Origin of the sequence: Neisseria subflava (assembly GCF_024205705.1) — a bacterium.
In the GTDB taxonomy this organism is placed as follows: Bacteria; Pseudomonadota; Gammaproteobacteria; order Burkholderiales; family Neisseriaceae; genus Neisseria; species Neisseria subflava_D.
Genome location: NZ_CP073115.1, coordinates 1,094,443 through 1,152,113, shown reverse-complemented (window position 1 = coordinate 1,152,113; position 57,671 = coordinate 1,094,443). Strand labels below are relative to the sequence as shown.

General features: G+C 45.0%; 48 protein-coding genes and 7 pseudogenes (2 of these 55 only partly in view). 40 read left to right on the top strand and 15 right to left on the bottom strand.

The features are described 5' to 3' along the window. The 5 genes and pseudogenes from KCG54_RS05500 to KCG54_RS05480 all read left to right on the top strand — a co-directional run. On the top strand, positions 1-297 hold the 3' portion of the coding sequence (locus KCG54_RS05500; protein ID WP_254324903.1) for a DUF935 domain-containing protein. It extends 1,176 nt beyond the left edge of the window; only the last 297 of its 1,473 coding nucleotides appear in the window; its start codon lies beyond the left edge, outside the window; its stop codon occupies positions 295-297. Then, a complete protein-coding gene (locus KCG54_RS05495; protein ID WP_254324902.1) occupies positions 297-1,202 on the top strand; it encodes a phage head morphogenesis protein in 906 nt (301 codons plus the stop codon). Before KCG54_RS05500 ends, KCG54_RS05495 begins: the two co-directional genes overlap by 1 nt. A gap of 2 nt (positions 1,203-1,204) precedes the next feature. Then, on the top strand, positions 1,205-1,645 hold the full coding sequence (locus KCG54_RS05490) for a phage virion morphogenesis protein (RefSeq protein ID WP_254324901.1): 441 nt from the start codon (positions 1,205-1,207) through the stop codon (positions 1,643-1,645). 148 nt (positions 1,646-1,793) lie between these two features. Then, positions 1,794-2,669: pseudogene (locus KCG54_RS05485) on the top strand (IS5 family transposase); the annotation flags it as partial. A gap of 495 nt (positions 2,670-3,164) precedes the next feature. Then, positions 3,165-3,590: a hypothetical protein gene (locus KCG54_RS05480; protein WP_254324900.1), complete on the top strand. Its 426-nt coding sequence runs from the start codon at positions 3,165-3,167 to the stop codon at positions 3,588-3,590. Here KCG54_RS05480 and KCG54_RS05475 read toward each other — a convergent pair. Both KCG54_RS05475 and KCG54_RS05470 read right to left on the bottom strand, forming a co-directional pair. Beyond that, complete coding sequence (locus KCG54_RS05475; protein WP_254324899.1) at positions 3,477-4,460, bottom strand: type VI immunity family protein; 984 nt, start codon at positions 4,458-4,460, stop codon at positions 3,477-3,479. The two genes, KCG54_RS05480 and KCG54_RS05475, sit on opposite strands and share 114 nt — an antisense overlap. An 84-nt stretch (positions 4,461-4,544) precedes the next feature. Further along, positions 4,545-5,054, bottom strand: a complete 510-nt coding sequence (locus KCG54_RS05470; protein WP_254324898.1) for an Imm52 family immunity protein — start codon at positions 5,052-5,054, stop codon at positions 4,545-4,547. A 68-nt stretch (positions 5,055-5,122) separates the two neighbouring features. Here KCG54_RS05470 and KCG54_RS05465 point away from each other — a divergent pair, with 68 nt between their 5' ends. From KCG54_RS05465 to KCG54_RS05450, 4 genes are all read left to right on the top strand, one after another. Continuing rightward, a complete protein-coding gene (locus tag KCG54_RS05465) occupies positions 5,123-5,623 on the top strand; it encodes an RHS repeat protein (RefSeq protein WP_254324897.1) in 501 nt (166 codons plus the stop codon). Continuing rightward, entirely contained in the window at positions 5,562-6,272 is a 711-nt protein-coding gene (locus KCG54_RS05460; RefSeq protein WP_254324896.1) for an RHS repeat-associated core domain-containing protein, read from the top strand. Before KCG54_RS05465 ends, KCG54_RS05460 begins: the two co-directional genes overlap by 62 nt. Position 6,273: 1 nt before the next feature. After that, positions 6,274-6,792: a hypothetical protein gene (locus KCG54_RS05455; RefSeq protein WP_254324895.1), complete on the top strand. Its 519-nt coding sequence runs from the start codon at positions 6,274-6,276 to the stop codon at positions 6,790-6,792. A 127-nt stretch (positions 6,793-6,919) separates the two neighbouring features. Beyond that, the gene (locus KCG54_RS05450) at positions 6,920-7,156 is read left to right on the top strand and encodes an RHS domain-containing protein (RefSeq protein ID WP_254324894.1); all 237 of its coding nucleotides are present in this window, start codon (positions 6,920-6,922) and stop codon (positions 7,154-7,156) included. A 370-nt stretch (positions 7,157-7,526) separates the two neighbouring features. Here the strand turns inward: KCG54_RS05450 and KCG54_RS05445 are convergent. Together KCG54_RS05445 and KCG54_RS05440 are read right to left on the bottom strand one after the other, a co-directional pair. After that, positions 7,527-8,374 (bottom strand): IS630 family transposase gene (locus tag KCG54_RS05445; RefSeq protein ID WP_254324893.1). Its coding sequence is split into 2 segments (ribosomal slippage): positions 7,527-8,059 and positions 8,059-8,374, totalling 849 coding nucleotides; the frame shifts between segments, so codons are not numbered across the junction. A gap of 344 nt (positions 8,375-8,718) precedes the next feature. Further along, positions 8,719-9,113: pseudogene (locus KCG54_RS05440) on the bottom strand (L-aspartate oxidase); the annotation flags it as partial. A 197-nt stretch (positions 9,114-9,310) separates the two neighbouring features. Here KCG54_RS05440 and KCG54_RS05435 point away from each other — a divergent pair. The 6 genes from KCG54_RS05435 (at position 9,311) to KCG54_RS05410 (ending at position 14,893) form a co-directional block, all read left to right on the top strand. Continuing rightward, positions 9,311-9,757, top strand: coding sequence for a tetratricopeptide repeat protein (locus KCG54_RS05435; RefSeq protein ID WP_254324892.1), 447 nt, complete (start codon positions 9,311-9,313; stop codon positions 9,755-9,757). Between the two features lie 32 nt (positions 9,758-9,789). Continuing rightward, a complete protein-coding gene (locus KCG54_RS05430) occupies positions 9,790-10,770 on the top strand; it encodes an alpha/beta hydrolase-fold protein (RefSeq protein WP_254324891.1) in 981 nt (326 codons plus the stop codon). A 228-nt stretch (positions 10,771-10,998) separates the two neighbouring features. Continuing rightward, positions 10,999-12,288, top strand: a complete 1,290-nt coding sequence (locus tag KCG54_RS05425) for an ATP-binding protein (protein WP_254324890.1) — start codon at positions 10,999-11,001, stop codon at positions 12,286-12,288. Then, entirely contained in the window at positions 12,269-13,759 is a 1,491-nt protein-coding gene (locus KCG54_RS05420) for an SIR2 family protein (protein ID WP_254324889.1), read from the top strand. Before KCG54_RS05425 ends, KCG54_RS05420 begins: the two co-directional genes overlap by 20 nt. Positions 13,760-13,761: 2 nt before the next feature. Beyond that, the gene (locus KCG54_RS05415) at positions 13,762-14,250 is read left to right on the top strand and encodes a TIR domain-containing protein (protein WP_254324888.1); all 489 of its coding nucleotides are present in this window, start codon (positions 13,762-13,764) and stop codon (positions 14,248-14,250) included. 16 nt (positions 14,251-14,266) lie between these two features. Further along, a complete protein-coding gene (locus tag KCG54_RS05410) occupies positions 14,267-14,893 on the top strand; it encodes a TIR domain-containing protein (RefSeq protein ID WP_254324887.1) in 627 nt (208 codons plus the stop codon). 26 nt (positions 14,894-14,919) lie between these two features. Here KCG54_RS05410 and KCG54_RS05405 read toward each other — a convergent pair whose 3' ends face one another. After that, the gene (locus tag KCG54_RS05405) at positions 14,920-15,810 is read right to left on the bottom strand and encodes a LysR family transcriptional regulator (RefSeq protein ID WP_254324886.1); all 891 of its coding nucleotides are present in this window, start codon (positions 15,808-15,810) and stop codon (positions 14,920-14,922) included. A gap of 128 nt (positions 15,811-15,938) precedes the next feature. Between KCG54_RS05405 and KCG54_RS05400 the strand changes: the two genes are divergently transcribed. The 7 genes and pseudogenes from KCG54_RS05400 (at position 15,939) to KCG54_RS05370 (ending at position 20,559) form a co-directional block, all read left to right on the top strand. Continuing rightward, positions 15,939-16,787: an aldo/keto reductase gene (locus KCG54_RS05400; protein WP_254324885.1), complete on the top strand. Its 849-nt coding sequence runs from the start codon at positions 15,939-15,941 to the stop codon at positions 16,785-16,787. Positions 16,788-16,837: 50 nt separating this feature from the next. Beyond that, positions 16,838-17,415 (top strand): annotated as a pseudogene (locus tag KCG54_RS05395) (NAD(P)H-dependent oxidoreductase). After that, complete coding sequence (locus tag KCG54_RS05390; RefSeq protein WP_254324884.1) at positions 17,415-17,720, top strand: aldo/keto reductase; 306 nt, start codon at positions 17,415-17,417, stop codon at positions 17,718-17,720. The pseudogene KCG54_RS05395 and the gene KCG54_RS05390 overlap by 1 nt, the downstream one beginning before the upstream one ends. Before the next feature lie 46 nt (positions 17,721-17,766). Continuing rightward, complete coding sequence (locus KCG54_RS05385) at positions 17,767-18,267, top strand: OsmC family protein (protein WP_224783358.1); 501 nt, start codon at positions 17,767-17,769, stop codon at positions 18,265-18,267. Between the two features lie 92 nt (positions 18,268-18,359). Next, positions 18,360-18,695 (top strand): thioredoxin family protein, encoded by a 336-nt coding sequence (locus KCG54_RS05380; RefSeq protein WP_254324883.1) that lies wholly within the window; start codon positions 18,360-18,362, stop codon positions 18,693-18,695. A 267-nt stretch (positions 18,696-18,962) separates the two neighbouring features. After that, positions 18,963-19,274, top strand: a complete 312-nt coding sequence (locus tag KCG54_RS05375; protein ID WP_070591088.1) for an ArsR/SmtB family transcription factor — start codon at positions 18,963-18,965, stop codon at positions 19,272-19,274. 73 nt (positions 19,275-19,347) lie between these two features. Beyond that, entirely contained in the window at positions 19,348-20,559 is a 1,212-nt protein-coding gene (locus KCG54_RS05370; RefSeq protein WP_254324882.1) for an NADH:flavin oxidoreductase/NADH oxidase family protein, read from the top strand. A 774-nt stretch (positions 20,560-21,333) separates the two neighbouring features. On the opposite strand, the gene KCG54_RS05365 is transcribed toward KCG54_RS05370, so the two are convergent. Next, the gene (locus tag KCG54_RS05365) at positions 21,334-21,831 is read right to left on the bottom strand and encodes a hypothetical protein (RefSeq protein WP_254324881.1); all 498 of its coding nucleotides are present in this window, start codon (positions 21,829-21,831) and stop codon (positions 21,334-21,336) included. 720 nt (positions 21,832-22,551) lie between these two features. Here KCG54_RS05365 and KCG54_RS05360 point away from each other — a divergent pair. After that, a pseudogene (locus tag KCG54_RS05360) lies at positions 22,552-22,779 on the top strand (transposase); the annotation flags it as partial. Positions 22,780-23,192: 413 nt separating this feature from the next. Here KCG54_RS05360 and KCG54_RS05355 read toward each other — a convergent pair. Continuing rightward, entirely contained in the window at positions 23,193-23,513 is a 321-nt protein-coding gene (locus KCG54_RS05355) for a hypothetical protein (RefSeq protein ID WP_254324880.1), read from the bottom strand. Further along, positions 23,480-26,118 (bottom strand): annotated as a pseudogene (locus KCG54_RS05350) (DUF6531 domain-containing protein). Before KCG54_RS05350 ends, KCG54_RS05355 begins: the two are co-directional and overlap by 34 nt. Before the next feature lie 579 nt (positions 26,119-26,697). Between KCG54_RS05350 and KCG54_RS05345 the strand changes: the two are divergent. The 5 genes from KCG54_RS05345 (at position 26,698) to KCG54_RS05325 (ending at position 33,267) form a co-directional block, all read left to right on the top strand. Next, positions 26,698-29,175: a type VI secretion system Vgr family protein gene (locus tag KCG54_RS05345; protein ID WP_254324879.1), complete on the top strand. Its 2,478-nt coding sequence runs from the start codon at positions 26,698-26,700 to the stop codon at positions 29,173-29,175. A 3-nt stretch (positions 29,176-29,178) separates the two neighbouring features. Further along, positions 29,179-29,931, top strand: a complete 753-nt coding sequence (locus tag KCG54_RS05340) for a zinc protease (protein ID WP_107697366.1) — start codon at positions 29,179-29,181, stop codon at positions 29,929-29,931. 24 nt (positions 29,932-29,955) lie between these two features. Then, the gene (locus KCG54_RS05335; protein ID WP_107697367.1) at positions 29,956-30,498 is read left to right on the top strand and encodes a hypothetical protein; all 543 of its coding nucleotides are present in this window, start codon (positions 29,956-29,958) and stop codon (positions 30,496-30,498) included. Between the two features lie 519 nt (positions 30,499-31,017). Further along, positions 31,018-31,590: a hypothetical protein gene (locus tag KCG54_RS05330; RefSeq protein ID WP_254324878.1), complete on the top strand. Its 573-nt coding sequence runs from the start codon at positions 31,018-31,020 to the stop codon at positions 31,588-31,590. Positions 31,591-32,298: 708 nt separating this feature from the next. Further along, the gene (locus tag KCG54_RS05325; RefSeq protein ID WP_254324877.1) at positions 32,299-33,267 is read left to right on the top strand and encodes an SEL1-like repeat protein; all 969 of its coding nucleotides are present in this window, start codon (positions 32,299-32,301) and stop codon (positions 33,265-33,267) included. A gap of 181 nt (positions 33,268-33,448) precedes the next feature. Here the strand turns inward: KCG54_RS05325 and KCG54_RS05320 are convergent. Beyond that, positions 33,449-33,825, bottom strand: a pseudogene (locus KCG54_RS05320) (IS5/IS1182 family transposase); the annotation flags it as partial. Between the two features lie 394 nt (positions 33,826-34,219). On the opposite strand from KCG54_RS05320, the pseudogene KCG54_RS05315 reads away from it, so the two are divergent. The 8 genes and pseudogenes from KCG54_RS05315 to KCG54_RS05280 form a co-directional block, all read left to right on the top strand. Continuing rightward, positions 34,220-36,033, top strand: a pseudogene (locus KCG54_RS05315) (type VI secretion system Vgr family protein); the annotation flags it as partial. Continuing rightward, positions 36,028-36,807 carry a DUF2345 domain-containing protein gene (locus KCG54_RS05310; protein WP_432761025.1) on the top strand — a complete coding sequence of 260 codons (780 nt, stop codon included), beginning with the start codon at positions 36,028-36,030 and terminating at the stop codon, positions 36,805-36,807. The pseudogene KCG54_RS05315 and the gene KCG54_RS05310, both read left to right, overlap by 6 nt. A 1-nt stretch (position 36,808) precedes the next feature. After that, entirely contained in the window at positions 36,809-38,233 is a 1,425-nt protein-coding gene (locus KCG54_RS05305) for a hypothetical protein (RefSeq protein WP_254324875.1), read from the top strand. Positions 38,234-38,237: 4 nt separating this feature from the next. Then, a complete protein-coding gene (locus KCG54_RS05300; protein WP_107145294.1) occupies positions 38,238-38,951 on the top strand; it encodes a hypothetical protein in 714 nt (237 codons plus the stop codon). Between the two features lies 1 nt (position 38,952). Further along, positions 38,953-40,098, top strand: a complete 1,146-nt coding sequence (locus KCG54_RS05295) for an RHS domain-containing protein (RefSeq protein WP_254324874.1) — start codon at positions 38,953-38,955, stop codon at positions 40,096-40,098. 390 nt (positions 40,099-40,488) lie between these two features. After that, the gene (locus KCG54_RS05290) at positions 40,489-43,161 is read left to right on the top strand and encodes a type VI secretion system Vgr family protein (protein ID WP_254324873.1); all 2,673 of its coding nucleotides are present in this window, start codon (positions 40,489-40,491) and stop codon (positions 43,159-43,161) included. After that, complete coding sequence (locus KCG54_RS05285) at positions 43,161-44,720, top strand: hypothetical protein (protein ID WP_254324872.1); 1,560 nt, start codon at positions 43,161-43,163, stop codon at positions 44,718-44,720. The genes KCG54_RS05290 and KCG54_RS05285 overlap by 1 nt, the downstream gene beginning before the upstream one ends. 17 nt (positions 44,721-44,737) lie before the next feature. Further along, positions 44,738-45,973, top strand: coding sequence for a type VI immunity family protein (locus tag KCG54_RS05280; RefSeq protein WP_254324871.1), 1,236 nt, complete (start codon positions 44,738-44,740; stop codon positions 45,971-45,973). Positions 45,974-46,298: 325 nt separating this feature from the next. Here KCG54_RS05280 and KCG54_RS05275 read toward each other — a convergent pair whose 3' ends face one another. Next, on the bottom strand, positions 46,299-46,673 hold the full coding sequence (locus KCG54_RS05275; protein ID WP_254324870.1) for an Mth938-like domain-containing protein: 375 nt from the start codon (positions 46,671-46,673) through the stop codon (positions 46,299-46,301). Between the two features lie 206 nt (positions 46,674-46,879). Between KCG54_RS05275 and KCG54_RS05270 the strand changes: the two genes are divergently transcribed. The 3 genes from KCG54_RS05270 (at position 46,880) to KCG54_RS05260 (ending at position 49,256) form a co-directional block, all read left to right on the top strand. Continuing rightward, positions 46,880-48,187: a homoserine dehydrogenase gene (locus KCG54_RS05270; protein WP_254324869.1), complete on the top strand. Its 1,308-nt coding sequence runs from the start codon at positions 46,880-46,882 to the stop codon at positions 48,185-48,187. Then, entirely contained in the window at positions 48,180-48,614 is a 435-nt protein-coding gene (locus tag KCG54_RS05265) for a hypothetical protein (RefSeq protein ID WP_049322347.1), read from the top strand. The genes KCG54_RS05270 and KCG54_RS05265 overlap by 8 nt, the downstream gene beginning before the upstream one ends. 147 nt (positions 48,615-48,761) lie before the next feature. Continuing rightward, positions 48,762-49,256: a hypothetical protein gene (locus KCG54_RS05260; RefSeq protein WP_039862344.1), complete on the top strand. Its 495-nt coding sequence runs from the start codon at positions 48,762-48,764 to the stop codon at positions 49,254-49,256. Between the two features lie 46 nt (positions 49,257-49,302). On the opposite strand, the gene KCG54_RS05255 is transcribed toward KCG54_RS05260, so the two are convergent. Both KCG54_RS05255 and KCG54_RS05250 read right to left on the bottom strand, forming a co-directional pair. Continuing rightward, positions 49,303-50,019 (bottom strand): S-methyl-5'-thioinosine phosphorylase, encoded by a 717-nt coding sequence (locus KCG54_RS05255; protein ID WP_254324868.1) that lies wholly within the window; start codon positions 50,017-50,019, stop codon positions 49,303-49,305. A 66-nt stretch (positions 50,020-50,085) separates the two neighbouring features. After that, entirely contained in the window at positions 50,086-51,156 is a 1,071-nt protein-coding gene (locus KCG54_RS05250) for an AI-2E family transporter (protein WP_254324867.1), read from the bottom strand. Positions 51,157-51,358: 202 nt separating this feature from the next. Between KCG54_RS05250 and purM the strand changes: the two genes are divergently transcribed. Next, the gene (gene purM / locus KCG54_RS05245; protein ID WP_070814155.1) at positions 51,359-52,393 is read left to right on the top strand and encodes a phosphoribosylformylglycinamidine cyclo-ligase; all 1,035 of its coding nucleotides are present in this window, start codon (positions 51,359-51,361) and stop codon (positions 52,391-52,393) included. A 58-nt stretch (positions 52,394-52,451) separates the two neighbouring features. Here the strand turns inward: purM and KCG54_RS05240 are convergent, their stop codons facing one another. From KCG54_RS05240 to acnD, 3 genes are all read right to left on the bottom strand, one after another. Further along, entirely contained in the window at positions 52,452-53,663 is a 1,212-nt protein-coding gene (locus KCG54_RS05240) for an acetate kinase (RefSeq protein ID WP_254324866.1), read from the bottom strand. 211 nt (positions 53,664-53,874) lie between these two features. Next, positions 53,875-55,044, bottom strand: a complete 1,170-nt coding sequence (gene prpF / locus KCG54_RS05235; protein WP_254324865.1) for a 2-methylaconitate cis-trans isomerase PrpF — start codon at positions 55,042-55,044, stop codon at positions 53,875-53,877. A 117-nt stretch (positions 55,045-55,161) separates the two neighbouring features. After that, a protein-coding gene (gene acnD, locus KCG54_RS05230) for a Fe/S-dependent 2-methylisocitrate dehydratase AcnD (protein WP_254324864.1) crosses the window boundary here: on the bottom strand, positions 55,162-57,671 show its 3' portion. Its footprint extends 97 nt past the window's final position; only the last 2,510 of its 2,607 coding nucleotides appear in the window; the start codon falls outside the window, past its right edge; it ends in the stop codon at positions 55,162-55,164.

The window sequence follows — 57,671 nt, the reverse complement described above, 5'->3', positions numbered from 1 at the left end:
ACCATTATCCCGACCGCTGCTGACTTTGCCGAAGGTTGGGATGGCACAGAAACCGATGCAGGATTGATTTTAGATACGCTTGCGCCCAATGCGGGCCGTCTGAACCAACAAGGCCACGACCTGACTGCCTTATTGGTGCAGGATTTGCAGCGCGGCGAAACCGAAGACAATATTCTCGACCGCTTGGCCGAGCAGTTCCCGAATATGGATGACACCGCCTTACAAAACGAGCTGGCACGAGTGATTTTCCTGTCAGGTTTGGTCGGCCGCATTGAAGCGGCACAGGAGATGAGCTGATGAATCCGGAAGACATCAAGGCTATTTTCGGCCTAGAGCCGGAAGCAGCGGTCGAATATTTGAAGCAGAAAGGTGTGGCCGTTTCGTGGGATTGGCAAGATATGCTCGACGACGCACACGCTACCGCGTTCACCGTGGCCAAAACCGCAAGCATGGACGTTGCCAATGATATTTATCGCGCCGTTGTCAACGCTGCCGAGACCGGCCAAACGCTGGAGCAGTTCCAGAAAACACTCACGCCGGTATTACAAAGCAAGGGCTGGTGGGGACGCACCCAAGCAACCAATCCGGACACCGGCGAAGCCCAAACTGTTCAGCTCGGTAGCCCGCACCGCCTGAAAACCATCTATCTGACCAATATGCAGTCAGCCTACATGGCCGGACGCTACGCTGAAATGATGGATTCTGTCGACACCCACCCGTATTGGCAATACGTCGCTATAAACGACAGCCGCACCCGTGACAGCCACCGTAGAATGCACGGCCGTGTCTATGCAGCAGCCGACCTGGTTTGGGACACCATGTATCCGCCGTTAGATTTCCGCTGCCGCTGCCGCGTGCGTCCATTATCACGCGCCGCAGGCGAAAGCCGTGCCTTACCCAGTCCGACACTTGAGACTCAAACCGTCGACATCGGTAGCAACGAATACACCGGAGAAGCCCGCTACGCCCAACGCACCGGCTTGCGGATTGACGGAAAGTTTGTCGCCCCTAGCGCAGGCTTCAATGCCAACCAAGGAAAAGCCATGCTCTCGCGAATGGCTTCCGTAGCCGTCCAGAAAGCACAATCCGTTCATCCCGATATTGCACGCGTAGCCTTAAAAACCATGATGACCAACAGCAAATTCAAATCCTCATTATCTGCTGTCGATTTGGCATGGGTACTAAAATTAATCAAAGGTTAGATATGCTCGAAATTAATCTTGATACTTCATCACTAGATCGCGGCTTGAGCCAGCTTCTACAAAACGTAAGCCATCCGCGCAAAATGATGAAAGCCATCGCGACCGAAATGACTTCATTAACTGAAGAAAACTTCGAAAGCGAAAGTTTCGGTGGCAACAGATGGAAACAAAGCCAACGCGCAGCTCAAGGCGGCCAGACTCTGCAACTGACCGGCCAACTTGCAGCCAGCATCTCCACACAAGTAGGCAACAACTTTGCACGTATCGGAAGCAACAAACCATACGCGGCAATCCACCACTTGGGTGGCTCCGCAGGCCGAAACCATAGCGTCCAACTTCCAGCCCGACCCTATCTACCAATCAACGGCAGTGGTCAACTTCAAAACGGAGCAGATAAACGCATCCTTGACATTGCAATCGAGTCACTCAGTTCAGGCCTGTAAACAAAAAAAGACGAGCAAATTATGCTCGTCTTTTTATTGCACTCTATGAAACTACTTTTCACAAAACCAACCCCACCAAATCCCGCTCCATCCAAAATAATCCCAATTATCTCAGAGACACTATATATTTATCTCATTGGGTTTCAGTTACCTTCGAGACCACCGCGGCCGTCCCGCCTATCCCCTGTTGTCCATGTTCAAAGCCGTCCTGCTCGGCCAATGGCACAGCCTTTCCGATCCCGAACTCGAACACAGCCTCATCACCCGCATCGATTTCAACCTGTTTTGCCGTTTTGACGAACTGAGCATCCCCGATTACAGCACCTTATGCCGCTACCGTAACTGGCTGGCGCAAGACGACACCCTGTCCGAATTGCTGGAACTAATTAACCGCCAACTGACCGAAAAAGGCTTAAAAGTAGAGAAAGCATCCGCCGCCGTCATTGACGCCACCATTATTCAGACCGTCGGCAGCAAACAGCGCCAGGCCATAGAAGTCGATGAAGAAGGGCAAGTCAGCGGCCAAACCACGCCGAGTAAGGACAAAGATGCCCATTGGACAAAGAAAAACGGTCTCTACAAACTCGGTTACAAACAACATACCCGTACCGATGAGGAAGGCTATATCGAGAAATTGCATATCACCCCCACCAACGCCCATGAGTGCAACCACCTGTCGCCTTTGCTGGAAGGTATAGCCAAAGATACGACCATCTATGCCGATAAAGGCTACGACAGTGCGGAAAACCGGCAACATCTGAAAGAACATCAGTTGTTGGACGGCATTATGCGCAAAGCCCACCGCAACCGTCCGCTGACGGAAGTGCAAACCAAACGCAACTGATATTTGTCGAAGACCCGTTATGTGGTCGAACAGAGCTTTGGTACGCTGCACTGTAAATTCCGCTATGCCCGGGCAGCCTATTTCGGGCTGATTAAAGTGAGTGCACAAAGCCATCTGAAGGCGATGTGTTTAAACCTTTTGAAAGCCGCCAGCAGGCTAAGTGCGCCTGTTGCTGCCTAAAAGGCGGCCGGATGCCTGATTAATCAGGTATCCAAGGGGGATTAAGAGGGTATTTGAGTAGAATCAGCGGATATTTGAAACAAAAACAGCCGAAAACCTGTGTTTGGGTTTCGGCTGTTGGGGAAAGGACTTTTTTGCAAAGGTCTCTAGTTGTCAGCAACCGAGACGAGTGGTTTACCTCTTTCAATGCCGAACATGTGCAGAAAGCCAATTTTTTGGAAATCGCATTATGGGAAAAAGGGCTATTACCTGTTTTTTGATCATGTTACGTTTCATTGATAGGAAGGCCGTCTGAAAACGGTTTTTCAGACGGCCTAAAATATTCGACCTCTACATAGGACAAAGCATGACCCTCAAGAACAAAAAAATCGTTTGAAGACAGCAAAGACCGTGAAGAACGGTTGAAGCAGGAGAAAAAACAGCAGAAAGAATTGAAGCAATGGTGCGATGACAATCCGAATATTTGTGCCTGAACCATTTAATTAAGGAGTTGTTATGTTGAAATTTGTTTCGTCGTTTGATGATTTAAAAGATTTTGAAGATCGCAACACCTATTATTTACGCATCCGCATCCATCCAAAATATACGGGAAACAAAACCCTCGCCCTGGATACCTATCTGCAAAAACTCAGGTTTTTTTTGCTAGATGTCAGTCGACATATTCAGCCATGTGTGGATGACGATTGGTCATGGGTGGATTATTTGAAGCGGGAGAAAAAAATCGTCCAATACAGTTTGATGCGTGAATTTGATTCAGTTCTGCACCAAATAGCGAAAGGTAATGAAAGCAACGATATACAGGTACTGTTAAATGCCATTATCCCAGCGGTGTGTCCAGTAATAGGTTTTGACAGCATCAAAATGGGGCGCGTCGTAAAGGTGGTGCAGGCGGTTGGGAACAGCTTTGATGACCGGCCTTAAGGCTTCGTTCAATGCCTGGTAATTCAAAGGCAGCGGTTCTCCGGCATCGCCGACGTCGGGCAGTTCGTCGATTTTGATGACGGAAACGCCGTTTGCCTGCGTTTTGACCGTGATTTCGGGGTACTGGGCCGCCAGCCGCGCCCATACCTGCGGTTCGATACGCATGGATAGGGATTTACCTAGAATAGTGTACCAAGCGATGCTTTTAGCTGCATCCTTATAATCCCTTAATCCTGCATAAGCATTACAGTTGGGCATCACATTATAGTAATGGGTGGCAACCTGGTATTCGTGCGGCTCCCATTCGTCGGGATCATAGGGCAAAATACATTCTAATCCCGCGTAGCCGTGCAGCACGTCGAATTGTGCGCACAGGTAATCCACCCACTCTTCAAATTCCGCCCGTTTGGTTTCATCCTTCAGCCAACCTATGGGAAAGGCCAAACTCAAATAGCTGAGGAGATTGTATTCGAGTTCTCCTGTCAGAGATGTGGTCAGAGTGGAGCAATGGTAGTCCGGGGCATAATCGCTTTTTCTTTCCGAACTAATATGGGCTTCTAATCTTTCATCCCATTGGGCTGTTTTTTGGCTTTTCTCCATACTTTTTTCAAATTTCGCAGCACTGAATTTGACAAATCTTTGATGTTCTTCAAAGAACAAACCGTTCAGATACTCGTCATATTGCGCTTGATATCTTTTGAACACATCCAATACCTTCCGCTGCCCACTTTCACTCCCGCCGCCGTAGAAATATATAGTAATGCCCAACCCCATCTTGGCATACAGCCTGTGTTCGTCGTCGTACAGTTCGCAACGCTGCGCATTAAACATAATGTTGTTCAAACGATTTTTTTGTTCTTGAGGGGGCATGTTTGATCCAATGTAGAGGTCGAATATTTTAGGCCGTCTGAAAACCGTTTTAGACGGCCTTCCTATCAATGAAACGGAACATGATCAAAAAACAGGTAATAGCCCTTTTTCCCATAATGCGATTTCCAAAAAATTGGCTTTCTGCACATGCTCGGCATTGAAAGAGGTAAACCACTCGTCTCGGTTGCTGACAACTAAGGTATTTTTGCCGTCTATGTCGATGGCCTCCGCCGTGTCGGGAATATCGCTTTGTCCGATTTTGTGCGGCAGTCCTATCATCCATGCACAAGTCCCGCGGTGAGGGAAGACAGCGTAGCTGCCTTCATAGTAGTCGGAGGAGGAGGGGGAGCGCATATCGAAATTGCCGTCCGCTAAAGTAATACTGTCCACGGGATAGTGCTTATAAGCCAGCCTGATCAGTTCGATTAAATCCTGTTTGCTGTAATACGGTTTTTTATCGGGTTCTTTGCGTAGGAGATCAAAATATATTTCCAATCTGTCAAATTTTTCGTCGGCATAATCGGTATCCAGTAGTCTGAGTTTGTGCGTATAGCTAAACTGAAATTTGCGGACATCTAAAGCTTTGCCATCCATAAACCCAAACCGATGCCGAAGGCAATAGCACACACTATAGCTACGACTCAAGGGGCAATCCCGAGGCTGTGATCCAAGCAGACGGCACGAGGGAATCCTACCTGCATGATGCGGAAGGCAGATTGCTTGAGCATACCGATCCGCTCAAGCAAAGCACCCGCTATACCTACGATAAAGGCGGCCGTCTCTTCATCCGTACCGATGCACTCGGACAACAAGTCCAATACCGATACGACCTTAACAGCCGTTTGGTCGGGCTGCTGAACCAAAACGGCGATCTTTACGGCTTCCGCTACAACAGCGTCGGCGCGCTGACCGAAGAAAAAGGCTTTGACGGTAAAATCACCCGCTACCATTACGCCCAAGGCGGCATGCTTGAACGCATAGACGAAGCCGGTACCGTCACCAAGCTGGATTACGACCCCGCCGGCCGTATCGAAAGCCGCAGCATCCTTGTGACCGATGAAAACGGCGAGATACACGAAGCCGACAAAGAAAACTACGCCTATGACCCAAGCGGCAGACTGGCAGGAAGCCGTATGGACGGCGGAATACGAAGCATGGGGTAGAATCCGTAACGAAACCGTTTCAGACAGCCTCGAAGTCAACGTCCCGTTCCGCTTCCAAGGACAGTATTACGACGAAGAAAGCGGGCTGCACTACAACCGTTTCCGGTATTACGATCCTGAAATCGGGCGGTTTGTGAGTCAGGATCCGATTGGGTTGCAGGGAGGGATGAATTTGTTTGAGTATGCACCGAATCCAATTATATGGGTCGATCCGTTGGGATTGAAGAACTATAGAGATAGATTTTGGGAGCGTGCTGGAGAACAAGACAAAGGAAAATATCAGGTTCATCACATTATTCCCCAAGATATTTTTAAGAAGGAGGATTCAGGCAATATTTTAAGGTGTCATGGTATGGATGTAGATAATTTAGGTAATTTGATAGGATTGCCAAGAAATATTAATGACCATCCAAGGCTGGGAAACCCTTGGTTTGGGGATGCTCAGCATAATTCTGATCATAAGGCATATTCAAACTCTGTGAGGAAAGCTATTGTTCGAATTGGCTCAAAAGGCTCATGCCTCCGACAAAAGAGCAAGTTGCTGGCTTTGCAGAAATCTTTGCGAAGAATGCTGCAAAAAGGAGAGCCTATTATAAGTAAATCTGGCGCTACTGAGCAACAATGGGATGGTGTTTTAAGAGGTTACTAATATGTTAGAAAAATTGAAAATTAGATTTAATGGCAAACAAAAAGAATTATTTGAGATTTTAAAAAGCCCATCATTTTTTCGTGGTAATTTTAATCTTCAAGAGTATTTTGTTATTTATGATAGATCAGAGGCTCAAGATTTATATGAAACACAAGATCCGGATTACACCATATATAGCAGCTATCCGGATTTGCTTGGTGAAAGAACTACCCTTACTTATCTTTTTGAGGGAATAAGTGCTACAGAAGAGCAACAATTCGCTCCTTTTTGGAATAATTATGAGAATAAATTATGGAATTTAATTTTACAGCTACAACAAGAAAATCAAGATTTTTTTCCTGAGCCGTTTATAGATTTTGTTTATAATGACTTCTTAACTTTTGCTGCATATGGGATCTTTTCTAAAATAAAAGATGATTTTATTGAAAAGCAAATTGAAGTCTATAAAAATGGTGGCTTTCCTTGTGGTTGGAAAGGGGAGTTTCCGGATGGTGTAATGGTTGTTTATTCGCCTGAATAACTGTTTGTCTTTCTATTTGTCAAAAGTAAAGTAAGGCCGTCTGAAAAGCTTGCCCTCTTTTCAGACGGCCTTTTCAGTTAAAAGTATTGGATCGCTATGAAGTAAAGACATTCGGGTACCCGCCGAATTGTACAGCTATGATCCCGAAACCGATCCGCTGCTGAAAATCCCGCCCGAACACCAAGAGCAGTCCGAAGCGCAACCCGAATTGGTTTATTACCAACTTGACCATCTCTGTACGCCGATTGCCGTACACAATGCAAAAGGCGAAGCCGTATGGACGGCCGAATACGAAGCATGGGGCAGAATCCGTGACGAAACCGTTTCAGACGGCCTCAAAGTCCATGTTCTGTCAGTATCATGATGAAAAGCACAGGCTGCAACCGTTTTTATTCTTACAACCAAAAGAACACTGGATGAAATTGAAAGAACCGGAGATATTTTAACAACAAGGGATTTGTTGAGAAAAGGCTGTCTGAAAAACCTTTCAGACGGCCTTTTTGTTTTTGAATTCTGTTGGCAGGCTAAAATACTAGCATTATGAATTTAACATAATATAAAATATCTGACCATTTCCTATTCCTTCATCAAATTCGCTTTTTGTTCCTGATTGTTAATTGAGAGTTAATGATACTCTAGAGGGTAGGTTAATAGTACTCCAATTTTTAGTATAAAATCAATAGGTTTTAATAGAAATTTGGCTGGTTAATTTTACTGTAACCTTATCATTATAGTTAATTAAAATCAAAATAGGATAATAGTGCATCGTCAAATCGAGCGTAATCAGACAAAACGGTTCTCAGGTACCGCTTAATATTCGCCCACACCTTCTCAATCGGGTTGAGCTCAGGTGAATAAGGTGCAAGAGGCAATACCTTATGTCCCCATTTTTCCGCCATTTCCCGTAAGACACCCATACGGTGAAATCGTGCATTATCTAAAATAATCACCGATTTTTGAGTCAATGTGGGCTGTAGGCATTGCTGAAACCACGCTTCAAAAAAGACTCCGGTCATCGTATTTTGATAAACCATCGGAGCAATCAGCCGGTTGCCGACTTGTGCGGACACCAGAGATAAGCGTCGGTATCTTTTTCCACTTATCTGCGCTTTCACTATTTGCCCTTTTAGGCTGCGGGCATAGGGACGGAACAGGTAGCGGTCAAATCCTGTTTCATCCAAATAAACACGTTGGTAGTCGGAAAATTCGGCCAGCTGTGTCAAATAATGCGTTACTTTGGCCGGGTCTTGTTCTTTATAAGTGGTGGTCTTTTTTTGCGCGTCATCCCCATCTGTTTGAGTGCATAGCAAACGGCGGCTGCCGTACAATCAAAATGTTTGGCGATTTCATGCAGATAGGCATCCGGGTGTTGCCCAACATATTGAGCCAGTTTTTGCCTATCCAATTTAACGGCATTTAGACTGGTAACTTGATGTTTTAGGCTGCCTGTTTGTTTTTTAAGGCGAATCCATAAGTAAAGCGTGTTTCTTGACAAGTTAAACGTTGCTGCGGTTTGGCTGATGTTTTTGCATTGTTCGTAATAGTTTAAAGCTTTGTTTCTTAAGTCCGTAGAATATGCCATGGTTAGACCTTCAAAGTTGAGTATTGTACTATTTTTTTTTTAATTGACTATAATTGTAGCCTGGCAAAATAGAGTAGGGTAAAGATAGTGAATTGTGCCAACTTTGTTTGAACTTATTCAAAACTGTTCAGATGGTCTTATTTCATTAATCCTAGCTTTTTTCTCTCTACAAAATGCAAAGACCATTGTTGATTAGTTATTATCACTTATAACTACTGTCAATCCCTGCATTTTAGTTTCCACTGTTTTTCCTACTTTCTTTCAATCTTTCCTTAATCATGTGTGAACCTTTGCTTTTTCAGTCAATGACTTTATTTATTGGAGAAATGTTTTCACTATCAGCCTTAACAATCACTATTAAAATATGCTCCGATGTTCTGTCTCCGCCTGTATGCGGCTTGGGCGACGGCGAGGCTGCATTCGAGTAGGTTGCGGTTGCGGTGTGCGGCTCGCTTTGGTTTTGCTTCCAAAACCGCAGTTGGGTGATGGCGCAGCATAGGCCGGTATCGTTGCGGAGAATGCCTAGATGGTGTTGGTTGAACGCTTGTAGGGCGGGGCGGCTGAATGTGTTTTGGAGGCCGTCTGAAAAGATGCCTGCTTCGGCGGATGGACGTTCAGGCGGCCTTTGGGACGATACGGCTTGGAATGCTTGTTCGTCTGCGATGGTTTGGGCGGCAAGTCTAGCGATAACGACGCATTCGAGCAGGGAGTTGCTGGCGAGGCGGTTGGCTCCGTGCAAGCAGTCGGCTACGAGTCCCCCAGCCAGTTCAGCCGTGAATACAAACGCTATTTCGGGCATGCGCCGAAGGGGGATATTAAATAGATGAGTTTTAAAGATAGGTGGCAAAAACGCCTGAAAATTTGACCGCACTTTGATGTCTAAAATGAAACTTTGTACTATTATTTCAACTTGCGATACATGTTAGGGAGTAATTTATGAAATCCAAACTATCCGCGCTCGTCGCTACAACCCTTCTCGCCGCCTGTTCTACCATTCCGCAACATAATGAGCAGGCGAAAGCCCTGTTGGACGAAGGCATTGCCCTGTATCAAAAACAGGATTACCAACATGCAATGTCCTACTTTGAGCAAGCTCAACAGGCTGGGCATATGAAAGCGCCGCGTTATCTGGGGCTGATGTATCTAAACGGCGAAGGTGTCGCCAAGAATGCGAAAACCGCTTTTGCCTACTTCATGCAAGCGGCCGAAGCGGGCGACATCACCGGGCAATACTGGCTCGGCCATTGCTACGAAAACGGCATCGGCACAACAAAAGACATGACCAAAGCTGTGCATTGGTATCAAGAGTCCGCTAAACGTGGTGATCATATTTCTCAACCTGCCATTGATGCTTTAAACCGTTTAGGCATCAAAATACATTGACGATTTCTTACAAAATTTAAGGAGTTTCCACGATGAAGAAAACCGTAACGATGATTGCCGCAAGCTTGTTGCTTGCCGCTTGCAACGCCACCTCAAATGCGACTGAAAAAGCAGTGACGACTCAAAACACGCAAAATTCCGCTTGGGACAAACAATACGGCGGCGCGGATAAATCCTACGATAGTCGCTTGCTTGCCTTGCGTGAACAAATTGCACCACGTTTTGAAGTGTTAACGTTTAGAGATCCCAAAACAGGCAAAGAAATGCAGTACAACCTGTACACCCCGAAAAATCTTGAGCCGGGTCACAAATATCCGTTAATCATGTTTATCGCAGATGCCAGTACAGCAGGAAAAGGCGTAAAAGCCCCACTAATGCAAGGCTACGGCGGCATTATCTGGGCAACCGATGAAGCGCAGGCGAAACATCCAGCCTTTGTCCTTGTACCGTCTTACACCGAAACGGCTGTCAACGATAAATGGGAAACAACAGAAGAAGTACCCATGACCTTACGCCTTGTCAAAAATCTGATCGCCGAAAAAGCGATTGATACTAATCGTGTTTACACCACTGGTCAATCCATGGGCGGTATGATTTCATTCTACCTAAATAGTATCGAGCCTAACTTCTTTGCGGCGTCTATGTTTGTCGGCAGTCAATGGGATATCAATGTTTTAAAACCATTGGAGAAAGCGAAGTTTATTTATACCGTTTCGGCTGCCGATCCAAAAGCCTCTGCAGGCATGGCTCAAGTTGGAAAAATGCTGAAACAAGATAAAGTCAGCTACGCCGAAACTGAGTTCTCTGCCAAATTACCGCAGACCGAACAAGACGCAAAAGTCCAACAAATGCTTGCCCAAGGCAAACGTATTAACTTCATCCGTTTCGCACCAAATACCGTAATTCCGGAAAACTCAACCCACAAAGGTGCAGAGCATATGTACTCATTTGATTACGCCTATTTACTCGAACCTGCCCGTGATTGGTTGATGAATCAGAAGAAAGGAAAATAATCTTAAAAATACAAGCGGTCAGATTTTGAAGGTGAGTTGCAAAAACATCTCAAAATTTGACCGCTCTTTTTTCTAAAAGACTGTCTGAAAAACTATCTTTTGCTTTAAAAAGTAAGCAAATTAACATTTTTTTCATTGAAAAAGCGTAAAAATACAAACTTATATCGTTAGAAAAAGTGTATGCGGTACTGTATAATTAGCCTACATCCCTTGTTTTAGAGAAATATTATGCAGCGTAAAATCATACAATCCTTAGAAAAGTGGAAGCACAAAACAAACAGAAAACCATTAATTATTCAAGGAGCAAGACAGGTAGGAAAAACCTGGGCGATGAAACACTTTGGCGAGCAATCCTTTGAAAAAGTGGCGTATATCAACTTTGATAATAACCCTCGCATGAAAACGCTATTTTCTGGCGACTATGATATTGATCGCTTAATGCTCGGTTTGAAAATTGAAAGCGGTGTCGATATTCAAGCAGAAAACACCCTGATTATTTTTGATGAAGTACAAGAAGTCTCGCAAGCATTATCTTCACTCAAATATTTTTACGAAAATGCACCTCAGTTTTATATCATCGCGGCAGGTTCATTGCTTGGGGTATCACTACATCATCAAGTCTCTTTTCCTGTCGGCAAAGTGGACTTTCTACCACTTTATCCCATGGATTTTCATGAATTTTTAACCGCACTTGGCAAACAAGATTTGGTGAAATTGCTTGAGCTGAAAGACTGGTCGCTAATTTCAGCCATGAAAACCACCTATATTGATTTACTCCGTCTATATTATTTTGTCGGCGGCATGCCTGAAGCGGTAAAAGTATTTATCGAAACACAAAATGTCGATGAAGTGCGTCAAATTCAACGTAATTTATTGATGGCGTATGAGCAAGATTTTTCCAAACATATTCACGATGGCCAAACTGTGCAAAAAGTGCGGTCAATTTGGGCCTCCATTCCTGAACAACTTGCCAAAGAAAATAAAAAATTTATCTATGCTCAGCTACAAAAAGGGGCGAGAAGCAAAGACTACGAAATTGCATTGCAATGGCTAAAAGACAGCGGCTTAGTGCATAGCGTGCCTCGAGTGAAGAAACCACATTTGCCGCTTTCCGCCTATCAAGATAATGCCTTTAAATTATACGGTTTAGATGTGGGGCTGCTTGCCGCGCAAAGCAATTTGGATGCCAGCGTACTGCTAGAAGGCAGCCGTATTTTTACCGAATTTAAAGGCGCTTTAACCGAACAATATGTCTTGCAACAACTAATTGCCACGCAAGAAAACCCTATTTTTTATTGGGCAACTGAAAAAGGCACTGCAGAGGTTGATTTTGTTGTACAACGTAAGCAAGCTGTAATTCCGATTGAAGTCAAAGCAGAAGAAAATTTAAAAGCGAAAAGTTTGAAAGTGTATGTAGAACAATTTCAGCCAGAACAAGCAATTCGCTTTTCCATGGCGGATTATAGGGAACAGGATTGGCTGGTGAATGTGCCGTTGTATGCTACATATTTTATTTAAAAAGCTTGAAAAAGTCCTATTTATCCATATTTCAAGAAAAGTTATCGAACAAAAGAATGAAGAGAAGATTATGAACAAAAAACAGTTTATACGAGAATTGGTTAATGAACTATCTGCAAATAATTTAGCAATTTTTGCTGGGGCTGGATTATCTGTTGCTGCTGGATTCGTGGATTGGAAAGGGTTGCTTAAAGATTTAGCTGAAGAATTAGAGTTGAATATTGACAAGGAAGAAAATGATCTAATTTCCTTAGCACAATACTACATCAATGAAAAACAGGGTAATCGTTCTAAAATAAATCAAATCATTTTAAATGAATTTTCTCACCAAGCAGTTCTAACGGAGAACCATAAAATTTTAGCTAGGTTACCTATAGATACTTTTTGGACAACCAATTATGATTCAATGATAGAGAATGCTTTAAGAGATGCGGGGAAAGTTGTAGATATCAAACATTGTATAGGCCAACTCCCTATCTCTATTCATAAAAGAGACGCCATAGTTTATAAAATGCATGGTGATGCTTCTCTTCCAGACCAAACGGTCTTAATTAAAGATGATTATGAAAAATTTCATTTAACAAGAAATGATTTCTTTACCGCACTGCGTGGAGATTTATTAACCAAACGTTTTCTTTTCTTAGGATTTAGTTTTTCCGATCCTAATATTGATTATATTTTAAGCAGAATTCGCTCGTCATATAATGAAAACCAGAAAGAACATTTTTGTATTCTTCGCAAGGTTCAGCAATTACCTGAAGAAAATCAAGCTGATTTTGAATATAGAAATCGTAAACAAGAGCTATTTATCAATGATTTAAAAAGAGTAGGGATTAGCGTTTTGTTGGTTAATCAATATGAGGAAATTACAGAGATTTTACGTGAGGTGGAACAAGCACAAAAACGTAAAACTGTCTTTATCTCAGGCGCTGCAGAAGATTATTCTCCTTATTCTCAGCAAGAGATTGAACAATTTGTTTCTTCTCTTTCTCAAGAGATTTTAAAACTAGGGTATCGTATTGTTACAGGTTTTGGATTGGGAATAGGCAGTTCAGTTATTTCAGGATCGATAAAATATCTTACGGAAAAAAATTTAAAAATAGATGAGGACTATTTGATACTTCGTCCATTTCCTCAAAATAAAGAAGGTGAAGAATTATGGTCTGCTTGGCGTGAAGATATGATTTCTTATGCTGGTATCTCTATATTTCTATTTGGAAATAAATCACAAAATGGAGAGATAATTCTATCAAATGGCATGCAAGAAGAGTTCGATATTTCCAAAAGAAATAACAATGTCTTAATTCCTGTTGCTAGTACAGGAAATATGGCAAAAAAACTTTGGGAAGAAGATATGGGTAAGGAGTGCTCTGAAAATATTGAAACTGAAATGCAGGCACTATCTAAAGAAAATATTCCGTTAGATGAATTAAAATCTAATATTTTGTCAATTTTAAAAAAGGTTAAATAATTATGATGAGAAAAGTATTTTATAGTTTTCATTATGAAAAAGATGTTTTCCGTGTTCAACAAGTAAGAAATATTGGAAAGCTAGAAGGCAATCTACCTGCGACACCTAATACTTGGGAAGAAATAAAAAGGAAGGGAGATAAAGAAATACAAAAATGGATTGATGAAAATTTAGCTGGTAAAAGCTGTTTGGTTGTTCTGATTGGAGAAGATACAGCTAAACGAAAATGGGTAAAATATGAAATTAAAAAGGCTTGGAATGAAGGGAAAGGTGTATTGGGTATCTATATTCATAACCTAAAAGATCCAAAAAGTGGTAAATGTGAAAAAGGAAGAAATCCATTTGAGCAATTTGAATTTGAAGATGGCTCTAAATTATCTAATATAGTCAATTGTTATGACCCTAAATCTTCAGATGCCTATAATGATATTGCAGACAATATAGAAGAATGGATTGAAAAAGCAATTTCTATCAGAGAAAAATATAAATAATTTAAGGGAATTTATCATGGGAAATAAAGTATTTATTTCATACAAGTATTCTGATGATTCAGTGAAACAATTAAGACCACATGACTTTTTTCATGTAACAACTGCCCGTGATTATGTGGATATTATTCAAAATAAATTTGATCGAGATGGAATTCATATTAATAAAGGTGAAAAGGATGACGAGAGCTTAGCGGACTTTAAAAGTGAAACTATCCGCTCAAAGCTGGCAGATAAAATCTTTGATAGTTCTGTTACCATTGTTCTTCTCTCTCCTAATATGAAAGATTTTTGGAAAGTAGAGAAAGATCAATGGATACCTTGGGAAATTGCTTATTCATTAAAAAGTAAACGACGTTTAGATAACAGGAGCAAGCGTAATGCAATTTTGTTAGTAGTTTTACCTGATAGATGTGGAAATTATGATTATGTAAATTCATATGGATTTTATTTTGATATTATTAAAAATAACTTAAATAACCTTCATACTCCATATATTGCAGATAAACTAATAAATGGTTGCTCTAATTCATATATGTTGAAGTGTAATTGGGCTCAGTTTATTTCTAATCCAAATGCTTGGATAGACGCTGCAATAGAAATTAGAGATAAAGGAGACAAATATAATATCGTAGTAAGACCTTAGTGTATATCCAAAGGCCGTCTGAAATTTCAAACGGCTTTTACTTTTAACGCATCCACAATCAGCTTAAACACATTGGAATGCCCGCGACGGCTGGGATAATAGAGGTAAAGCGGTTCGTAAGTCATAGCATACTCAGGCAACAGCTCAACCAGGTGCCCCGAATTGAGTGCATCCGCTACGCTCATATGTGCTATCCACGCAATGCCAAGGCCGTCTGAAACGGCTTGCAGACGCAGATGATTGTTGGTGGAAAACTGCGATTTGGGCGTGAACGTAATCAGCTCTTTTTTGTATTTGAATTCCCACTGTATCTCCGTGCCGTGTTCATCGGAGAGTTTTATGCCGATAAGGCGGTGCTGTTGCAGATCATCAATATTTTTCGGTGAACCGTGTTGTGCCAAATAATCGGGCGAGGCAACCAATACCATTTTGAGCGGTGCGGAAATTGGTACCGCAATCATCTCTTTCGCTACCTTGTTACCTAACCGAACGCCCATATCAAATCCTTCTTTCACAATATCTGCCCAACGATCGTCCACCACGATTTCCAAGCGGGTTTTCGGGTATTGGTTCAAAATCGGCTTTAATTTTGGATACAACACGGCTTCCGCTGCTATTACAGGGGCATTGATGCGAATCAATCCCGATGGCGTATTCAAAAAATCATTTAATGCATCGACTTCTTGGTTTATGGCTTGATAAAGTGGGAAAAGTTGGTTGAAAAGCTGTTGTCCGGCTTCGGTCAGCGACACATTGCGTGTAGTGCGGTTGAACAGGCGCAGGTTCAGCCGCGTTTCTAAATTTTTCATGCTATGGCTCAACGCCGAAGAAGAAATCCCCAAAAGCTGTCCCGCTTTTACAAAACTCTGCGTTTGCGCCAACGTCAAAAAATAATTCAGTTCGTTAAAATTCTGCATTTTCTCTTTAAACTCTCTTTTATTAGTGAATTTAATTCATTGCATCATAAACCCAAACCCAATTTATCTCAATAAAAACAAATCATAAAATGACTGCACTTTCATGAGAATAAACAGGAGATAATATCATGCAAAACATCACATTAAACAATGGAGTAAAAATTCCTGCTCTCGGTTTTGGCGTATTTCAAATTCAACCCGAAGAAACGGAACAAGCCGTGATTGCCGCCATCAAGGCTGGTTATCGTCACATCGATACTGCTCAGGCTTATATGAATGAGACGGAAGTCGGTTTGGGAATTAAAAATAGTGGCATGGCGCGCGAAGAATTATTCGTTACCACCAAAATTTGGGTGGAAAATTTCGGCTACGAAGCCGCTAAAGCCTCGCTGGAGCGTTCATTAGGTCGTCTGAATTTGGATTACATCGATATGGTGCTGATTCATCAACCTTACGGCGACAGCTACGGTACATGGCGCGCGCTGGAAGAATATCAGGCAGCCGGCAAAATCCGCGCCATCGGCGTGAGCAATTTTTCAGCCGTGCGCGCGGTGGATTTGGGGCTGTTTAATAAAGTGATGCCGCAAGCGAATCAGATTGAAATCAATCCGTTCCAACAAAAAAACGAAGCTGTTTCCGCTTTGCTGGCTGAAGGCATCGCCGTGGAAGCATGGGCGCCGTTTGCCGAAGGCAAAAATGATATTTTCCACAACCCCGTATTAAGCAAAATCGGCGCGAAATATGGCAAATCCGTGGCGCAGGTGATTACCCGATGGCTGGTGGAACGTGGCATAATTGTATTGGCAAAATCCACCAAACCCGAACGCATGGCGGAGAACTTGAACATCTTTGACTTTGCCCTCAGTGATGAAGACAAAGCAGAAATTGCCAAACTGGACGGCACGTTCGACGCCATCGTCAATCACGACACGGTGGATAATTTGAAACGTATCGCTTCATGGAAAATGGGACGATAACCGCAAACATCACATCCTTTTTTTATAAATTATTTATTCTAGGAGTAAAAATGAACATTTTATTATTAAACGGTGGTAAAGAATTCGGCCATTCGCATGGTGAGTTAAACAACACGCTTCACAAAAAGCAAAAGAAGTTTTGACCGCACTTGGACACAATGTAAAAGAAACTGTGATTGATGCTGGCTATGATGTTGAGGCAGAAATCGAAAAATTCTTGTGGATGGATGCCGTGATTTGGCAGATGCCTGTTTGGTGGATGCACGAGCCTTGGACAGTGAAGAAATACATAGACGAAGTATTTATCGCTGGACACGGCAAGCTTTACCACAGTGATGGCCGTCATCGTGTCAGCCCGACCGAAGGCTTCGGTACAGGTGGTTTATTGCAAGGCAAAAAACACATGCTTTCGCTTACTTGGAATGCGCCGATTGAAGCGTTCACCCGTGAAGGCGACTTCTTTGAAGGCAAAGATGTGGATGCTGTGTACATGCCTTTCCACAAACTCAACGAGTTCATCGGTTTGACCCGTCTACCGACATTTACATGTAACGATGTAGTTAAAAATCCACAAGTAGAACAATACTTCGCAGACTACCAAGCACATTTGAAAAAAGTGTTCGGTTAATGATAAAACATCAACTTGAAGCGGTGGGCTTTTGCCCACCATTTTGTCAGTCGCTAATTGGTACGAAATACGGCAAATCCATGGCGCAGGTGATTACCCGCTGGCTGGTGGAACGCGACATCATCGTGTTGGCAAAATCCACCAAACCCGAACGTATGGCGGAAAACTTGAACGTCTTTGACTTTGCCCTCAGCGATGAAGACAAAGCTGAAATTACCAAACTGGACGGCACGTTCGCCGCCATCGTCAATCACGACACGGTGGATAATTTGAAACGCATCTCCGCGTGGAAAATGGGCGTGTAAGTGTAGCGAAAAACCATCTGCAATTCATCATATGAAAGGACAAAACATGATTAACGGGTTAGATATCGAACGTTTCCGAACTACCATGGCAGCGGTTGAAAATGACCATGCAAAAGGCAAGGCAGTATTACGCGCCGATTCGCGCTGGGTATCCGGCACGAAGAATGAAATCTCCGTGCGCCGCTTCCCTGCCTTTACCACAGACGAACCGAAAAACATGGGCGGTGAAAACGCCGCCCCAAATCCGGTGGAATACCTGATCAGCGCTGCGGCAGGCTGCTGCTCCATAGGTTTCGAGTTGCAAGCAGCATTGGCAGGCGTGAAACTGGAACAGTTTGAAATATCCGCAAGCGGCGGTATCGACATGGCCAAACTGTTCGGCATGGAAGATGGCTACGGCGGACTGGATAATCTGGTGCTAACCATAAAAGTAAAAGCCGACGCCGACCTTCCTACCCTGCAAAATTTCGCCGACCGCTCCGCCGCCACCTCGCCAGTGTTGAACAGCCTGAAAGCGCGGGCAAAAGTGGTTGTGGAAAAAATCTAGACGACTCAAAACGTTTTCTTGTTTTTATTTCGTTAAAAGCCCCTTTTCTGGACAACTAGAAAAGGGCTTAATCGCTCAAAGGAGTACATGGCATGCAACAACTGCACACTTTGAAAGACATCGAACAGGCCATCGCCACACACCCTTTAGTATCACTGTACATCAAAGCCCCAATCTGCGGTGTTTGTACGGTCGTGGCCGTTCAGCTTGACTCAGCTTTGGCGGAGGAAGGAAATGTGTATGCCGTAAAAGCCGATATTGCTGAAATACCCGAAATGGCCGGACGTTTCCACGTGTTGACCGTACCTGCATGGCTGCTGTTTTATCAAGGCAAGGAAGTAGAACGGATGGCCCGCTTCATCCCTCAGGCACAAATGAAGCAGACATTGGCAAAATGGACAAAAGTAGCAGAAAGCGGGCATCAGTAACCGGTCTATCAATGTTTCAGACGGCTGCGGTCTTGATAATGATGCAAGTGGTCAAATTTTTAAGATGATTTGCAAAACACTTAAAAATTTGACCGCTCTTTATTACGAAAAAGGTCGTCTGAAACGGCTTGCAGACTGAGATAATGATTGATGAAACGCTGTGATTTGTACACTAAAACCATCTTCTGAAAATCCCCTTTGACATTCCCCATCTTTCCATCTAAAATAAGTTCAAATTTTTAAACATATAAACTTAAAAGGCCGAATATGCCGCAACAAACCATGAATTTAATGCGCGAGTGCATTCCCATTTTTACCGTGTTGAGTGATGAAAACCGCCATCAAATCCTGCGTGTGCTGTGGGAACACGGCAAGATGAATGTGAATGAGCTGACCGAGCATCTGCATCTGTCGCGCCCTGCGGTGTCGCATCATTTGAAAATCATGTTGCAAGCCGGTGCGGTGGCAGTGGAGCAGGTCGGCAAAGAGCGGTTTTACAGTATTGCCATGGCGGATGCGGTGGCGAGGTTGAAACAGCTTGCCGATTTGATGGCTCAAAATTGCCCACTTTCAAAATAGGGTTATTCATTAACCCTTTATTTTCACCCAAATACGTTTACATTTTTAAACTTATAAACTTAAAGGAAAGATTATGTTATTTACTCCATTTACTTTTCAAAACGGCAAAACCGTTAAAAACCGTATTTTCAAATCAGCCATGGAAGAGCAACTTGCCCAAAACGACCAGCCGTCTGAAAAACTTGTCCGCCTGTACGACACTTGGGCAAAAGGTGGTGCAGGTGTGTTGGTTACGGGCAATGTGATGGTCGCCGAAAGCGGCAAAGGTTCGATAAACGATGTGGTGATTTCAGACGGCCGCAGTCTTGAGATGCTGAAAAAATGGGCGAAAGCCGGCACACAAAACGACACGCTGCTCATCATGCAAATCAACCATGCGGGCAAACAGTCGCCTGCAGTGGTCAATAAAACACCACTTGCGCCGAGCTCTGTGCCATTGGTAGGCATGGACGGCTTTATCAATCCGCCTCGCGAATTAACCGCCGATGAAATCAACGGGCTGATTCAGCAATTCGTGCAAACCGCGAAAATTGCTGAACAGGCAGGCTTTTCAGGCGTACAAATTCACGCCGCGCACGGCTATCTCATCAGCCAATTTCTCTCGCCGCACCACAACCGCCGCCAAGACCAATGGGGAGGCAGTTTGGAAAACCGTATGCGCTTCCTTTTGGAAACCTACACCGCCATCCGCGCCGCTGTGGGTAAAGATTTCTTAGTGGGTGTAAAACTCAATTCGGCGGATTTACAAAAAGGCGGATTTGACGAAAGCGAATCGGTACAGGTGGTACAAAAACTGTCAGAAATGGGCATTAATTTTATTGAAGTTTCCGGTGGCAACTACGAAAGCCCGCAAATGCTCGCCGCCAAAGACAGCACCCGCAAACGCGAAGCCTTCTTCATCGATTACGCCGAAAAAGCCCGTGCAGTCAGCCAAGCTCCGCTGATTATCACCGGCGGCTTCCGTTCGCAAACTGCAATGGAAGATGCCTTATCTAGCGGCCATTTGGATTTGGTCGGCGTCGCCCGCCCGTTTGCCTTAGTGCCTGATTTAGTGAATAAAATTCAAAACGGCACCTACCAAACCGTGCAAACCGACCGCATCAAAACTGGCGTCGTATTTGTTGATAAAAAAGCGGGCGCGATGTTGGAAATGAACTGGTATATGATGCAAATGGACTTAATCGGACAAGGTAAACAGCCTGATCCTAAATTATCGGCGTGGAAAGTATTGCTGAAAACTTTGTGGGAAAACGGCAAAGCAGGTTTAAGTACTGGCAGATCTTGATGGGGTAAGCAGGGATTTGAAGGAGGATTAAATTTTAAAATTTAACCGTATGTAAAAGCATGGAATATAAATAAATTGATACTAAAAAACCGTTTGAATCTTTAAGTTCAAATAGTTTTTAGAATTTTAGATATCCACTGAGCGATACAAAAGATCCTGTTCTTTGAAAGTGGCTAGAATAAGAAATTTAAAAATATTAATTAAATTACTAAATTATGATTATAACTTATAATCATAATTTAACATAACATAAATTAATTTCCTTTTCCCTATTCTTCTACAAATTTTGCTTATTGTTCCTATATGTCAAATAAGAATTAATGATACTCTAGATAGTGTGCTCATAATACTCTAATTTTTAGCATCAAATCAATAGGTTTTAAGAGAAATTTGGCTGTAACTCTACCACTCAATTATTGAGTAATAGAGTAGGGTAGAGGGGAGGAAACTTATTACGATACTTAAGTACCTTCAACTCATAGCATATAGCTAATTTATAATGTAAAGGCCATCTGAATATCAGACGGCCTCCTGTCTATTAGAATTTAGACATTGTAAATTTCTTCGTTCTTAACATTTTCTTAAGGCTTCCGCTTCAGTCGTACCCGGAGGGTTTATACCAAAAAAAGCTGAACCATCCTTGTAACTTGAGTCAACTAATACGATCGATCTTAAAAAAACTTGCTCAAACTGAAATCAAAATAAAGCCATCGTTAACACCGAGATTTGGAAAGCTACGTAAAGGCTCTTCAAAGAGTACGAAGCATTTTACTTTCAGACAAGCTTTGAGTTGGAATAGATCATGATGAGATTTTCAGGTTTTTTGTCGGGAGAAATAAGAAGTTTATCAAGATATTCGGGGTCATGCCAGTCATCCCAAGGTGCTAGACTAAAATAAGCTTTAATAAAATCATCAATAATAGCTGAACCTTCGGTATTAATATCAATAATATTTCCTTGTTCAATTAAGTCAATATTAGAAAAATATTGTTTCAGTATATTTTTATTTACTATACCTTGTTGAATAATTGGCCAGAATCCTTTCTCTAACGATTCTTCAGTAATAAACATAGCAGCAATAATATCGTTTTTATCTATTTTTATATCTTCATATAAAGGAAGGTTTTTTGAGGAAATTTTCATTTTGGTAATTAAGCAGGCTACACCTATCCAATCATATTTTCCAAGAATCTGTCCAACAGCTAAAAAATCATCTTCTATGGGAATGCCAAAATAATCGCCTACCTGCCATTTCTGTTTTTTTCTTGCCATTTTTTAAAGTTCCTTTCTGTAATTCAATAAGGCATGGGATTTTTTCCACCTGCTGCACGGTAGTGAGGTTCAGACATCTGATGACGTTTATTGGCTAAAGGTCATCCTCGACTATTGATATCGCCTTGTAATCTAATGTGATCTTCTTCCAATCGGTCTAGACATTGACCAGATTTAGTTTGCCCAAGTAAGGTAAACCTGTGAGTTGCTCTGAATGCTCTATTATGTTCTCTTTGCCTGGCAAAATATCTTATTGAGGATTTGGCTTGGCCTACATATTTTTCGCCAGTTTTAGGATGTGTCCTCAGATAAACAATTCCACAAATACCTGGCGGGCAATAGCAGGGGTCAGTTTTCTCTGATTCTGGTTTGCTACACACTCCTTATGGCCTCTAGAGGCAATTACTGCTGTTGCCGCCTAAAAGGCGGCTCGGATGCCTTGTCAACATTGTAATAAATTATATTTCATTTGTAGAAAATATATTATCTTCTATATAGCAGATTTGAAAAGAGCAATTAGATATTAAATTATCTTGTATATGTATTGATCTGAATACACAATTAATAAATGTGCAATTAGTAAATTTTGTATTACAAACTATTGCCGTAATAAAAGAACAATTAATAAAATTACAATTAGTAAAGGAACTATAGCTTAAGACCTTTGCAAAATTCCCCAAAATCCCCTAAATTCCCATTAAGACATTTAGGGAATTTTCCATGAGTACCTTCTTCCAACAAACCGCACAAGCCATGATTGCCAAACACATTGACCGTTTCCCACTATTGAAGTTGGATCAGGTGATTGATTGGCAACCGATCGAACAATACCTGAATCGTCAAAAAACCCGTTACCTTCGAGACCACCGCGGCCGTCCCGCCTATCCCCTGTTGTCCATGTTCAAAGCCGTCCTGCTCGGCCAATGGCACAGCCTTTCCGATCCCGAAGGCGATGTGTTTAAACCTTTTGAAAGCCGCCAACAGGCTAAGTGCGCCTGTTGCTGCCTAAAAGGCGGCCGGATGCCTGATTATCAGGTATCCAAGAGGATTAAGAGGGTATTTGAGTAGAGTCAGCGGATATTTGAAACAAAAACAGCCGAAAACCTGTGTTTGGGTTTCGGCTGTTGGGGAAAGGACTTTTTTGCAAAGGTCTCAGCTTATGAAAGCACCACGAAATGAACAGAAAGAAAATTTGAGACTTCCAATTTCCCTATGGGATATTTCGTATCTGTGAAAATCAATATTATCTATATGGGTTAACTGTCTAGAAATTAAGACATCTAATTCTTTTGTTTCGATTTTAATTAGAAACTTTGTAATATTTTTAAGTAATTCTTGAATGTTATTTGATATCATTTTTATTACCACCAATCTATAGGGTCTGGTTGTATATCTCTCAAAGGTATTCTTGGTTTAGATAATGGAGCAGTTCCTGGGGTACTAGCAGGTATTTGATTACACAATAATCCAGCTACCATTCTATGGTTATCATCTACAATAGTATTTCCATCCATTTTAACTGGAGGGGCAATACTACCTCTTTCAATCAATGCTGTGTATCTCGCAACAGCAGGGATGGAAACACTTTTTTGTAATGTTAGATAAGATGTTTTTGCTGTAACCATTTTAATGTTGTCTACTGTAGTATCTAAACATTTCTTACGTTTTTTTCTTCCTGGCATTTTCCTGCACATGTATCGCTTTCCGATAATGCAACGACACCTGTTGCGGCAGCTCCAAGCACCCCATATGCAATCCATTTAGGCAATGCCGCATCAGTGGGATCTGGAGTCATTGTATCAATTGCAATCATAGACCATGCCCCTTTAACTATGTCAACAGCATTTAATCCCCAAGAGTCCATCATATTTTGTATATTTGTCGAAAATTGATAAAAGTTACCTCCACCTTCCAACCCAATCGGATCCTGATTCACAAACCGACCCGCATCAGGCTCGTAATACCTAAAGAAGTTGTAATGCAGCCCCGTCTCACTGTCAGCATACTGGTTTTGTAGGCGGAAGGGTTGGTGCGCCGTTACTGTTACGTTGGTTTCGCTCTTTAGTTTTCCCCAACCGTAATAGTCGCCGAACCAAACCAGGTTGCCTTTATCATCAGTCATTTCTCTCGGGATGCCGATTTGGTCGCAGTGGAAGTAGTGGGTTTGTTGTCGGTTTTCTCCGTCTTCGGTTGTCCAGTTTCGGACCTGTGCCAAAGGTTCGTAGCTGTTGGGATCGGTGTAGAGATAGGTATATCTTCCGTCTGGTTGGGCCTCCTGTAAGAGGTGGCTGCCGTCTCAAACGAATCCGGTTTCCTCTTCGAGGCCATCTGAAACTTCTTTGTTTTTCAGACGGCCTTTGCCTATCCTTCTGCCCAGGGCGTCGTAGGTGTAGGCCCAAGTCTCTTTCGTGCCGTCTTTTTTGAAGATTTCGGCTTTAACCAGTTGGTCGTGTAGATTGTAGAAGTAGTTCTGCACTTCGCCATCGGCCAGTTCGCGGTGGATCAGGTTGCCGAGCTCATCGTAGTAATAGGTCGTGCCGTTGTAGGTTTTCAGGCGGTTGTCGGGGACGGTAGGGCTGTTGTTGTCGGACAGGATATTGTGCGCGGGGTCGAAGGCGAACAGTTCGTTTCCGGCTTTGGTAATCCGGCCCAGTTTGTCGTACTTAAACCAGGTCGTGCCCGTCCGTTGGTCGGTGCTGTGGGTCAGGTTGCCGGTACGGTCGTAGCCGTAGCTGCGTTTGACGGCATAAGCCGATGTTACTGCATTTTTCGCTGTCTCGGTCTGCGTCAGCTCGTTGAGTGCGGCAATTTGCCTTTTCAGACGGCCTAAGGGATCGAGTTCGTAACGGCTGGCGAGTTTACCCTGTGTGCGGTAGATTTCGCGGTGCAGCTTATCGCGTTCGATGTCGGAAATGACTTCGTCATCGAGGCTGATTTGGTGTAGGTGGCCGCTGCCGTAATACAGATAGTTGATTTGTCTGCCGTCCGGCAGGACGGTGGCGGTACGGTTGCCGTTGAAGTTGTGGTGGTAGCGGATGCTTTCGGTAAAACGCCATTCCTCGCCCAAGGAAGTCCGGTTGCGGATGACTTTGCCGGTCGGGGTGTAATGGTCGTATTCCGATACCAATCCGGCTGCATCTGTATGCGACACCATTAGATTGTTTTTATAGCCGAAGCTGCGTTTGACGTTACCGTCGCGGCCGATGACGCGGATTAAGTCACCACTGCCGTTGTATTCATAGCGGACCAGCGGCGTACCGACCCGAATGGTTTCGCCAAAGGATGGTAAACCCTCCAACAGCGACACCGACAGCAGCCGCATTCTAGGCGACTGCTCATCGGCCACATTGCCGAAGTTCAGCGAGAATACCCGTCCGTTGCAGTCGATGACGTATTGCGGCAGACGGGTCAGCCGATGATAGACGAAACGCTGATGGTTGCCGTTGGCGTCTTCCACCGCGACCAGCGGGAAGAGGGTGGAATCTTCGTCCGAACCGTCTTCCGCCACCACCAAAGGTGTAAAACGCGGCGCTATCGAACCGTTCAGTGAAGCAATGACATAATGCCCGTCCGGATTTTTACTGAACCAAATCTGTTCGCTTTCGAACAATACCGGTTCTTCATCATCTTCATCGACTTCCGGCAAAGGGAATAAACGGCCCTGATCGTCGATATAGGCCAATCTGGCCGCATCGCGGATAATGCGCTGGCAGCCCGGTACGCTCCAACCCTCGCCGAGCCAGCCAGTACCGTCTTGGTCGGAATAATAGCTGCGGCTCCATACCAGCGGCAGAATACCTTCAAAGGCAAAGTCGGTTTCACCCTCCAAAAACTTCAAATCGTGTATCGGATTGACCGGACAGACGGCACCTACCACACCCTTACAGGACAAACAGGTTTTAGGGGGAGTTTTTTGCTGAACTTGCCGTTCATATGGAACATATCGCCGGTACGCACGATATAGCGTTTGCGGATTTTAACCGTGGAAGAATGACGCATCGGCCAGGCCGGTTTGGTGGCAGTACGGCTCTTTACCCCTTTACGGCCCGGAAGGGCGATTTCGTCGCCATAAGTTTTATCCGTCTTACTGGCATTAAAGACAAAAGCAGGCTTGTGGTTGAGGCGTACGTCTTTGGCGACGGTCTTGGCACCGCCGAGGTCGGCAAAGAGCGGGAAGGGAATCGGTGGAACGGAAGGCGGAGCGGGAGAAGGTGGCCAACAGAAATCGGGTACGGTAAAGACAACACGGAACTTGCTGCTTTTACGGGCGATTTTATTGACGGCTATGGGGTGCTTCACTCCAGAGATTGGATGGTAATATGAAGATTAATATCCGTTGACTGAATCTTACTTTATTTGGATATGAAAAGAAAAGCGTAGTGAGAAAAAAGAGGATAGCTGAGTTGAAACAATGTCAATTGCGCTTACTGTAATGTGAAACCCAAAAAGGTCATCTGAAAAATTTAAGATGGCCTTTTTGTGTAAGTAATTGTACTACTGAGCGAAACAGAAATTGATAGACTAAAATAGTAGAGTTATGAATTTAAACATAATATAAATTATGTAGTTTTTCTCTATACCTAACAATCGTCGTTGTTTGTTCCTGTTTGTTAACTATTAGTCAATCTTAAAAGATTCCGTATAGTACTCCAATTTTTAGTATAAAATCAATGGTTTTTAAGAGAAATGTGACTGCTTAATTTACCACTTTTTCCCTGAATGGTGGAATAGGGCAGGGATAAATGTCTCTTTATCCCTTATTTCAACCGTTCAGACGGCCTTTTTTCCATTTATCCCATTTGCTTTACCATCAGTATAATCCAAGTTAATATATCAAATTCAATGTCATTCTAAAATTGTCTCGTCATGACCGCCCGCCAATCCTACCACCTTACCTTCGCCCGTTTCTCTCCGTCACTTTCAGTCCGTTCCTTCAGCGCATCCGAAGCGGTCAATACCGCTTACCGTGTCGAAATCACCGCTACCTCGACCGATTCCTCACTGCCTCTCTCTTCCTACCTCAACCAGCGCGCAGCGTTTGAGATTCGTCCGCAAGAAGGTTTACTGTCGGAAGTGGCCGGGGCATTCGGGTCTGCTTTAGACGACTCCCCGGCAAAGCAATGGCAGGGCATTATCACCTCATGCGAGAAGTTGTCGGTATCCAAGGATGAAACCGTTTACCGCTTTGTTTTAGAGCCGCGTTTCGCGGCTTTAAAGCATTTCCAAACCTCCCGGTTGTTCCAACACCAAACCGTCCCCGACATCGTTGCCGCCGTCTTCAAACACCACGGTTTCTCCGGCGTCGACTACCGTTTTCAAAAGAGCCGCAACTACGCTGTACGCGAGTATGTCACCCAATATCTCGAAAGCGACTTCGACTTTATCAACCGTCTGTGTGAAGAAGAGGGTATCTGGTATGCCTTCGAACAGCATGAACAACATGGTGACGTAGTCGTCTTCGGCGACAGTCCCGAACACTATTTGCGCAGCCAAGGCCTACCCGTTTCCTACCGACCCCATGCCGGATTGGAGAGTGTCGGTACCGAAGCACTCTTTAACTTAAGCATCCGCCACAACCCCATTGTCGAAGGCATACGCACGGCCGACTACAACTACCGCAGTGCCGATACCGACCTATTTGCCGAAACCGACAACAAACAGTCGGAAGAATCAGCCGACAATACCGTTTTATTGGGCAAACAACAGCATTGGGGTCTTCATCCTAAAACAACCGACGAAGCCCAAGTTCAGACGACCCTGTTGAACGAAGCCAACCTCTGCCGCCAAACCGTCGCAGCCGGCGGCGGCAACGTCGTCTCCATGACACCGATGAAGGTGTTCCAAACCGATGTCTCCTTCCCCGAAGCCCCCGACGGCTGGCTGGTACTTTCCATGGAACACAGCGGCAGCCGCGATACCGCCTACAGCCACACCTTTACCGCCATCTCCGCCCAACTCGCCTACCGTCCCGAACGCATCACCCCGCGTCCGCATATCGACGGTACCTTACCGGCACGGGTCACTGCGGCAGAAAACTGCACCTATGCCTATATCGACGATATGGGCCGCTACCGCGTCAAACTCCCGTTTGACCTGGACGAATGGAGTCCCGGCGGGGAAAGCCGTCCCGTCCGATTGGCCAAACCCTATGCCGGTCCCGAATACGGTATCCACTTCCCCTTACACGAAGGCACCGAAGTGATGCTGTCCTTCGTACAGGGTAATCCCGACCGTCCGTATATCTCCGGCGTCATGCACGACAGCGCCCATACCGACCATATCCCTGCCGATTGGAACACAAGAAACGTCATCCGTACCTGGGCGAACAACAAACTGAGGATGGAAGACCTGCAGGGACAGGAACACATCAAACTTGCCACCGACTATCAGAAATCCCAACTCAACCTCGGCCATATCGTCGACTCAAACCGCAACAAACGCGGAGAGAACGGTGAGGGCTTCGAACTCAGAACCGACGGTTGGGGCGCGGTAAGGGCAGGCAAAGGCATACTCGTCAGTGCACAAAACCAGGACGCCAATGGCAAAGTACTGGATATGGACGATGCCATCTCCCAACTTGAACAGGCACTCTCCCTGGCTAAAAGCTTGAACAAAGCCGCCCAAACCGCCAACAACCACGACACCGATGAAGAAACCCAAAGGGGCCGTCTGAAAGACGCCCTCAAAGACCTGAAGGAAGCCGGTTTGATCCAAACCGCCCCGGCCGGTATTGCCAGCGCGACACAACAAAGCCAACTGCACACCGCCAATGAAAACATCCACCTGGTCAGTGGCAACCATACCGACATTACCGCCGGCCAAAGCCTGACCGCCCATGCGGCCGAGAGCCTCAACCTATTTGCACAAAGCGGCGGTATCAAGGTGCAGGCCAATCAGGGCAAAGTGGAAGTGCAGGCACAGAATGACGAATTGCAGCTGAATGCCTTAAAGGACGCAACGTTAACCAGCAGTGCAGGGAAGATCACCATTGCAGCGAAGGAAGAGATACTGATTACCTGCAAAGGGGCGTATATCAAGTTAAGTAATGGGGAAGTTGAGATCGGGAGTCCGAAGGTGGTGCGGGTGAGGGCGCCGATGGTGGTGAATGGGCCGAATAGCATATTAAATAAAGTGTTTCTTCCTGCTTCTCCTCTTCATAGATATGGTCGGCAATTTGTATTGCAAGATGAATTGACGGGAGAGGTTTTAACAAATGTATTATATAAAATTTATCAGGATGATAGACTTGTAATAAAAGGCAGGACAGACCAAAATGGGCTAACTCATTACGTAACCACAACAAATCCGGAAAATATCCGCATTGAAATTGATACAAAGGAGTAAATTATGGCTAACGTTAAACAGCAAAGTGCGACAACCGAGTTGTTAAACACCACCAATACAGGAAGCCCGATCATCGTTCCACTGCCTCCTGAATCCAGAGAGCTAACTGCAGGGGAAATTTCTTTGGCGAAATTGATGTTTAAGGACTCGATACCATATAAAAAAGTAAGGATAGTGAGAGGGGAGTTATTGGGAATGCCCGACCATTCTGAGAATGCAATGACACCGTTTGGAGAAATACACTTGCCAAGTAAGAAATATGATGAAATCAAAGATTTTTATAATGGTTCTATAGAACAAAAACGATGGTTCATTCACGAAATGGCCCATGTCTGGCAATATTTCGCAATGGATATTTGCGTTGCGTGCAGGGGAGTTGATATTGCAATGAAGGGCGGTTATTCACAAAAACATCCGTCTGGAAGATTAATGGCATATGCTTACGATTTGTTAGGAGTAGATGCAAGGAAAGAGTTCAAGGATTTTAATATAGAGCAGCAGGCTGATATTATCTGTCATTATTATTTGGCTGTATATCATAAAAATTACTCAGTAAACCAAACTCAATTTCCTACTTTGTTAGCTCAGCAAACAAGGAGGGAATATATTTTAAGGAGATTTTTAAAAAATCCAATGGATAAAAATTTAAAATCTATTGAGTGGAACTGGGGACGAAATGACCAAAACAAAAGTATTTTAGGAAGGGCAGTAAATCAAAAATTCTATCGAAGAGGGACAAAATTTTATTCATTTTAATCTTCTTTAAATAAGGATAAGGATATGAATAGGAGTATATTTTATTGTGCTATTCTACTATTAAGTCTTAAAGTATATGGGTTTTCATCATCACCATATCCTGATGGAAATGTGAATGTTATTATTAAGGATAATAAACCATGTATATATATAGATAAGTTAAATTTAACAGGAGGATATACTTTAATTGTTAGTTCTACAAAAAGTTTGACTGAAGATGAATTTTGGTTATATAAAAACTCATTTGAAAAAAATTATCCTAATAGAGATAATTGCATTATTGCTGATAACACCAATTTTAAAGGTCTGATTTTTAGAAATAATGCAATTTATAATTTTTCATTAGAACCAAGTGTAATGCCTGAATTTGCTGATTTCACTGGTATGGCAAGTAGTTATTGCCTGAAAGAGAAAAATGGAAAACTTGAATTATATCATTCAAACTTATCCATTGATGAATGTCGGGAACAAAAACAAAATATTTTTGTTGAACATACCGAAATTCCTAAAAAACAAGAAAATTGGTTTAATTTATTAATTAAATGGTTTAAGAGTTTATGGAAATGATAAAAAATAGACTGATTTCTACATGCTATTATGCTATGGAGAGATATTAGTTTTCCCAGTTCCTATTTCTCAAAATCGTATGCCAGATAGCCAATATCACCATTATTATATGGATGATTTTACTCTACGAAGTAAAGGTGGAAAAATTCCGGCTAATCCATCACTTTTAGTGCATGAGGTAACCCATGCGTGGCAATATCAGTATGCAGGAATAATCTTTAGTGTAATAGCATTAGAATGTCAAGCATTAAAATTTGCATATAATCCGTATAATTATTCATTATCTGAGAAGATGAAACCTAGACAACAAGTTTATGGATGTTACGCCATACAATCCAGAAGCGTTGGCTTCTATAGTGGAGGATTATTATTATCGATTTTTAAGACACGATCAGAATGGAAATAAGTTGCCAGATATGGGAACAAGGTTTACCCATAACAAACAGGGAAATGCAAATAAGAATATAAATGATTATATTATGGTATTGAGTAGGTATGTTATGACATAAGGATTTATGAATGAGAGACACTAAATTGGAGTTAGAAAAATTTATTTATATGCTAATCCCCAAAATTGTAATTGGTTTGATTGCTATTATCATTATATTTCCTTTTTATATTTATTTTTCAGCTCTTTATGAAAAACGAACAGTAAAGTTAGATGCTATTTTAGATTCACAAAAGAATGTAGTTGTTTTTTCACCTGAACTTGAGGAGGATGACTATATTTGGGAATTTATTCTGGGAGTTTTTAAAAATGGAGAATATCTTCATGAATATGATGTTAATATTTATTGCCAATATCAAGAATGGGATAAATTTAAAGAAGAGTGCATAAAGAAATCTATAGAACAGCAACCTAAAAGTAAAGAAAAGGTTATTCTTGCTGGACAAAATACAGTTATTATTCCTAGAGCACTATTAGATAAAGGAACATTTTCTGTAGCTGTTCGAACAGGAAAATATGAAAGAGAGTCTTCAGTATTATGGTTTTGCTTCGCGAATGGGGAGTTGGTTGTAAAAAATAGCCTTACTGAAACAAACTCAAGGTTTACAGAGCTTTGCAGCTCTAACTTCGATAAATCTGAGTGATATTAAAATATGAAATTTATATAAATTTGTTAAGCTAATAGTCACCTCGGCTCGCTATGTAATCTTTTATTAGAAAAGTTTACTAAATTGAGTTTTTAAATACACTGTCTATAAAGAAAAACTTTATCTCAATGGTATCTTGGTACTGAAAATAATTAAATAGGAATATAGTAAATACCTACCGGTAGTAGGAGTCCGCGCATCATGATGCAGTTTGGTACCGAGAAGAAAGATGGAACGAAGCGCAGCGAAGCCGAAATCCTCGCTATCTGGGACACCGTATTGCCAACTTTAAAACCAATTAAGTAAATTAAATTTGATAAAGAAGGCCGTCTGAAAAATACCATGTTTTTCAGACGGCCTTCTTCTCGTTTATCCCTTTCCCTTTGCCATCAGCACGATCATAGATACTATACCTTTATCATGATATTATGTTTTGCTGGAATAGCGAAGTTGCATACAAACACCGTAGCTGCAGGGTGAGTTTCTGCGCTTATATCACACCCTTTCTCGATTAAATTGACTATTATGCACAAATCCCTCAAATATACCCTAATAGTTTTAGGCTGTCTGGCAGCAATGTTTATTTGCTTTCTCCTTTGGTTGCAATGCAATCCCATCCATATAGGCGGTGCAAATGGTCAGGTTAAACCCGCGTATTGCAGCATAGGGGAAAAATGGCAAGAAAAGCAACGGAAGAAAGAAACCATGAAGACCATTGAAGAAATCAAAAAGAACCTAGAGTTTACCTGCGTGCATGAAAAACGCCCACCTCTGTCCGAGGAAACACAGCAACTCTACAACTACGCGCTGCACCGTGATTTGAACCATATGTGGCCTGGACAGAGGGGGGACGGTTTTTGGGATGAACTATTGCCGTATTACCGCATTGCCGCCGCTAATGGCGATTATAAGGCAAACGTACGACTGCAGTTCCTGCTCAGCGATGGCTGGACGAGGGTTCCCGATATTGAGGCTGAAACTGAAGTTCACAAGTTGTATAAAATGCTGCACAAACAACTTCCAGCTACCGCCTACTATCTGCTCAAAGGCTATATCGAAGACGGCTACGGTGTCAGCGCGCCCCCCGACAGTGAGCTGGCATTTTTGCGCAAGGCTGCGGATATGGGTAACAGGGAGGCGCAATATACGTTAGGTCAGATGATCAGTAGTTTAGATGATGAAGAAACACGTGAATTTCGATTAAAGCTAATGATGAAGTTATATCGGTGTGCTTCTGAACAAGGACAAGGTAATGCTTCTTATTGGTTGGGTATGTTTCTTCCTGACTATCATAAATATGATGAAGCCGTTAGAGCCTATCATCAGGGGGTAAAAAACGGTAATTATTTATCTGCTTTTATTCTTTCTAATGCGTTTAAGGTAGGAAAAGAAAAAGGAAATAACAACTTTCTAGATGTGGAGGCTGATAAAGAGCGTGCTCGCCGTTACAGTATTATTGATTCTTATCTGTCAACTTACGAATTCATGTCGCCGACCGTTCCTGATTTAGACGATATCGTTCCGCTACCGCCGGCACCTTTACCTGAATGGGACGGCAAAATCGCCTTTCAACGCTGGGTAGAGGGGAATGAACCACCAAAACCCTCTGATGAGTTGATAAAGAAGCTGGCGGATAAAGCAGGCTTGGATGTAAAAACCGGGCTACCATTGTAAGGACCATTCAAAGTTGGAGGAGTCACGGATTATCAAACCTATTTTTATCAATCTAAGCCACTTTACCAGAGAGAAAAGTTTGTAAGCTTATTTGAAGAATAGGCTAATGTCGTCTGAAATTTTTTCAGACGACATTTATTTATAAATATCGCTTGAAATTGTTCCAAGCAGATCTGCCTACATCGACGAAATGGGACGCTACCGTGTCAAATTGCTGTTTGATTTGGACGAGTGGCCGTCTCTTTATCCAAGGGACATCTTTATCTTTGCTCGGTGCGGTTTGGCCGCTGACTTGTCCTTCCTCATCGACTTCTATGTCCTGGCGCTGTTTGCTACCGGCGGTCTGAATAATTGTGGCGTCAATGACGGCGGCGGATGCTTTCTCTATTTTTAGGTTTTTTTCGGTCAGTTGGCGGTTAATCAGTTCCAGCAGTTCGGACAGGGTGTCGTCTTGCGCCAGCCAGTTGCGGTAGCGGCATAAGGTGCTGTAATCGGTTGCCAATCAATCACCTGATCCAACTTCAATAGTGGGAAGCGGTCGATGTGTTTGGCAATCATGGCTTGGGCGGTTTGCTGGAAGAAGGCCCCTAAATGTCTTGATGGGAATTTAGGGGATCTTGGGGAATTTTGCAAAGGTCTCAGGCCGTCTGAAAATTTCAGACAGCCTTTTACCTTTTGAATTCTGTAAGTAATTGTACTACTGAGGGAAACCGGAGTTAGCAGACTAAAATAGTAGAGTTATGAATTTAACATAATATAAATTATTTTCCTTTTCCCTATTCTTCTACAAATTCCGCTGTTTTGTTCCTATATGTCAAATGAGAATTAATGATACTCTAGAGGGTAAGTCAATAGTACTCCAATTTTTAGTATAAAATCAATGGTTTTTAAGAGAAATGTGACTGCTTAATTTACCATTTTTCCCCTGAATGGTGGAATAGGGCGGGGATAAATGTCTCTTTATCTCTTATTCAACCGTTCAGGCAGCCTTTTCCCCATTCATCCCATTCGCTTTACCATCGGCATTATCCCCGTTACCATACAGGGTTCATCGTCAGTCGGAATTACCCTTATGACCGCCCGCCAATCCTACCACCTTACCTTCGCCCGTTTCTCTCCTTCACTTTCAGTCCGCTCCTTCAGCGCATCCGAAGCGGTCAATACCGCCTACCGTGTCGAAATCACCGCTACCTCGACCGATTCCTCACTGCCTCTCTCTTCCTACCTCAACCAGCGCGCAGCATTTGAGATTCGTCCGCAAGAAGGTTTACTGTCGGAAGTGGCCGGGGTATTCGGGTCTGCTTCAGACGATCCCCCGGCGAAGCAATGGCAGGGCATTATCACCTCATGCGAGAAGTTGTCCGTATCTAAGGATGAAACCGTTTACCGCTTTGTTTTAGAGCCGCGCTTTGCGGCTTTAAAACATTTCCAAACTTCCCGGCTGTTCCAACACCAAACCGTCCCCGACATCGTTGCCGCCGTCTTCAAACACCACGGTTTCTCCGGTGTCGACTACCGTTTCCAAAAGAGCCGCAACTACGCCGTACGCGAGTATGTGACCCAGTATCTCGAAAGCGACTTCGACTTTATCAACCGTCTGTGTGAAGAAGAGGGTATTTGGTATGCCTTCGAACAGCATGAACAACATGGCGACGTAGTCGTCTTCGGCGACAGTCCCGAACATTACTTACGCAGCCAAGGCTTACCCGTATCCTACCGACCCCATGCCGGATTGGAGAGTGTCGGTACCGAAGCACTCTTTAACTTAAGCATCCGCCACAACCCCATCGTCGAAGGCATACGTACGGCCGACTACAACTATCGCAGTGCCGATACCAACCTCTTTGCCGAAACCGACAACAAACAGTCCGAAGAATCTGCCGACAATACCGTCTTATTGGGCAAACAGCAGCACTGGGGCCTTCATCCTAAAACAACCGACGAAGCCCAAGTTCAGACGACCCTGTTGAATGAAGCCAACCTCTGCCGCCAAACCGTTGCAGCCGGCAGCGGCAACGTCGTCTCCATGACGCCGATGAAGGTGTTCCAAACCGATGTCTCCTTCCCCGAAGCCCCCGACGGCTGGCTGGTACTTTCCATGGAGCACAGCGGCAGCCGCGATACCGCCTACAGCCATACCTTTACCGCCATCCCCGCCCAACTCGCCTACCGTCCTGAACGCATCACCCCGCGTCCGCATATCGACGGTACCTTACCGGCACGGGTAACTGCGGCAGAGAACTGCACCTACGCCTATATCGACGATATGGGCCGCTACCGCGTCAAACTCCCGTTTGACCTGGACGAATGGAGTCCCGGCGGGGAAAGCCGTCCCGTCCGATTGGCCAAACCCTATGCCGGTCCCGAATACGGTATCCACTTCCCCTTACACGAAGGCACCGAAGTGATGCTGTCCTTCGTACAGGGTAATCCCGACCGTCCGTATATCTCCGGCGTCATGCACGACAGCGCCCATACCGACCATATCCCTGCCGATTGGAACACAAGAAACGTCATCCGTACCTGGGCGAACAACAAACTGAGGATGGAAGACCTGCAGGGACAGGAACACATCAAACTTGCCACCGACTATCAGAAATCCCAACTCAACCTCGGCCATATCGTCGACTCAACCCGCAACAAACGCGGAGAGAACGGCGAAGGCTTCGAACTCAGAACCGACGGTTGGGGGCCGTACGGGCAGGTAAGGGCATACTCGTCAGTGCACAAAACCAGGATGCCAACGGCAAAGTGTTGGATATGGACGATGCCATCGCACAGATCGAACAGGCACTCTCCCTGGCCAAAAGCCTGAACAAAGCCGCCCAAACCGCCAACAACCACAACACCGATGAAGAAACCCAAAGGGGCCGTCTGAAAGACGCCCTTAAAGACCTGAAAGAGGCAGGTTTGATCCAAACCGCCCCGGCCGGCATCGCCACCGCGACAGAGCAAAGCCAACTGCACACCGCCAATGAAAACATCCACCTCGTCAGCGGCAGCCATACCGACATCAGCGCCGGACAAAGCCTGACCGCCCATGCGGCAGAGAGTCTGAACCTGTTTGCGCAAAGCAGCGGCATCAAGGTACAGGCCAATCAGGGTAAAGTGGAAGTACAGGCACAGAATGACGAATTGCAGCTGAATGCCTTAAAGGACGCAACGTTAACCAGCAGCGCAGGGAAAGTCACCATTGCGGCGAAGGAAGAGATTCTGATTACCTGCAAAGGGGCGTATATCAAGTTAAGTAATGGGGAAGTGGAGATCGGAAGTCCGAAGGTGGTGCGGGTGAGGGCGCCGTTGGTGGTGAATGGGCCCCAAGGAGTATATGAAATGTTTAATAATGAAAATATTAAAGGAGAACTCAATTTAGAATATATAGATGTATATGGAAATGTTCCTGATGGAGAGCCCATTTCACTTTTATCTAAACAAGGTGAAAAGCATACTATTAGTTTGGATCAATTAGGTAAAGGAAAATTAGAAAATCTCAATTTCAATCTATTAACATTAACTCAACCTAAAAGGGAGGATAAATAAAATGGCCGGTATGAGTAACACATCAGTAAAGAAAAATCCCCTTGAACAGATGAAGGAAACTCGTTGTATTTATATTCCAGGGCAACCTATAAAGAATGTCACACCAGGATGCGACTACAAGATAGTGTTGGGCTCTGTCAGGGAGGTTGTTTTTAATTTCAACCTTAAAAGTACTAAAGAAGTAGCGATAGAAATTGAAAAGTTACCCTTGTACTCAAAGGATGTTAGGTACTTTGGGGTATATGATCCTCAGACTAAAAAGCTAATTTCAGAAAAATTTACAGTTAAATCAGGAGTATCGTATCGAGTACAGGTCAGTAGATTTTTTGCGGCAACATTTATCGCAAAAGTTAACGGAAAAGTTGTCGGCAGATATACTCCAAAATTGTTAGATTCTAAAAATTATGGAAGAGAAGCTGCATTATGGATTGAACCTATCTATATCGGATTTAGTGAAGTTGGTAGCCAAACTCCACTAGCCCAAGTAGTTCAGCAACACAATGGAAATTCGCAACGATGGCTGAATAGTTTACCCCAATTTAATAATCAGAGCACGTTGACACCGCCTTACTCTACTCAAAGTGTCAGTAAACATTTTGCCGGTGTATGCACAGTACCTGCGAAAGAATACGCTGTAGTATTATTATATAAGCCAAATAAAACTGGAAGAGTATCTTGGAAAGATGTTTTTAATCAGCAAGAAATGACCGTAGCTCAAATGAAAGGCTGGCTTAATGAGGAGGATTTTGATGAATTGGTTAGAGTGGTTGCCTCCTATGGAACTCCTGAATATGCTTCTGTATTAAATGGGGCTGGCTTTGTCATAACTAATTTCCATTGGAAACAAGCATTAGCTCATAAGATACAGATAAAGTGGATACGTGGATTTGTAGGAATTTCATTTAAAGGGACCCCGCCCCCTGCTCCTTTTGATTTTTTCTACGCAGGTTTAGCGCATGAGAAAATGAAAGGTATGGCTGGTGGTATACATATACGCAAACCAGGATCTAAAAAAAGTAACCCTAAACCTAAACCTAAACCTAAACCTAAACGAGTTATGTTACAGGCAGGGGCTAAAAAAGCAGGGGAAGCAGTTGTTAATACAGCAAAGCAGATAAGAGGGCTAGCGGCAGTCGGTTTAGTCATTGATTTTTTTGGAGACTATAATGCAGTAATGGTTGATGAAAAAGGCAGTCGAGAAGTTGGAGAGTTGTTAGGCAGGGTTGGAATTAGTATTTTTGCCGCGGGTGTTGGCGTTGCTTTATCAAATATTGCATTGGCTGCGACAATGACATTTATGGCTATATTTGGGTTTACTCTTCCGGCTGCAGCAGTACTTCTTATCGGCCTTGCAGTAGTTATGGGAGTGGGCTATTTTGTAGCCGACCAGAGTAGCAAATTAAAAGATAAAATTTGGGGATCTTAAAAAAATGAAAGAACGACATGATTTTTCACTCCTAAAAGCAGATTACCGTCCTCTGAGGGACCTTGGACGGTTCTACTTGATTAAAATGGGTTTATTCGCATTTGTCCTGCAAGAACTTGGTGTGAGTGTTTTATCTCCGAGTGATTGGGGAGTAGGAAAACAAGCAATAGCTGGTTTGTTATTAACAATATTAATATTTGTTTATTTGTTAATATTCTATTATATTAGGAAACTATTATCTTCTAACCCACTTAGCCAAATGTTTTTTCAGTCTGTTTTTTTAAATATAGGTATATTCATACATTTTTTCTCTATTCCTTATATTATAAGTGCGTATCTTAAAGGGACAGAATTGTTTAACTATTATCTATATGGTTTAGCCATAATGTTTTTTCTGGCATTTTTATATGTTATTCAGTTAGATTGTAAACAGCTTATTGATAATAGTTTAAAATATAAAAAAAGTGGATCAACAATTTTTTTTGCCCCTGACTCGGTATTTTGGCCATTAAGTAAATTGCAATTATTCATATATACTCCATTTATTGTAGGCATAAGTTTTATGTTTTATGGATTTTCGTTGCGAAGTGGTGCTAAAGCAGAATATTTTATGACTTCAGGAATGATAATCTTTTCTGTTTTATTATTATATACTGAATTTTGTTATTTTTGGGTGTGGGTTAAATATAGATTAATTAAAATGTCTGATAAGAAATAGTTTGTTAAAAGACAGCCATTTAGAGGGCGGAGAAATCCTGAGCACCCACTACCGCTACGACAAACTTAACCGTCTGATCCAAACACATAATGCCCATAGTGAACTTCGTTTTAGTTATGAACACAACAGACTGGTTAAAGAACAGCTCATCCACTTGGACAGCCCCATTGCGTCCGGTACCAGCCGTTCACAATCCAAAGATGTCGCCGCACAGATTACCGAACACCGTTACGACGTATTGGGCAACCGCATCCAAACCATCCTGCCTACAGGTGAAATTTTAAACCGCCTGTATTACGGCAGCGGGCACTTACACCACGTCAACCTAGACGGCACCACCCTTACCGACATCGAGCGTGATGCTCTGCATCGCCCGGTCGAGCGGAGTATCGGCAAGCTGAATACCCAATTTCAACTTGACCCATTAGGCCGTCTTAAACAACAAATCGCCCAATCGAACGGTCACAACAAAGCAGACCCTGCCGTCCTTATCGGCCGCAGTTACCAATACGACACTATTGGCAACCTCATCCGTACCGATGACCAAACCAACGGTAACAGGGATTACACCTATGACGCACTGGGCAGAATTATCCAAAGCGCGGACGAGCACTACCGCTACGACCCTGCACATAACCTTACCGATGGAAGCAGAATCAGCGGCAACCGCCTTACCCAATACAAAGGCATCAATTACAGCTACGATCCGTTGGGCAACCTTATCGAGAAACAACACAATAACGGCGAAATCCAACATTACCGTTATAATGCCGATAACCAACTGACCGAAGCCGAAATCCATCGCCCCGGACAAAACGCTGTCTTATATCGCTACCGCTACGACCCAATGGGCCGCCGCATAGCCAAAGTCCATCCAGACGGCAGCGAAATCCAATACCTATGGGACGGCAGTCGCCTGTTACAGGAGTACCGCAAAGACCGAACCTACACCTACGTTTACACCGAAGACCGAAACTATGAACCCCTTGCCCAAATCATCACCTACAATGGCTCTGATAAGGCACGAGAGATCCTGTACTATCACAACGATCAAATCGGCATCCCACGCGAGATGACCGATGAGGAAGGCAAAATTGTTTGTCGGCAGGTGGGTCTAAAAAATAACACCGAAGCAATCCATGAATAAAGTCTTGGACAAATTACTTATTGAAATAATCGGAGACTTTAACAACAAGGGATTTATTGAGAAAAAGCTGGGGTAATTGATAAAAGGCCGTCTGAAAAATCTTTCAGACGGCCTTTTTGTTTTTGAATTATGTAAGTGATTGTATTACGTTATAAACAGAATTTAGCAGGCTAAAATACTAGCATTATAAATTTAACATAATATAAATTATGTAGTTTTTCCCTATACCTAACAATCGCCGTTGTTTATTCCTGTTTGTTAACTATTAGTCAATCTTAAAAGATTCCGTATAATACTCCAATTTTTAGTATAAAATCAATGGTTTTTAAGAGAAATGTGACTGCTTAATTTACCATTTTTCCCCTGAATGGTGGAATAGGGCGGGGATAAATGTCTCTTTATCTCTTATTCAACCGTTCAGGCAGCCTTTTCCCCATTCATCCCATTCGCTTTACCATCGGCATTATCCCCGTTACCATACAGGGTTCATCGTCAGTCGGAATTACCCTTATGACCGCCCGCCAATCCTACCACCTTACCTTCGCCCGTTTCTCTCCGTCACTTTCAGTCCGTTCCTTCAGCGCATCCGAAGCGGTCAATACCGCTTACCGTGTCGAAATCACCGCTACCTCGACCGATTCCTCACTGCCTCTCTCTTCCTACCTCAACCAGCGCGCAGCGTTTGAGATTCGTCCGCAAGAAGGTTTACTGTCGGAAGTGGCCGGGGCATTCGGGTCTGCTTTAGACGACTCCCCGGCAAAGCAATGGCAGGGCATTATCACCTCATGCGAGAAGTTGTCGGTATCCAAGGATGAAACCGTTTACCGCTTTGTTTTAGAGCCGCGTTTCGCGGCTTTAAAGCATTTCCAAACCTCCCGGTTGTTCCAACACCAAACCGTCCCCGACATCGTTGCCGCCGTCTTCAAACACCACGGTTTCTCCGGCGTCGACTACCGTTTCCAAAAGAGCCGCAACTACGCCGTACGCGAGTATGTGACCCAGTATCTCGAAAGCGACTTCGACTTTATCAACCGTCTGTGTGAAGAAGAGGGTATTTGGTATGCCTTCGAACAGCATGAACAACATGGCGACGTAGTCGTCTTCGGCGACAGTCCCGAACATTACTTACGCAGCCAAGGCTTACCCGTATCCTACCGACCCCATGCCGGATTGGAGAGTGTCGGTACCGAAGCACTCTTTAACTTAAGCATCCGCCACAACCCCATTGTCGAAGGCATACGCACGGCCGACTACAACTACCGCAGTGCCGATACCGACCTATTTGCCGAAACCGACAACAAACAGTCGGAAGAATCAGCCGACAATACCGTTTTATTGGGCAAACAACAGCATTGGGGTCTTCATCCTAAAACAACCGACGAAGCCCAAGTTCAGACGACCCTGTTGAACGAAGCCAACCTCTGCCGCCAAACCGTCGCAGCCGGCAGCGGCAACGTCGTCTCCATGACGCCGATGAAGGTGTTCCAAACCGATGTCTCCTTCCCCGAAGCCCCCGACGGCTGGCTGGTACTTTCCATGGAGCACAGCGGCAGCCGCGATACCGCCTACAGCCATACCTTTACCGCCATCCCCGCCCAACTCGCCTACCGTCCTGAACGCATCACCCCGCGTCCGCATATCGACGGTACCTTACCGGCACGGGTAACTGCGGCAGAAAACTGCACCTATGCCTATATCGACGATATGGGCCGCTACCGCGTCAAACTCCCGTTTGACCTGGACGAATGGAGTCCCGGCGGGGAAAGCCGTCCCGTCCGACTGGCTAAACCCTATGCCGGTCCCGAATACGGCATTCACTTCCCCTTACACGAAGGCACCGAAGTGATGCTGTCCTTCGTACAAGGTAATCCCGACCGTCCGTATATCTCCGGTGTCATGCACGACAGTGCCCATACCGACCATATCCCTGCCGATTGGAACACAAGAAACGTCATCCGTACCTGGGCGAACAACAAACTGAGGATGGAAGACCTGCAGGGACAGGAACACATCAAACTTGCCACCGACTATCAGAAATCCCAACTCAACCTCGGCCATATCGTCGACTCAACCCGCAACAAACGCGGAGAGAACGGCGAAGGCTTCGAACTCAGAACCGACGGTTGGGGGGCCGTACGGGCAGGTAAGGGCATACTCGTCAGCGCACAAAACCAGGATGCCAACGGCAAAGTGTTGGATATGGACGATGCCATCGCACAGATCGAACAGGCACTCTCCCTGGCCAAAAGCCTGAACAAAGCCGCCCAAACCGCCAACAACCACAACACCGATGAAGAAACCCAAAGGGGCCGTCTGAAAGACGCCCTTAAAGACCTGAAAGAGGCAGGTTTGATCCAAACCGCCCCGGCCGGCATCGCCACCGCGACAGAGCAAAGCCAACTGCACACCGCCAATGAAAACATCCACCTCGTCAGCGGCAGCCATACCGACATCAGCGCCGGACAAAGCCTGACCGCCCATGCGGCAGAGAGTCTGAACCTGTTTGCGCAAAGCAGCGGCATCAAGGTACAGGCCAATCAGGGTAAAGTGGAAGTACAGGCACAGAATGACGAATTGCAGCTGAATGCCTTAAAGGACGCAACGTTAACCAGCAGCGCAGGGAAAGTCACCATTGCGGCGAAGGAAGAGATTCTGATTACCTGCAAAGGGGCGTATATCAAGTTAAGTAATGGGGAAGTGGAGATCGGAAGTCCGAAGGTGGTGCGGGTGAGGGCGCCGATGGTGGTGAGTGGGGCCAACGGAATAAAACATAAGATATCTGATTTTAAACAAAATTATAGTGGCGGATACATTATCTATGATGAAAAAACAGGCCTTCCTATTACAAATTTGCCATATGAATTGACGACAGAAAATAACGAAAAACTTAAAGGTATAACCAATATGGAGGGGAAAACCATCATGGCGTTTACAGATAAACCTGAAAAAGTAAAAATCGACATACAGAAACACTCTTCCGAACGTAAGAGAACTCTATATTTCGCTGGAGTGGAGTCAATGGATTTATACCTTGAATGGACTGAAAATGAAGGGGCTCAATAATGACACTGATTACCACCGTTAACGAGAATGAAAAATACGCAAAACTACCAAGCCGCTTGAACTATGGGTATATTTATATCAAAGCGGACATAACCATGAAGACGGTTAAAACATCCCGAAGAGGCAAAGAATATCAAAGTCGCTTTTCTGCTTTGATTCGTGCGGATGAGTACCTTAATTCCCATAAATGGGAGTATAAGGCAGAATCTAAATGGGAAATTCCCAAAGATGATCTAGCAATGCCCATTCCCGTTCTATCTTCCAGTAAAACAGATGGACAGCATCGATCGGTTTATTATGGAATTAGATCGAAAGGTGTATTAAAAAACTCATCTTTTGTACGTACCGACCTTGTTATCCTGAAAGATAAAAATCTGATGTGGATAGGTAAAAAATGGGATGGCAGCAGTTTGACAGCCGACGATCCCATTTTTCGAACTCCGAATCATAAAAAAAACAAATGGTATCTACAAGATTTCCCCGATAATTTATTACGCATTGTCGAAATCAAATTCCAGTATGAAAATGGCAAAAGTGATGAATGGGGACCATCACAAGAAAGAAATTATTTGAGAATCTTGAGAGGTAAATCAAAAAATCTCATCCGTATGAATGCTAAGGATTTAGGCCTGACGTTGTTGCATATTAGTTCGTCTGAAGGGAGAAAGACTCATGAAACTGCAACCGAACTGGCTCCGGTATTTACTCAAGAACCAAATCGCAATGGAGCATTTAGATGGGAGAAATGGGCAAATGCTCCTGCAACTTCCAAAGCAGGAGATCAGAATTTGACTCCTCTTCTTTCTCCTCAAAAACAATCACAATTAGAGTATAGCCCTGAAACCTTAAAGCTATTCCAAGATATCCCTTGGCTAAATGGCAAAAAAGGTAGTTTCCACGCAACACAGGATATACTTTTCTGGCAAAATGAAGACAATGACACATCAAAGCCGTTAGCTGACAAGCAGAGCATGCTGAAGGCATTAAAATACCTTCAGCAAGAATCTGATCTTGATGCATTGACTTTGGTATCTGCCGAAAAAATCGAAACAAAGGTTCTTATTCGTGGTGAAGATGTTTTGATGTTGATTATAGGAATTACCATTGCGGGCAGTGTGGCTGTCTTTTTAGCACCTGTCATTGTAGAAATGCTTCCTGCCGTTCTGTCGCTTTTAGCGATGGCTGCCCGCGCACCACAACTAGGATTAAATATTGTGAGAAGCGGCTCCGTTGTAGCAGCTGGATTAGGCCTATGGAGCAGTGCAAATGCTGACACTATTGATTTTACTGATGAAGAAATAGAAGAGGCTGTTGAGAAAAAAATAGAACTCCTTCATCAATTTGACTTGGGCTATACCTTATTTCATTTTAAAGAAGGAATACCTGTTGTGGAAGGAAATACTTATACCATTAATCAAGTTGCATATATCAGAGATGCAAGCAAAGAAGAGTATGATGCCAGTCCTCATGTAACCATAGTAGGTTGTAATGGGGAAATCATCACCAGCAAAGAAGAAGCCCACAACAGTTGCGCCGCCGGATACAAATCTTCATTTTAATCAAGAAAGGATAATTCATGAATGATACCGAAAAGAAACTCAACGCCATCCGCTATACCGCCGACCGTACCAAACGCAACAACGAACATGGCTTTACCCTGTTGAAACTGGGCATACGTGGCGCAATCTATTTTAATACCCGTGATGATGTCGCCGATGCCTTAACCGCTCTGATGGATTTCTATTACGAATGGGCGAAAGACAAGCTGACAATAGCTAGGCACGAAAGAGGCCATAGGGATATTAAAAAAGTCAAACTGACCGAAAAATCATATCTGAAAGAACGGGATACAATCTACCGTTGGCTGGATAGTCGGAAGGAAAATCCGCCAGAGGTGATGTGGTGGATGCAAAGCGAGCATGCGGATACCAGTGCATCCTATTATTTCATTATCTCCTCTATTGCCGCAGGTTTGGTTAATGAAGCCCATATGCCGCTAGGCACTCTGCTTTTTAATCTGCCGCTGGAAATTTTGTCTTCTCCCCAAGATTTGGCAAAGCTAGATGAATTTGTCGACAAGATTGCAGAAAAGCTGGATGTTTTCCATGGCTATATCGGTCTGGCAGCAATTCCACCGCATAATTATTACGATGGTGCACCATACGAATACGGGGTGTGTCGCGAGAATTTCGGTCTGATTCCGGTTACAACCGATTATTTGTCAACTTTTTATAGATACAACATACGCAGTATCAGTTGGTACACATTGATCGGCAGAGAACTTTACGAACAGCTTCCAGCAGGCAGGATAGAGCCTGTTTTGGCAAATCATCCCGATATTACTCTGCGCGACATCGCTGGCATCAAGGTTTTCAAAATCGGCAGCCTGCCTGAAACAGGGGATATCCACGAAGATTTACCCTTGGACTACATTGCGCTAAACCGCGCTTTAGAACCGATACGCGAAAAATATCCTCGTGAAAATATGGGCGGCATTACCCGCGAACAGATGTATTATTGGTCGAGAAGATGGGACGGCTGGGAAGTGGAAGAAAAAGACGGCAAGAAGATCTACACCCAAGCACCGCAGGAAATCATCGGCGTCGAGGAAGAGCCTGTCCCGATTTCGGGCATATGGAAAATTACCAGCTTTAACGGCGAAACCCGTCATTTCAATAAAGGAGAAATTTTCCCTGAAGGAGAAGGGGAGAGAACGCAAAAAGCACTTCTCGGCCCCCAAATGGGTCTGACGATTTGGGAGCTTGTCAAAGGAGACCATGACGAGTCGTTGCGTAGAAAACCTATATGGTAAAGCCAGGCCATAAACAATCTGTCGGCAGGTGGGTCTAAAAAATAACACCGCAGCAATCCCTGAACAAAGTCTTGGACAAACTTCTTATTGAAATAACCGGAGACTTTACCAACGAAGGATTTGTTGGGAAAAGGCTGGGAGATATAAACAAAGAGGCCGTCTGAAAAACCTTTCAGACGGCCTTTTTGTTTTTGAATTATGTAAGTGATTGAACTACTGAGAGAAACAGGAGTTAGCAGGCTAAAATACTAGTATTATAAATTTAACATAATATAAATTATGCGAACTTATGTCAGTCGGTATGATGTAAACGCCTTTTCTATAATTATGGCCACAACCAAGCCCATGTGCTTCGTCCTTCTCCTTGCAGTAAAACTAAAGTTCTACAAGCTGAAGCTGTGTTCATGCATTCGAAGCCGATTCCGTAGGCTGATAATGCTGCTGCAATTTTAGGATGCAGGAATTGTTGTTTTGCTCCTGTACCTATAATAATGACTTCAGGACGGTTTTCTGCTGTTTCAATTGCTGATATAAAAATTTGTTCGTTTAATTCTTCGATGGTTGTTTGAGGAATGATGCTTACTTTGCCATCTTGCCAGCAAATGGGTTCTGAATATGTTTGTTCGCCGATTTGCAATATGCCTTGTGAGGATGAAAAAAATGATGCGGTTTCATCGATATGGTTTTCTGTGATTTTCATGGCAATTCCTGTTTTTATGGTAGAACGATTTTTCAGACGGCCTTGGGAAACTTGCAAAAAAAGGTGCAAAATCAAGCAATATCAGGTAGGATTCAACGTTTGACCTTGTGCATTGATGCTTTGCTCTGAATTTACGATTGCAAGCGATTATAACAAGCCTTGGTTTTTCGTGATTATTTTAAAGTATCGGCTCAAAAGGAGACACAATGAAGCCAGTAAATATCGGTCTTTTAGGTTTGGGTACAGTCGGTGGCGGTACGGCTACTGTATTGCAGGACAACGCTGCGGAAATCAGCCGCCGCTTGGGACGTGAAGTCCGTATTTCTGCTGTTTGTGATTTGAGCGAAGAAAAAGCCAAACAAATTTGCCCGAATGCTGCTTTTATTAAAGATCCGTTTGAGCTGGTTCAACATCAAGATGTTGATGTTGTTGTTGAATTGTTTGGCGGCACCGGTATTGCCAAAGATGCGGTATTAAAAGCGATTGAAAACGGCAAACACATTGTTACTGCCAATAAAAAACTGCTGGCTGAATACGGCAATGAAATTTTCCCTTTGGCGGAAGAAAAAAATGTCATGGTACAGTTTGAAGCTGCTGTTGCCGGCGGTATCCCTATTATCAAGGCTTTGCGTGAAGGCTTAGCTGCAAACCAAATCCGCAGCATCGCCGGCATTATTAATGGTACCAGCAACTTCATTCTTACTGAAATGCGTGAAAAAGGCAGCGCGTTTGCAGACGTATTGAAAGAAGCTCAGGCTTTGGGCTATGCAGAAGCTGACCCTACTTTTGATATCGAAGGTCATGATGCCGGCCATAAAATTACCATTATGAGCGCATTGGCATTTGGTACGCCGATGAACTTTTCTGCCTGCTATTTGGAAGGCATCAGCAAACTCGACAGCCGAGATATCAAATACGCTGAAGAGCTTGGCTACCGTATCAAGTTGTTGGGTATTACCCGTAAAACCGACAAAGGCATCGAGTTGCGTGTACACCCTACTCTGATTCCTGAAAGCCGTCTGCTGGCTAACGTTAACGGCGTGATGAATGCTGTCCGCGTCAATGCCGATATGGTTGGTGAAACCTTGTATTATGGTGCAGGCGCCGGTGCATTGCCGACTGCTTCTGCCGTGGTTGCCGACATCATTGATATTGCCCGACTGATTGAAGCGAAAACTGACCATCGTGTTCCTCACTTGGCATTCCAACCTTCACAAGTTCAAGCGCAAAATATTCTGCCTATGGATGAAATCACCAGCAGCTACTATCTGCGCGTTCAAGCAACTGACGAACCGGGCACTTTGGGTCAAATTGCCGCACTCTTGGCCAAAGAAAATGTTTCTATCGAGGCTTTGATTCAAAAAGGCGTGATTAATCAAAGCACTGCTGAAATTGTGATTCTGACTCACACCACGGTGGAACACAACGTCAAACGCGCTATCGCAGCGATTGAGGCGTTGAGCTGTGTGGATGCTCCGATCACCATGATCCGCATGGAAAGCCTGCATGACTGAGCAACAAACGGAAAGGCCGTCTGAAGAGCAGCTGGCGGCCAGAAAGAAAGCCAAGGCAAAAATCCGCACCATCCGTATTTGGGCATGGATTATTTTGTCTTTGCTGGCTCTGACCGCCCTGCTCTCACAATGCGCCATGAACAAGCCGCAGATGAAACAAAATGTGGTGGAATCTTGTGTGAAGAACATTCCTTTTGCTGAAAAATGGCAAGCTGATTTGAAGGCAAAAGGTTTGGATGCGCAAAACGAGAAATTGGCTCAAGACTATTGTGTCTGCATGTGGGATCAACCCTTAAGCAAACTCTCTGACGAGCAAATCCGAAACTTCGGTAAAATCAGCCCTGAGGAGCAACTCAAGCTCTTGGGTGGCGCCGAAGCTTTTGAGGCACGCGATAAGCAATGCGTGGCTGATTTAAAGGCTGAGTAAACCAAAATATCGGTTTAAGCCAAAGCTACAAGGCCGTCTGAAATTCCAGACGGCCTTTCTTATATTGAATAAATAGTAATAAGAATTGATTTCATTATATTTTGAGTTTAAGATAGCTTGGTTAATAGCTTTTCTATGGTTATTGCCATGCGCTACCACTTTCCTATTGCCGTTGATATTTATGATTTTTTGTATACCGGCCGGTTTGACTATCTGGAAATCGGACAATCGGCAGAGTCTATTTTGCAGATGTTTCCTGCGCCTGATTGCGTCCCTAAAGGCTTGTTGGTGCAAAAAGGCTGGAATATTTGGCTTTATGGCGACATTGAACTGCATTTCTCCGATAATCGGCTGACACAGATTCGTGCTGATTTTCAGCCTGATGCTGCATTAAGCGGCGGCCGTTGGGTAAAGTTGAATCCGTGGTTTTTTGCAAATGGCTGCCTTGATGTATATGCCGTCATTCAACGCTTGGTACAACGCAATATTGATTTTATTAAAACGGAAACGCATACCAATTTAATTTTGCAGCTGCAAAGCGGGGTTGAATTGATTTTTGAAAAATGTCGGGGTATGAAACTTGCCTCGTTCCGCAAACAAAAAGCCTCTCTGCCCCATTGGGCGCGTGAAACGGCTTCTTAAATAAAACAATGCCGTCTGAAAACATCATTTCAGACGGCATTATCAGTTACAAACCATTCAATAATTGTCGGATTTTGGTCATTGTCATAGAAACCTGTTCGTTACAGCCTTCATTTCCTTTTCCATTATCAAAGCAATCAATACTGCTGACGCTGCAAAAGTGGGCATAGGCCATTTTTAACTCCCTAGCCAAAACGGCTTCAGGCATGCCGGTCATACCGAGTACATCTACGCCGTCACGTCGATAACGGGCGATTTCTGCGCGGGTCGGACGGCGCGGGCCTTGCAGGCAGCCATAAACGGCGGAGTCGTAAATCGGCACATTATGCGCTTTCGTGATATTCAACAATTCTTGTCGCAATTCATCGCAATAAGGGTTGAAAAAATCGGTATGGACGACAGGGCATTCTTGGCCTTCAAAAAAAGTATCTTTACGGCCATAGGTATAGTCGATCAAATCGTCCGGCAACACCAAACTGCCGTTTTCAAAATCGGGATTGATACCGACGACTGAAGAAATGGCAATGATGTTTTCGACACCTAAAGAGTGCAACGCCCAGATATTGGCGCGGTAGTTGATTTCATGCGGCGCGATGGTATGGCTGAAGCCGTGTCGGGCAAGGAAAATAATGTCCAAGCGCCCTAATCTGCCGAACAAAATAGGGCTGCTGGTTAAGCCGTATGGAGTGCGTACGATTTTTCGTTCAGTAATTTCGAGTTCCGGCAGTTTGGTTAAACCGCTGCCACCAATAATGGCTAACATATAGACTTCCTTTGTTATCAATGGCCGTCTGAGACTTGGATTTCAGACGGCCTTAATATTATCGATTTATTTATGTTTGTAGAAATGGCTGCCGAAATAGGCAGATGCGCCCTCACGCAATAAAACAAGCGTCACAGCGGCAAGCGGCAGGCCGGCAAGCATACCAACGAAGCCCATCAGTTGCCCGAAAGCCATCAACGAGAAAATTACCCAGAAAGGCGACAGGCCGATGCGGTCGCCGACGATTTTAGGCGTAATGAAAAAGCTTTCCAGGAATTGTCCAACACCGAATACAGCCCAGACCATCAACAAACCCTGCCATGAGCCATATTGTAAAAGCGCGGCAACTGTTGCCAGCAAAAGGCCGGTAAATGCACCCAAATACGGAATAAATACTAAAATACCGGCAATCATACCGATGGCAAAGCCGGAATCCAAACCGACCAGCATCAAGCCCAAGCCATAGACCAAGCCCATAATCATCATAACCATCAGCTGGCCGCGCAGAAACTCGCCTAAGACTTCGTCCATATTGCTGCTGATACGCGTGTAGGTTTCGATAAAACGGCGCGGAACCAGTTTGCTGATTCCGGAAGACCAGCGTTTCCAATCCAACAAGAAGTAATACAGCAGTAAAGGCAGCAATACCAAATTGCTGACGCCGCTGATCACGTTGCCGCTCTGACGCATCAAGGTGGGAATCCATGCTTTGAGCGTATTGCTCAACTCATCCGTATGCGACTGCAACCATGCAATAATCGATTCTTGATCGATTTGAATATAATCCCCGCTGACGCTGTTGAGCCACGGCAGCAGTTTGTTTTGAACAAAGCCCACGATTTGCGGCAGGCGTTCGGCCAGATTGTTAAACTGGTTCAACAACATAGGCACGATAATCAGCACTAACGACAGCAATACCAGCAAGGCAAACGCCATAATAATCATGGAGGCCGGTGCGCGGCGGATACGCTTCAATTGCAGCCATTCGACCAAGGGATTCAAAACATAGGCCAAAACGGCGGCCACAATAAACGGCGTCAAAACATCGCCCAAGGCATATAAAAGCCAAATAAAGGCTGCAACGACGCAAGCCATAATTACCCACGGTTTTGCGCCACGCTCTTTCTTTTGATACATAAAAAGGTATTTCCCAATTGATGTTTAAGGTTTTCAAAATAAATAAGCAGTATAACAGATTCACAAAGGCCGTCTGAAAGTGCGGCACCAATCAAGGCAAAATAAAATTGTTAACAATAACGCCAAAAAATTCAGCCTGAATCCTCCAATTTAAGATAAAATACGCTCCGACAATCTACCCATACCCGAATAAGGAAATCCAATGAGCACTTCTTTGAGCTATCGTGACGCAGGCGTGGATATCGACGCAGGCGATCAACTGGTCGAAAACATCAAACCTTTTGCCAAACGTACTATGCGCCCTGAAGTGTTGGGTGATTTGGGCGGTTTCGGCGCTTTGGTCGAAATCGGCAAGAAATACAAAAATCCGGTATTGGTTTCCGGTACGGACGGCGTCGGCACCAAGCTGAAACTGGCATTCGACTGGGACAAACACGATACCGTCGGCATCGATTTGGTTGCCATGAGCGTCAACGACATTTTGGTTCAAGGTGCAGAACCTTTGTTCTTCTTGGACTATTTCGCTTGCGGCAAGCTGGATGTTGCCCGCGCGACTGATGTGATTAAAGGTATTGCCCAAGGCTGCGAAGAATCCGGTTGCGCTTTGATTGGCGGTGAAACTGCCGAAATGCCGGGCATGTATCCCGAAGGCGAATACGACTTGGCCGGTTTTGCCGTCGGCGTGGTTGAAAAAGAACGCGTGATTAACGGCCGCAGCATTCAGGCCGGAGATGTTGTTTTGGGCTTGGCTTCCAACGGCGCACACTCCAACGGCTACTCCTTGGTACGCAAAATCATCGAGCGCGACAATCCTGATTTGGACGCGGAATTCGACAACGGCAAAACCTTGCGCGAAGCCATCATCGCTCCTACCCGCCTGTATGTGAAACCTATTCTTGCCGCTTTGGAAAAATTTACCATTAAAGGCATGGCCCACATTACCGGCGGCGGCATTACCGAAAACGTACCTCGCATTTTGCCTGAAAATACCGTTGCGCAAATCGATGCCAAAGCGTGGGAATTGCCTAAATTGTTCCAATGGCTGCAAAAAGCGGGCAATGTGGAAACCCAAGAAATGTACCGTACGTTCAACTGCGGTATCGGCATGGTCGTTATCATTGCCAAAGAAGATGCCGATGCGGTACAGGCATTCTTGAGCGAACAAGGCGAAACCGTTTATCGTTTGGGCGTTATTCGTGAACGCAACGGCGACGAGCATCAAACCCAAGTGGCTTGATTTGAGATGCAATGAAAAAGTGCGGATGATGAATCCGCACTTTTTTATTTACACTACCCTAGCCTACTTCTTCCAAAAATCCTGCCAACTGTGCCGTATCGTGGGCAATCATCAGCTCTTCATTGGTTGGCACAACCAAAACAGCCGGAGAAGAACCTGTCGGGCTGATAATGCCTGAATTGCCGTAGCGTTTTTCCATATTGGCTTTGGTGTCGATGTGCAGACCTAAGAAATCAAGATAAGAAACGGTTTTGGCACGGATGTTGCGCGAGTTTTCGCCGATACCGCCGGTAAACACGAGCGCATCTACGCCGCCGCAAGCCACAGCCATCGAAGCAATGTATTTGGCAAGGCGGTAGGTCATGACTTCCAGGGCCAAACGCGCACCTTCATGACCTTCGTCCGCCGCGATTTCCAAAGAACGACAGTCGTTGGAAAGTTCGGAAATACCGAGCAAACCTGATTTTTTGTTCAACATTTCATCAACTTGGGCAACATCCAAACCGGCATGGGAAGTCAGATAGCTGTATACGCCCGGGTCGATGTCGCCGCAGCGAGTACCCATCACCAAGCCTTCAATCGGCGTGAAGCCCATACTGGTATCGACGGATTTGCCGTTTTTAATGGCGGTAATGGATGCGCCGTTACCTAAGTGGGCAATAATCATGCGGATGTCTTCCAGAGGTTTGCCCAAAATCCGTGCGGCTTCAGGGGCAACGTAACGCATGCTGGTACCGTGGAAACCGTAGCGGCGGAAAGCGTATTTTTTACGCAATTCGCGCGGAACGGCATAAGTGTAGGCACGCTCCGGCATGGTTTGGTGGAACGAAGTATCCATCACACCGACATTGGGCAGGCCCGGGAAGTGCTCTTGCGCAGCCAAAATACCGTTGATATTGGCAGGGTTGTGCAGCGGAGCGAGCGGAATGCAGGCATTGAGTTCGTCCATTACTGCTTGGTCAATCAAAACAGATTCGCTGTATTTTTCGCCGCCGTGTGCGATGCGGTGGCCGATGGCTTTAATGCGGTCGTGCAGGCCGTGTTTTTCAAGCTCTTTCAACAGCATACCTACGGCACCGGCATGATCGTTACGGCCGGTCAAGGCTGTTTGGCATTTTTTACCGTCTTTGCTGAATGTAATGATTGCTTCGGGCGTACCCAAACGTTCGCCGAGACAGCTTAGGAGGACATTACCGCTTTTACGGTCGATAACGGCGCCTTTGAGCGAAGAGCTGCCGCAGTTCAGAACAAGAATGAGTTGGTTGGACATGGTGTTTCTCCTTTGAATTTTTGATTATTTTTGACTTCAGGCCGTCTGAAAAGAGCAAGAATATTTGAGAGTTTTTCAGATTGCCTTTGATTTGGTGTTTAGTCAGGCTTGATGCCCAACCCTAATCTCCATTGCAAGTATCGCTACCTGACTAAAATCCGCTTATTTGGTTTTCAGACGGCCTTGTTTAAGGCTGCGGCCGTCTGAAAACTTAAAAGCAATCTTCCGGCACTCGGACTTGTCCTTCCATAATCACGCGTGCGCTACGGCTCATAACCGCTTTGGTAGCCGTCCATTGTCCGTCCTGACATTCGGCGGCGGCACCGACACGCAGTGTGCCTGAAGGATGACCGAAACGGACTTCTTTACGCGCTCCGCCTCCGGCTGCAAGGTTGACCAGCGTACCGGGCACGGCGGCGGCGGTAGCGATGGCAACTGAAGCGGTACCCATCATGGCGTGGTGCAATTTACCCATGCTCAGCGCGCGTACCAACAAGTCGATGTCGGCCGCTTTGACGGTTTTGCCGCTTGAAGCGGTGTAATCGGCCGCGGGGGCGACAAAAGCGACTTTCGGAGTATGGGCGCGGGTGGCGGCTTCGGATACATCGCTGATCAAGCCCATTTTCAGTGCGCCATATGCGCGGATGGTTTCAAATTTTTCCAGAGCCGCAGCATCGTTGTTGATATCGTCTTGCAACTCTTTGCCTGTATAGCCCAGATCCGCGGCATTCAAGAAAATGGTTGGAATGCCGGCATTGATAAGCGTGGCTTTCAGACGGCCTATATTCGGAACATCAATTTCATCGACCAAATTGCCGGTTGGGAACATACTGCCTTCGCCGTCGGCCGGATCAAGAAATTCGATTTGTACTTCGGCTGCCGGAAACGTAACGCCGTCCAACTCAAAATCACCTGTTTCCAAAACTGCACCATTTTGCATCGGCACATGGGCGATGATGGTTTTGCCAATGTTTTTCTGCCAGATTTTGACGGTACACAGGCCGTCTGAAGGGATTTTGGATTTATCGACCAAGCCTTGCTCGATAGCAAATGCGCCCACGGCGGCGGTCAGATTGCCGCAGTTGCCGCTCCAATCGACAAAAGGTTTGTCGATGGAAACTTGTCCGAACAAGTAATCGACATCATGATCGGCGCGTTCGGATTTGTCCAAAATTACGGCCTTGCTGGTGGACGAACTGGCATTACCCAAACCGTCTATCTGCTTGCCGTAGGGGTCGGGACTGCCGAGTACGCGCAAGAAGATTTTGTCGCGAGCCTCGCCTGCTTCCTGCGCCGCGGCCGGCAGATCGGTGCGTTTGAAGAAAATGCCTTTAGATGTACCGCCGCGGTAGTAAACGGCCGGGATTTTAATTTGCGGCATTTCGGGTTCTCCTTTGTATTTCTAGTATGGTTTTTTCAGACGGCCTCTCAAACATTCGAGGCAGTCTGAAAACCTTTTTTAGCGTAGTCCGGGCATTTTGACGATACCCGATTTACCTTACGCTGCATTTCCTTCTAAGAAGTCTTGTGCGAAGCGTTGCAATACGCCACCGGCTTCATATACCAACACTTCTTCTGCGGTATCGAGGCGGCAGGTAACCGGAACTTCGACGGTTTCGCCATTTTTACGGTGAATCACGAGGGTCAGGTCGCAGCGTGGTGTGCGTTTGCCGACCACGTCGTAGGTTTCCGTGCCGTCCAGTTGCAGGGTGTGGCGGTTGGTGCCGGGTTTGAATTGCAACGGCAAGACACCCATGCCGATGAGGTTGGTGCGGTGGATGCGCTCGAAGCCTTCGGCAACAATCGCTTCCACTCCGGCGAGGCGTACGCCTTTTGCAGCCCAGTCGCGGCTTGAACCTTGACCGTAGTCCGCGCCGGCGATGATGATAAGCGGCTGTTTGCGGTTCATATAGGTTTCGATGGCTTCCCACATGCGCATGGTTTCGCCTTCGGGCTCAACGCGTGCCAGCGAACCTTGGCGCACGCTGCCGTCTTCGTTTTTTACCATTTCGTTAAATAATTTGGGATTGGCGAAGGTAGCGCGTTGGGCGGTAAGGTGGTCGCCGCGGTGGGTGGCGTAGGAATTGAAGTCTTCTTCGGGCAAACCCATTTTCGCCAGATATTCGCCCGCCGCACTCGCCGCCAGAATCGCGTTGGACGGTGAAATGTGGTCGGTGGTGATGTTGTCGGGCAAAATCGCCAGCGGTCGCATACCTCTTAATGTACGTTCCCCTGCCAATGCGCCTTCCCAGTAAGGCGGGCGGCGGATGTAGGTGGACATCGGGCGCCAGTCGTACAGCGGGCTCGGGGCTTTTTGCGCCTTGCCGGTGTCGAACATTGGCACATACACATCGCGGAATTGTTGCGGTTTCACATATTCGGCAACGACGGCATCGATTTCTTCATCGGTCGGCCAAATGTCTTTCAGGCGGATTTCGCGGCCGTCTGAAACGCCGAGTACGTCGTTTTCAATATCGAAACGGATGCTGCCTGCCAGTGCGTAGGCAACGACCAACGGAGGCGAAGCGAGGAAAGCCTGTTTCGCATACGGATGGATACGGCCGTCGAAGTTGCGGTTGCCTGACAATACGGCGGTAGCGTACAAATCACGGTCGATGATTTCTTTCTGGATTTTCGGATCCAGCGCGCCGCTCATGCCGTTACAGGTGGTACATGCGAAGGCAACGATACCGAAGCCGAGTTTTTCCATTTCAGGCAGCAGGCCTGCTTCTTTCAAATAGATTTCGGCTACTTTTGAACCTGGGGCAAACGAAGATTTCACCCAAGGTTTGCGTTGCAAGCCAAGACGGTTGGCATTGCGTGCCAACAGCGCGGCGGCGACAACGTTGCGCGGATTGGAAGTATTGGTACACGAAGTAATCGCGGCAATAATCACTGCACCGTCTGGCATTTGGCCGTCTGAAGGCTCTTCGTAAGGTTTAGCCAAGCCTTTGCTGGCCAAATCGGCGGTCGCAAAACGGGCGTGCGGGTTGCTCGGGCCTGCCATGTTGCGCGTTACGCTGCTCAAATCAAATTTCAACACGCGCGGATAAACGGCGGTTTTCAGGTCGTCCGCCCACAAGCCTGCGGTTTTGGCGTAGGTTTCCACCAATTTCACCTGCGCGTCGTCGCGACCGGTCAATTTCAAATAATCAATGGTTTGCTCATCAATAGCGAACATCGCGGCAGTCGCACCGAACTCCGGCGTCATGTTGGAAATGGTGGCACGGTCGCCGATAGACAGGCTTCTTGCGCCCTCGCCAAAAAACTCGACAAATGCGCCAACCACGCGCTCTTTACGCAAGAACTCGGTCAGTGCCAACACGATGTCGGTGGCAGTAATACCCGGTTGACGTTTGCCGGTCAGCTCAACGCCGACAATATCAGGCAGACGCATCATGGACGCGCGACCCAACATTACAGTTTCAGCTTCCAAACCGCCCACGCCTACGGAAATCACGCCCAGTGAATCGACGTGCGGCGTATGTGAGTCTGTACCGACGCAGGTATCAGGGAATGCCACACCGTTTTTGACTTGGACAACCGGCGACATTTTTTCCAAGTTGATTTGGTGCATAATGCCGTTGCCTGCTGGAATCACGTCCACATTTTCAAATGCGGTTTTTGTCCAGTTGATGAAGTGGAAACGGTCTTCGTTGCGTCGATCTTCGATTTCGCGGTTTTTGCGGAAAGCATCAGGATCGTAGCCGCCGCATTCAACGGCCAAAGAGTGGTCGACGATAAGCTGGGTTTGCACCACAGGATTCACTTTGGCAGGATCGCCGCCTTTTTCGGCAATTGCATCGCGCAGGCCTGCCAAATCCACCAACGCTGTCTGACCCAGAATATCGTGACACACCACGCGCGCGGGATACCAAGGGAAGTCGATTTCCTGTTTTCCCTCAATCAGCTGACCTAGCCAGCTTTGCAGCGTAGGCAGGTCGACTTTGTCTGCGCGGTTGACCAAGTTCTCAGCCAAGATGCGGCTTGTATAAGGCAGCTTGTCGT

Excerpts from the sequence above, each read along its gene's own strand:
- purM (WP_070814155.1), top strand. The coding sequence starts at position 51,359 with ATGAGCACTTCTTTGAGCTATCGTGACGCAGGCGTGGATATCGACGCA.
- KCG54_RS05285 (WP_254324872.1), top strand. The coding sequence starts at position 43,161 with ATGACACTGATTACCACCGTTAACGAGAATGAAAAATACGCAAAACTA.
- KCG54_RS05260 (WP_039862344.1), top strand. The coding sequence starts at position 48,762 with ATGCGCTACCACTTTCCTATTGCCGTTGATATTTATGATTTTTTGTAT.
- KCG54_RS05355 (WP_254324880.1), bottom strand. The coding sequence starts at position 23,513 with ATGCCAGGAAGAAAAAAACGTAAGAAATGTTTAGATACTACAGTAGAC.
- KCG54_RS05495 (WP_254324902.1), top strand. The coding sequence starts at position 297 with ATGAATCCGGAAGACATCAAGGCTATTTTCGGCCTAGAGCCGGAAGCA.
- KCG54_RS05330 (WP_254324878.1), top strand. The coding sequence starts at position 31,018 with ATGAGAGACACTAAATTGGAGTTAGAAAAATTTATTTATATGCTAATC.
- KCG54_RS05405 (WP_254324886.1), bottom strand. The coding sequence starts at position 15,810 with ATGCAGAATTTTAACGAACTGAATTATTTTTTGACGTTGGCGCAAACG.
- KCG54_RS05255 (WP_254324868.1), bottom strand. The coding sequence starts at position 50,019 with ATGTTAGCCATTATTGGTGGCAGCGGTTTAACCAAACTGCCGGAACTC.
- KCG54_RS05470 (WP_254324898.1), bottom strand. The coding sequence starts at position 5,054 with ATGGATGGCAAAGCTTTAGATGTCCGCAAATTTCAGTTTAGCTATACG.
- KCG54_RS05290 (WP_254324873.1), top strand. The coding sequence starts at position 40,489 with ATGTCTCTTTATCTCTTATTCAACCGTTCAGGCAGCCTTTTCCCCATT.
- KCG54_RS05270 (WP_254324869.1), top strand. The coding sequence starts at position 46,880 with ATGAAGCCAGTAAATATCGGTCTTTTAGGTTTGGGTACAGTCGGTGGC.
- KCG54_RS05370 (WP_254324882.1), top strand. The coding sequence starts at position 19,348 with ATGTTATTTACTCCATTTACTTTTCAAAACGGCAAAACCGTTAAAAAC.
- KCG54_RS05475 (WP_254324899.1), bottom strand. The coding sequence starts at position 4,460 with ATGCCCCCTCAAGAACAAAAAAATCGTTTGAACAACATTATGTTTAAT.
- KCG54_RS05310 (WP_432761025.1), top strand. The coding sequence starts at position 36,028 with ATGGACGATGCCATCGCACAGATCGAACAGGCACTCTCCCTGGCCAAA.
- KCG54_RS05275 (WP_254324870.1), bottom strand. The coding sequence starts at position 46,673 with ATGAAAATCACAGAAAACCATATCGATGAAACCGCATCATTTTTTTCA.
- KCG54_RS05455 (WP_254324895.1), top strand. The coding sequence starts at position 6,274 with ATGTTAGAAAAATTGAAAATTAGATTTAATGGCAAACAAAAAGAATTA.
- KCG54_RS05480 (WP_254324900.1), top strand. The coding sequence starts at position 3,165 with ATGTTGAAATTTGTTTCGTCGTTTGATGATTTAAAAGATTTTGAAGAT.
- KCG54_RS05250 (WP_254324867.1), bottom strand. The coding sequence starts at position 51,156 with ATGTATCAAAAGAAAGAGCGTGGCGCAAAACCGTGGGTAATTATGGCT.
- KCG54_RS05335 (WP_107697367.1), top strand. The coding sequence starts at position 29,956 with ATGAATAGGAGTATATTTTATTGTGCTATTCTACTATTAAGTCTTAAA.
- KCG54_RS05300 (WP_107145294.1), top strand. The coding sequence starts at position 38,238 with ATGAAAGAACGACATGATTTTTCACTCCTAAAAGCAGATTACCGTCCT.
- KCG54_RS05425 (WP_254324890.1), top strand. The coding sequence starts at position 10,999 with ATGCAGCGTAAAATCATACAATCCTTAGAAAAGTGGAAGCACAAAACA.
- KCG54_RS05420 (WP_254324889.1), top strand. The coding sequence starts at position 12,269 with ATGCTACATATTTTATTTAAAAAGCTTGAAAAAGTCCTATTTATCCAT.
- KCG54_RS05385 (WP_224783358.1), top strand. The coding sequence starts at position 17,767 with ATGATTAACGGGTTAGATATCGAACGTTTCCGAACTACCATGGCAGCG.
- KCG54_RS05340 (WP_107697366.1), top strand. The coding sequence starts at position 29,179 with ATGGCTAACGTTAAACAGCAAAGTGCGACAACCGAGTTGTTAAACACC.
- KCG54_RS05380 (WP_254324883.1), top strand. The coding sequence starts at position 18,360 with ATGCAACAACTGCACACTTTGAAAGACATCGAACAGGCCATCGCCACA.
- KCG54_RS05265 (WP_049322347.1), top strand. The coding sequence starts at position 48,180 with ATGACTGAGCAACAAACGGAAAGGCCGTCTGAAGAGCAGCTGGCGGCC.
- KCG54_RS05390 (WP_254324884.1), top strand. The coding sequence starts at position 17,415 with ATGATAAAACATCAACTTGAAGCGGTGGGCTTTTGCCCACCATTTTGT.
- KCG54_RS05400 (WP_254324885.1), top strand. The coding sequence starts at position 15,939 with ATGCAAAACATCACATTAAACAATGGAGTAAAAATTCCTGCTCTCGGT.
- KCG54_RS05280 (WP_254324871.1), top strand. The coding sequence starts at position 44,738 with ATGAATGATACCGAAAAGAAACTCAACGCCATCCGCTATACCGCCGAC.
- KCG54_RS05430 (WP_254324891.1), top strand. The coding sequence starts at position 9,790 with ATGAAGAAAACCGTAACGATGATTGCCGCAAGCTTGTTGCTTGCCGCT.
- KCG54_RS05490 (WP_254324901.1), top strand. The coding sequence starts at position 1,205 with ATGCTCGAAATTAATCTTGATACTTCATCACTAGATCGCGGCTTGAGC.
- KCG54_RS05410 (WP_254324887.1), top strand. The coding sequence starts at position 14,267 with ATGGGAAATAAAGTATTTATTTCATACAAGTATTCTGATGATTCAGTG.
- KCG54_RS05240 (WP_254324866.1), bottom strand. The coding sequence starts at position 53,663 with ATGTCCAACCAACTCATTCTTGTTCTGAACTGCGGCAGCTCTTCGCTC.
- KCG54_RS05345 (WP_254324879.1), top strand. The coding sequence starts at position 26,698 with ATGACCGCCCGCCAATCCTACCACCTTACCTTCGCCCGTTTCTCTCCG.
- KCG54_RS05460 (WP_254324896.1), top strand. The coding sequence starts at position 5,562 with ATGACCCAAGCGGCAGACTGGCAGGAAGCCGTATGGACGGCGGAATAC.
- KCG54_RS05365 (WP_254324881.1), bottom strand. The coding sequence starts at position 21,831 with ATGGCAAGAAAAAAACAGAAATGGCAGGTAGGCGATTATTTTGGCATT.
- KCG54_RS05415 (WP_254324888.1), top strand. The coding sequence starts at position 13,762 with ATGATGAGAAAAGTATTTTATAGTTTTCATTATGAAAAAGATGTTTTC.
- prpF (WP_254324865.1), bottom strand. The coding sequence starts at position 55,044 with ATGCCGCAAATTAAAATCCCGGCCGTTTACTACCGCGGCGGTACATCT.
- KCG54_RS05325 (WP_254324877.1), top strand. The coding sequence starts at position 32,299 with ATGAAGACCATTGAAGAAATCAAAAAGAACCTAGAGTTTACCTGCGTG.
- KCG54_RS05435 (WP_254324892.1), top strand. The coding sequence starts at position 9,311 with ATGAAATCCAAACTATCCGCGCTCGTCGCTACAACCCTTCTCGCCGCC.
- KCG54_RS05375 (WP_070591088.1), top strand. The coding sequence starts at position 18,963 with ATGCCGCAACAAACCATGAATTTAATGCGCGAGTGCATTCCCATTTTT.
- KCG54_RS05305 (WP_254324875.1), top strand. The coding sequence starts at position 36,809 with ATGGCCGGTATGAGTAACACATCAGTAAAGAAAAATCCCCTTGAACAG.